Annotated in this window: 45 protein-coding genes and 2 pseudogenes (1 of these 47 cut by a window edge); 14 read left to right on the top strand and 33 right to left on the bottom strand. The window is 41.0% G+C overall.

What is annotated here, in order from left to right:
* The 3 genes from BSAG_RS20825 to BSAG_RS20835 form a co-directional block, all read right to left on the bottom strand.
* Positions 1–390 carry the 5' portion of an HU family DNA-binding protein gene (locus BSAG_RS20825; protein WP_004313890.1) on the bottom strand. 81 nt of this gene lie to the left of the window's left edge, so the window shows 390 of its 471 coding nt (coding positions 1–390); its start codon is at positions 388–390; the stop codon falls past the left edge of the window.
* A 427-nt stretch (positions 391–817) separates the two neighbouring features.
* Entirely contained in the window at positions 818–1,291 is a 474-nt protein-coding gene (locus BSAG_RS20830) for an N-acetylmuramoyl-L-alanine amidase (protein WP_004313887.1), read from the bottom strand.
* A gap of 176 nt (positions 1,292–1,467) precedes the next feature.
* Positions 1,468–1,719, bottom strand: a complete 252-nt coding sequence (locus BSAG_RS20835; protein WP_004313884.1) for a DUF4248 domain-containing protein — start codon at positions 1,717–1,719, stop codon at positions 1,468–1,470.
* Positions 1,720–1,825: 106 nt separating this feature from the next.
* Between BSAG_RS20835 and BSAG_RS23780 the strand changes: the two genes are divergently transcribed.
* Entirely contained in the window at positions 1,826–2,059 is a 234-nt protein-coding gene (locus tag BSAG_RS23780; RefSeq protein ID WP_004313883.1) for a hypothetical protein, read from the top strand.
* Positions 2,060–2,572: 513 nt separating this feature from the next.
* Here BSAG_RS23780 and BSAG_RS25130 read toward each other — a convergent pair.
* Positions 2,573–2,794, bottom strand: a complete 222-nt coding sequence (locus BSAG_RS25130) for a hypothetical protein (RefSeq protein WP_165450649.1) — start codon at positions 2,792–2,794, stop codon at positions 2,573–2,575.
* Between the two features lie 136 nt (positions 2,795–2,930).
* Between BSAG_RS25130 and BSAG_RS25125 the strand changes: the two genes are divergently transcribed.
* Positions 2,931–3,128 (top strand): hypothetical protein, encoded by a 198-nt coding sequence (locus tag BSAG_RS25125; protein ID WP_198138841.1) that lies wholly within the window; start codon positions 2,931–2,933, stop codon positions 3,126–3,128.
* 173 nt (positions 3,129–3,301) lie between these two features.
* Here the strand turns inward: BSAG_RS25125 and BSAG_RS20840 are convergent, their stop codons facing one another.
* From BSAG_RS20840 to BSAG_RS20850, 3 genes are all read right to left on the bottom strand, one after another.
* Entirely contained in the window at positions 3,302–3,622 is a 321-nt protein-coding gene (locus tag BSAG_RS20840) for a helix-turn-helix domain-containing protein (protein ID WP_008770400.1), read from the bottom strand.
* A gap of 15 nt (positions 3,623–3,637) precedes the next feature.
* Positions 3,638–4,186: a hypothetical protein gene (locus BSAG_RS20845; protein WP_004313882.1), complete on the bottom strand. Its 549-nt coding sequence runs from the start codon at positions 4,184–4,186 to the stop codon at positions 3,638–3,640.
* An 86-nt stretch (positions 4,187–4,272) separates the two neighbouring features.
* Complete coding sequence (locus BSAG_RS20850; RefSeq protein WP_008770401.1) at positions 4,273–4,521, bottom strand: hypothetical protein; 249 nt, start codon at positions 4,519–4,521, stop codon at positions 4,273–4,275.
* Positions 4,522–4,831: 310 nt separating this feature from the next.
* Between BSAG_RS20850 and BSAG_RS20855 the strand changes: the two genes are divergently transcribed.
* From BSAG_RS20855 to BSAG_RS20875, 5 genes are all read left to right on the top strand, one after another.
* Positions 4,832–5,722: a carbohydrate kinase family protein gene (locus BSAG_RS20855; protein ID WP_004313881.1), complete on the top strand. Its 891-nt coding sequence runs from the start codon at positions 4,832–4,834 to the stop codon at positions 5,720–5,722.
* Positions 5,723–5,969: 247 nt separating this feature from the next.
* Positions 5,970–9,035 (top strand): SusC/RagA family TonB-linked outer membrane protein, encoded by a 3,066-nt coding sequence (locus BSAG_RS20860; RefSeq protein WP_008770402.1) that lies wholly within the window; start codon positions 5,970–5,972, stop codon positions 9,033–9,035.
* 64 nt (positions 9,036–9,099) lie between these two features.
* A complete protein-coding gene (locus BSAG_RS20865; RefSeq protein WP_004313879.1) occupies positions 9,100–10,632 on the top strand; it encodes a RagB/SusD family nutrient uptake outer membrane protein in 1,533 nt (510 codons plus the stop codon).
* A 142-nt stretch (positions 10,633–10,774) separates the two neighbouring features.
* A complete protein-coding gene (gene bglX, locus BSAG_RS20870; RefSeq protein WP_008019975.1) occupies positions 10,775–13,084 on the top strand; it encodes a beta-glucosidase BglX in 2,310 nt (769 codons plus the stop codon).
* Positions 13,085–13,132: 48 nt separating this feature from the next.
* Positions 13,133–14,506 (top strand): glucoamylase family protein, encoded by a 1,374-nt coding sequence (locus BSAG_RS20875; protein ID WP_008024291.1) that lies wholly within the window; start codon positions 13,133–13,135, stop codon positions 14,504–14,506.
* Between the two features lie 27 nt (positions 14,507–14,533).
* Here the strand turns inward: BSAG_RS20875 and BSAG_RS20880 are convergent, their stop codons facing one another.
* The 3 genes from BSAG_RS20880 to BSAG_RS20890 all read right to left on the bottom strand — a co-directional run bounded on the left by BSAG_RS20880 (position 14,534) and on the right by BSAG_RS20890 (position 20,896).
* Positions 14,534–17,095 (bottom strand): outer membrane beta-barrel family protein, encoded by a 2,562-nt coding sequence (locus tag BSAG_RS20880; RefSeq protein ID WP_008019973.1) that lies wholly within the window; start codon positions 17,093–17,095, stop codon positions 14,534–14,536.
* Between the two features lie 301 nt (positions 17,096–17,396).
* Positions 17,397–17,846: a hypothetical protein gene (locus tag BSAG_RS20885; RefSeq protein ID WP_004305184.1), complete on the bottom strand. Its 450-nt coding sequence runs from the start codon at positions 17,844–17,846 to the stop codon at positions 17,397–17,399.
* A 1,475-nt stretch (positions 17,847–19,321) separates the two neighbouring features.
* On the bottom strand, positions 19,322–20,896 hold the full coding sequence (locus BSAG_RS20890; protein WP_004313876.1) for an ATP-binding protein: 1,575 nt from the start codon (positions 20,894–20,896) through the stop codon (positions 19,322–19,324).
* A 190-nt stretch (positions 20,897–21,086) separates the two neighbouring features.
* On the opposite strand from BSAG_RS20890, the gene BSAG_RS20895 reads away from it, so the two are divergent.
* Entirely contained in the window at positions 21,087–22,640 is a 1,554-nt protein-coding gene (locus BSAG_RS20895; protein WP_004313875.1) for an ATP-binding protein, read from the top strand.
* A gap of 48 nt (positions 22,641–22,688) precedes the next feature.
* On the opposite strand, the gene BSAG_RS20900 is transcribed toward BSAG_RS20895, so the two are convergent.
* From BSAG_RS20900 to BSAG_RS20915, 4 genes are all read right to left on the bottom strand, one after another.
* The gene (locus tag BSAG_RS20900) at positions 22,689–23,537 is read right to left on the bottom strand and encodes a DNA/RNA non-specific endonuclease (protein ID WP_004313874.1); all 849 of its coding nucleotides are present in this window, start codon (positions 23,535–23,537) and stop codon (positions 22,689–22,691) included.
* 97 nt (positions 23,538–23,634) lie between these two features.
* Positions 23,635–25,587, bottom strand: a complete 1,953-nt coding sequence (locus BSAG_RS20905) for a DUF6359 domain-containing protein (RefSeq protein ID WP_008770405.1) — start codon at positions 25,585–25,587, stop codon at positions 23,635–23,637.
* A gap of 20 nt (positions 25,588–25,607) precedes the next feature.
* The gene (locus tag BSAG_RS20910; protein WP_004313872.1) at positions 25,608–26,450 is read right to left on the bottom strand and encodes a DUF5689 domain-containing protein; all 843 of its coding nucleotides are present in this window, start codon (positions 26,448–26,450) and stop codon (positions 25,608–25,610) included.
* A 47-nt stretch (positions 26,451–26,497) separates the two neighbouring features.
* A complete protein-coding gene (locus tag BSAG_RS20915; RefSeq protein WP_008770406.1) occupies positions 26,498–29,026 on the bottom strand; it encodes a TonB-dependent receptor in 2,529 nt (842 codons plus the stop codon).
* A gap of 200 nt (positions 29,027–29,226) precedes the next feature.
* On the opposite strand from BSAG_RS20915, the gene BSAG_RS20920 reads away from it, so the two are divergent.
* Both BSAG_RS20920 and BSAG_RS20925 read left to right on the top strand, forming a co-directional pair.
* Positions 29,227–30,252, top strand: a complete 1,026-nt coding sequence (locus BSAG_RS20920) for an endonuclease (RefSeq protein WP_008770407.1) — start codon at positions 29,227–29,229, stop codon at positions 30,250–30,252.
* Positions 30,249–31,406, top strand: a complete 1,158-nt coding sequence (locus tag BSAG_RS20925) for a DNA/RNA non-specific endonuclease (protein WP_004313869.1) — start codon at positions 30,249–30,251, stop codon at positions 31,404–31,406. Before BSAG_RS20920 ends, BSAG_RS20925 begins: the two co-directional genes overlap by 4 nt.
* A gap of 219 nt (positions 31,407–31,625) precedes the next feature.
* On the opposite strand, the gene BSAG_RS20930 is transcribed toward BSAG_RS20925, so the two are convergent.
* The 4 genes from BSAG_RS20930 to prfB form a co-directional block, all read right to left on the bottom strand.
* Positions 31,626–32,918: an MgtC/SapB family protein gene (locus BSAG_RS20930; protein ID WP_032811178.1), complete on the bottom strand. Its 1,293-nt coding sequence runs from the start codon at positions 32,916–32,918 to the stop codon at positions 31,626–31,628.
* 58 nt (positions 32,919–32,976) lie between these two features.
* Entirely contained in the window at positions 32,977–33,444 is a 468-nt protein-coding gene (locus BSAG_RS20935) for a CYTH domain-containing protein (RefSeq protein ID WP_004305204.1), read from the bottom strand.
* Positions 33,445–33,555: 111 nt separating this feature from the next.
* On the bottom strand, positions 33,556–34,608 hold the full coding sequence (locus BSAG_RS20940) for a porin (RefSeq protein WP_008770408.1): 1,053 nt from the start codon (positions 34,606–34,608) through the stop codon (positions 33,556–33,558).
* Between the two features lie 454 nt (positions 34,609–35,062).
* Positions 35,063–36,179, bottom strand: a protein-coding gene (gene prfB / locus BSAG_RS20950) for a peptide chain release factor 2 (RefSeq protein WP_117683141.1) whose coding sequence is annotated in 2 segments (ribosomal slippage) — positions 35,063–36,115 and positions 36,117–36,179 — 1,116 coding nt in all. Because the reading frame shifts where the segments join, the coding sequence is not laid out codon by codon here.
* A 271-nt stretch (positions 36,180–36,450) separates the two neighbouring features.
* Here prfB and BSAG_RS20955 point away from each other — a divergent pair.
* Positions 36,451–36,777, top strand: a pseudogene (locus tag BSAG_RS20955) (insulinase family protein); the annotation flags it as partial.
* A 239-nt stretch (positions 36,778–37,016) separates the two neighbouring features.
* On the opposite strand, the gene BSAG_RS20960 reads toward BSAG_RS20955, so the two are convergent.
* From BSAG_RS20960 to BSAG_RS20995, 8 genes are all read right to left on the bottom strand, one after another.
* On the bottom strand, positions 37,017–38,831 hold the full coding sequence (locus BSAG_RS20960; RefSeq protein ID WP_004309571.1) for an AMP-dependent synthetase/ligase: 1,815 nt from the start codon (positions 38,829–38,831) through the stop codon (positions 37,017–37,019).
* Between the two features lie 223 nt (positions 38,832–39,054).
* The gene (locus BSAG_RS20965) at positions 39,055–40,068 is read right to left on the bottom strand and encodes a DUF1735 domain-containing protein (protein WP_004309570.1); all 1,014 of its coding nucleotides are present in this window, start codon (positions 40,066–40,068) and stop codon (positions 39,055–39,057) included.
* Between the two features lie 24 nt (positions 40,069–40,092).
* Complete coding sequence (locus BSAG_RS20970) at positions 40,093–41,265, bottom strand: DUF1735 and LamG domain-containing protein (protein WP_004309569.1); 1,173 nt, start codon at positions 41,263–41,265, stop codon at positions 40,093–40,095.
* Between the two features lie 17 nt (positions 41,266–41,282).
* Positions 41,283–42,401: a glycoside hydrolase family 18 gene (locus BSAG_RS20975; protein ID WP_004309568.1), complete on the bottom strand. Its 1,119-nt coding sequence runs from the start codon at positions 42,399–42,401 to the stop codon at positions 41,283–41,285.
* Between the two features lie 27 nt (positions 42,402–42,428).
* Positions 42,429–43,988, bottom strand: coding sequence for a SusD/RagB family nutrient-binding outer membrane lipoprotein (locus BSAG_RS20980; protein ID WP_004313866.1), 1,560 nt, complete (start codon positions 43,986–43,988; stop codon positions 42,429–42,431).
* Positions 43,989–44,013: 25 nt separating this feature from the next.
* Positions 44,014–47,295, bottom strand: a complete 3,282-nt coding sequence (locus BSAG_RS20985) for a SusC/RagA family TonB-linked outer membrane protein (protein ID WP_004309566.1) — start codon at positions 47,293–47,295, stop codon at positions 44,014–44,016.
* Between the two features lie 183 nt (positions 47,296–47,478).
* Entirely contained in the window at positions 47,479–48,468 is a 990-nt protein-coding gene (locus tag BSAG_RS20990; RefSeq protein WP_004309565.1) for a FecR family protein, read from the bottom strand.
* A gap of 52 nt (positions 48,469–48,520) precedes the next feature.
* Positions 48,521–49,066, bottom strand: a complete 546-nt coding sequence (locus BSAG_RS20995) for an RNA polymerase sigma-70 factor (protein WP_008642840.1) — start codon at positions 49,064–49,066, stop codon at positions 48,521–48,523.
* Positions 49,067–49,310: 244 nt separating this feature from the next.
* Here BSAG_RS20995 and BSAG_RS21000 point away from each other — a divergent pair, with 244 nt between their 5' ends.
* Positions 49,311–50,378, top strand: coding sequence for a M20 family metallo-hydrolase (locus tag BSAG_RS21000; RefSeq protein WP_004313863.1), 1,068 nt, complete (start codon positions 49,311–49,313; stop codon positions 50,376–50,378).
* A gap of 88 nt (positions 50,379–50,466) precedes the next feature.
* Here the strand turns inward: BSAG_RS21000 and BSAG_RS21005 are convergent, their stop codons facing one another.
* On the bottom strand, positions 50,467–51,657 hold the full coding sequence (locus BSAG_RS21005) for a TlpA disulfide reductase family protein (protein ID WP_008997308.1): 1,191 nt from the start codon (positions 51,655–51,657) through the stop codon (positions 50,467–50,469).
* Between the two features lie 384 nt (positions 51,658–52,041).
* Here BSAG_RS21005 and BSAG_RS21010 point away from each other — a divergent pair, with 384 nt between their 5' ends.
* Complete coding sequence (locus BSAG_RS21010) at positions 52,042–52,428, top strand: lipocalin family protein (RefSeq protein WP_008776013.1); 387 nt, start codon at positions 52,042–52,044, stop codon at positions 52,426–52,428.
* A gap of 57 nt (positions 52,429–52,485) precedes the next feature.
* On the opposite strand, the gene BSAG_RS21015 is transcribed toward BSAG_RS21010, so the two are convergent.
* The 3 genes and pseudogenes from BSAG_RS21015 to BSAG_RS21020 form a co-directional block, all read right to left on the bottom strand.
* Complete coding sequence (locus BSAG_RS21015) at positions 52,486–53,460, bottom strand: P63C domain-containing protein (protein WP_004313862.1); 975 nt, start codon at positions 53,458–53,460, stop codon at positions 52,486–52,488.
* A pseudogene (locus tag BSAG_RS23770) lies at positions 53,450–54,398 on the bottom strand (IS1595 family transposase). Before BSAG_RS23770 ends, BSAG_RS21015 begins: the two are co-directional and overlap by 11 nt.
* Before the next feature lie 178 nt (positions 54,399–54,576).
* Positions 54,577–55,596 (bottom strand): DUF2059 domain-containing protein, encoded by a 1,020-nt coding sequence (locus BSAG_RS21020; RefSeq protein ID WP_004309559.1) that lies wholly within the window; start codon positions 55,594–55,596, stop codon positions 54,577–54,579.
* Positions 55,597–55,933: 337 nt separating this feature from the next.
* On the opposite strand from BSAG_RS21020, the gene BSAG_RS21025 reads away from it, so the two are divergent.
* Positions 55,934–56,401 (top strand): hypothetical protein, encoded by a 468-nt coding sequence (locus BSAG_RS21025; RefSeq protein ID WP_008649392.1) that lies wholly within the window; start codon positions 55,934–55,936, stop codon positions 56,399–56,401.
* 82 nt (positions 56,402–56,483) lie between these two features.
* Here the strand turns inward: BSAG_RS21025 and BSAG_RS25885 are convergent, their stop codons facing one another.
* The 3 genes from BSAG_RS25885 to BSAG_RS24835 all read right to left on the bottom strand — a co-directional run.
* Positions 56,484–56,612: a hypothetical protein gene (locus BSAG_RS25885; protein ID WP_255344231.1), complete on the bottom strand. Its 129-nt coding sequence runs from the start codon at positions 56,610–56,612 to the stop codon at positions 56,484–56,486.
* A gap of 11 nt (positions 56,613–56,623) precedes the next feature.
* A complete protein-coding gene (locus BSAG_RS21030) occupies positions 56,624–57,259 on the bottom strand; it encodes an HU family DNA-binding protein (protein ID WP_004313861.1) in 636 nt (211 codons plus the stop codon).
* A gap of 180 nt (positions 57,260–57,439) precedes the next feature.
* On the bottom strand, positions 57,440–57,671 hold a 232-nt coding region (locus tag BSAG_RS24835), incomplete at its 5' end, for a hypothetical protein (RefSeq protein WP_008997307.1).

The raw sequence follows: 57,671 nt of genomic DNA, 5'->3' as shown, positions 1-57,671 counted from the left end.
TGCGCTTGCTCCTGCTTTTGAGAAAGAATACATTGCAACGGCTTCTTTGATTTCCGTAGAAGGAACGTAGATGACACGTGCTTTCTTGACGCTGTTTGCGCCGCACTTGCTGGCATCCTCGGTGCCTTTACCGGAAACGGAAGGACGGAATGAACCGAGATCTCCCAGGCGGACGGGTGAACCGTTTGCGAGGTTGCGCTTGATAACGACCATCAATGCGTCAAGAACTGCCTTGATGTCAGAGCCGGTCAGTGTACAACGGTCTGCGATCTGGTCAACGATTTGTTTTTGTTTCATTTCTGGAGCGAGCACTACCTGCGCATAGTATTTTGCTGCAGCGGCTTTGTCCTGCGGATTCTTGCGCAAAGCGGGTTTGATTGTAATTGCCATGTTAATTAGTGTTTTAATGATTAATAATGTTGCAAATCTACATATACGTGCGTGGGCGTGCGGACGTATGTTCTTATCTGTGATGATACGTGTTTCATCATACGATTATGTACATGAAAAAAGGGCTGCGGTTTGTATTCCGCAGCCCTCCAAACAGGGGTTTTCACTCCGATCGTAAAGTTTACTCCTTAATCGTTTCTCTTTTCATCGTCTTTCACGGGACTGTCTGCCCCGGTGAGCCAAACAAAAATTTTACCGATAACTTTCAATACCTTCAACGTCGTTCTCCAAAATGGTTTCATAATGACCTCCTTTTTAATTGTTTCCCGCAAAGGTAGGGGAAATGAAGAATGAAGAATGATGAATGAAGAATTGGCTGCGCTTTCATACATTTACATCTGCATAGTAATTCTTCATTCATCATTCTTCATTCATCATTCTTCATTAAATACCCGTATTCGACGGAGACACAGAAGCAGGGGCATTGTTTGATGTACTCGCAGGGTTCTATGGTACCGTTGTGGTTGAGGTCGGGCGAGAGGTCGCGGTGACCGCAAATCTTTGCTCCGTGGTAGGTGAGCAGCAGGAAGCGGAGAAGGGTTTCAAGGCTTTGTTTTTGTGCGTCGGTGCGGGTATCGGCGGCATGTCCGGAAGCGTCCAGGCCTCCTTCGTAGGCAACTCCTATCGACGGAGTGTTGTAGCCTTTGGCGTGGGCGCCGACATGGGTGATGTCGCGCATGTGATGTATTGTTCCGTCTTTGGTGATGTAATAGTGATAGCCACATTCGGCAAAGCCTTGGCGTTTGTGCATGGAGTCGAGGGCTTCCGGGGTGAGGTTGCTTGTACAACGGGATGCGGTGCAGTGCACCACAATCAGGGTGATGTTTCTTTGTTTAATCATTGTTTTTTGTGGGTGATTATGTGGATGATTTTTAGTTGTGTATTCTTGTTCTACCCCCCTTCCGTCCCCCTTTGGGGGAGACGCTTGTCGGGGGAAGTGCTCTTCCCCCTTGCCGCAGGGCGTTCCCCTAGCAAAGAGGGTTCGGGCTGTAGCCGTAGGAGCTGCTGCGCTAGGGCTTAAAAGGGTGAGCCGAAAGAGATGGTTATCAGTTCCTTTTGTTTGGGGGTGAGGATGCGGTTACTTAACTGGTAGTTTGTTTCCTGCAATGCTTCGAGTAGTTCGGAATCGTCCTTTATCCACTGTTTGAGGCGGATAGAAGCGGATGCAGGTGCTATATTCGGGAAATAGAGAACGGCCAGTTCTTTGAAACCGTAGCTACGGTTGGTCAAACTTTGGCAGTTGTTTTGTTGGTGCATGTTGGTATACATAATTATAGTGTTGGTTTACAGATGTAAAGATAGGCTTTTTAGTGGCTGGTTGTTACCTGTATACTTGGTAGATATAGTTATATATGTTTGTTGGCAGAGGAAATTTGTGATATTCGGGCAATTGTCACAAATTTCTTTTGTCCGTAACTTTTCGGCGGGGCGTCTGCCCCGCTTCGTGAAGCGGACGGCGAAGCCGACCGCCGGGAATCTCCGATATTCTGCAAAGACTGTCCGCAGGGTGCAAACAGTCAGCCGGGCACGCCGCAAGGCGAAGTCCGCAGGAACAGGAAACCCGCAAGATGTCGGAAACCCTGCAGGGAACCGGGATAGGCAGGGGTAACTAAGGGGTGGTGGTCGGGGTGGCGTTTACATTCCGCAGGGCGCAGTCCGCAAGGGTGAACATTAAACGGAGTAACTTTATGCTCGTTCCTGAAACAACAGAAAAGCCCGCAAACAGCAGGAATATTTGGAAGATGCTGTTATGTTGAATTAAAGCACAAAATCCGGAACGGTTTTGTGACTAATTAAACATAATTGCTCTTCCGGATTTCCTGCGCAAAAGCTGCACTCCATCAGAAAAACCGGAAGAACACGGCGCAAGCAGCATCACGTCAGCATGGCGGCGGAAGCTTGCGCCGCCTCCTATCCAAACAGACAAACCCGCTCAATCATAAAACACGGGAACCTCGCACCGCATGGCTGCACTCCTGACTAACAGCCCGTTCCTATAGTCAGACGAAAAGAGGTAGCGGATTCTCGCTTTAGTCCCGGCGTTAGTGCCGGGCGGAGCGAAACCGCACCGGGCATCGCAGCTATCACCCGTGCCGCAAGGGCTTACATTCCGCTAAGGATATCATCCGAAAGGGTCCCCATCGCATAGGGTGCTGCTTCCTTTGCTGTATTCGGCAAGTGAGGGAGCGGCAACCGGAGCCGTATATAAGACGGGAGTAACTTCTGCTATCGTCCGCAAGGGTGTCCACCGCATAGGCTGTCGCCTGTGGTCCGGCTGTGCCGGGGTGTGGGCGGGAGCCGGAGCTGAATGCATCAGGCGGTAGTAACTTCTGTAATCACCCACTTGGCAAGCCTCGACTATTATACACCGGAGTAACTTTAAAGAAACTTTCCCCAAGAATCTCCCATAGAAACACTGCCGTAGGGCGGCTTTCTTTGCGCCAGTCCGACGGCTACGGGAAAGCAAGGAAAGCGGCACGGTGCACAGAAACACTGAACGTCCGAGAAACGCTGCCGGTGAAGGAATGTTCCGATTAAACACTGACGGAGTGCTGCTGTGGGGAGCGGGGCTGTGTGGGCGGCGGTATTCCCGCTGCACGCATTGCCACGAACCACACGGCGGCACGGTGAGCAGTCAGACGAAAAGTTTCAAGCATGACTTTTTTCCAGTTTGCTAGCACATACCTGGCAGGATCCCGGCTTCATCAACCTGTTATCCCCTGCCAACTGCTAGCAGAATCCGGCAGCCGGCTTCTTCCAGGACGAAACATTTGCTAGCACTATTCCCGAGCTGCAGCAGCTGATCCGGAAAAATCTGATAGCAAATCTTTCCTACTGCAGCCGATGTGAGTTATACAGCCATCGGTTCCTCTTTGATAATCGAGATTTCCAGTGCGTTTTCAATCTTGGTCAAAGTTTCGAGTGAAAGGTTCTCCCGTCCTCTCAACACCTTTGAGATGTATTGCGGGCTGCAATTCATTTTTTCAGCCAATTGCTTTTGGCTCATTCCTAATTCTTCCATCCTGTCCAGCATCAGCATGGCAATATTTTGCGAATGTCGGAGCCAAGACTTGTTTGTTTCAAGGAAGTCAAACAGCTCACGCCATTTCGAAGGCGTTGGAGAAGCATGTTCTTCAAGCCTTTGTGCGATAGATTTCATACGATTTTCCATATCATTCCTCCCAAATTATAATTCACTAATATACTCTATAAACCCTTCGTCATCAATAATTCCTTCTTCCAGCAGGTAGCGCCGGACTTTGTCTATTTTCACAAGTTCCTGCCTGGTGTGCTCTCTTTCCTGCATCGTAGCCGTCAGCTTGATGGCGCCTCCGGTGATGATGTAGTTGCCTTGAATCAATTTGATAGCGTATAGCCGGAGCCACGACGAGTGACCGTATTTACGTTTTAACCGGGCCTTTTCTTTTTGCAGCATCACATCCGAAGCCTGGTTGTTGTCCAGCGGACGGAATATCTTGCTTAAATCGGTTTCCGGGGAGATGTCCATTATGATGTATCGAAGGCGTTCACTATCTTCAATAGTATCGCTGATAGCTTCTTTTATATCCGTTATTTTAAAATAGGCGTTCAAGTCGTCAATGTTCTCCTTGAAGAAAGTGCGTAGCCAAACCACGTCGGCCCAGTTGTTGAACACCTTATAAAATTCGTTATCATCCTCGCCTTCAAAGTGTACAGCCCATAATTTTCTGTCTCCAGTAATGTCGTCAAATGTCATATCTCCTTGTTTTATAGTAAGACAAAGATACGCAAAAGTAACGAGATAATAAACTTATAGGTTGATTATTTAGCAAGAAAAATGTTTTATTTAGTTGGTTTAGTGGTTGTATGGTAGATGGTGGTGTCTGTGTCCCAGTCATTAATTTCATCATTCGTGTTTATTTGCAGACTGTCAATGAGAGTTTTTTGATGAGTTATTTCCGGTTGTTCGCAGCCTCCTATCAGTTGTATAATGAATATTATTCCTGCTATAACGATTCCTGCTATAGTGTTATTGATAACATTTCTTTTTAAGCCTTTAATATAAGAATTCTGATACCTTTTATTTTGCATAATTTATATTTTTTACGCTGTGAAGTTAATAAATTAAATGCGATATTTATCATTATTTGTCACTTTAATTAGGTTTATCCGATTAAAAACGATACCTTTGTATTACAAATAAGAGTTCATTGATTTAGATAAAAAAAGGAGTTCGTGACTTAGTCGGTGGCTAATTCGGTGGCATTGACTAAAATGAAGGCTCTGTAAATAACTGATAATAAGTGCGAAATAGCCAAAATGTTTTACGGCTATCAGCCGCACAAAAAATAAACTAGAAGCCTTCAAGATACTATCTTGGAGGCTTTTTAATTGGTTAGACATGAATAAACATCAACTTTGCTGCATCGGTCACATCACATTAGACAAAGTAGTCACTCCCCAAAACACTGTCTATATGCCAGGAGGAACGGCTTTTTATTGTTCACATGCCATCCGCCATTTTAACGACATCGATTACGCTTTAGTAACAGCAGTTGGTGCCACTGAAATGAACGTTGTGGAGCAACTACGTGAAATGGGTATTCATATAACCGCCTTGCCAAGCAAATATTCCGTATACTTTGAGAATATCTATGGCGCCAATCCGGACGACCGTACTCAACGTGTATTAGCGAAAGCCGATCCGTTCACTGCCGGTCAGCTGAAAGATATAGATGCGCAAATCTACCATCTCGGCTCTCTGCTGGCAGACGACTTCTCGTTGGAAGTAATCAAAGAACTATCTCAAAAAGGGTTGATTGCAGTAGACTCACAAGGCTATTTACGTGAAGTGCGTGACACTCACGTCTATCCGGTGGATTGGACAGATAAGCGGGAGGCTCTGCAATATATCCATTTCCTGAAAGTCAACGAGCACGAGATGGAAGTGCTGACAGGCCTTTCTGATCCGCATGAAGCTGCCCGCCAATTACATGAATGGGGCGTGAAAGAAGTGCTTGTCACCTTGGGAAGCATGGGATCACTTATTTTCGACGGAAAAGACTTCTATCGTATTCCGGTATATAAACCCAAAGAAGTGGTAGATGCAACAGGGTGTGGAGACACTTACACCATCGGGTATCTATACCAACGGGTATCGGGTGCCGGCATCGAAGAAGCAGGACGTTTTGCAGCCGCCATGTCAACTCTAAAAATAGAGAAATCAGGTCCTTTCAATGGCAGCAAAGAAGATGTCATTCAATGTATGACCACTGCGGAACAGATGTTTTAAAACAGGAAATCATAAAACGAACAACGTATACATAGGATATACCTCCCCCAACGGGTAATCCTCATCCCATTATTCAGGCACGAACAACACCGGTTCGTGCCTGACTTTTTTCAACAGTCACCTCTCTTTTAGTGTTAAAATCAACCATTCCCTCTTTTTTCCAAAATCTTTTTTGAATTTCGTTTGTTTCCTTTGTTACTCTTGCCAAAAGACGGCAGAAAAAAGACTTCAACCTAAATAATAACAAATGGAAAAATTTAATGCAATGAGGACTAGACTTTTACAACATCTTCAGAAAAAAGCCATCAGGTCAAAGAGCATCATGACGCTTGTTTGCCTGCTACTGGCCTCTGCATCAGCCTTTGCACAGACAAAGACGGTGACAGGAACAGTGACGGACGCTGCCAATGAACCATTGATCGGCGCATCGGTACTCGTACAAGGAACTTCCACCGGAACCATCACGGATATGGACGGTAAATATTCAATCTCTGTCACACCGGAGGACGTACTGGCATTTTCATACGTGGGGATGACTTCGCAAACCATTAAAGTGGGGACACAGAACGTCATCAATGTCACTTTAAAAGAAGATTCACAAGTACTAGCCGAAACAGTCGTTATCGGATACGGTAGTGCAAAGAAAAGAGACTTGACAGGTTCTATCACCAATATCAAAGGAGAAGAGTTAGCCAACAAACCGGCAATGAATCCGCTGTCTTCCCTGCAGGGAAAGGTAGCAGGTGTGCAGATTGTCAACTCCGGCCGGGCCGGATCTGATCCGGAAATACGTATTCGCGGAACAAACTCCATCAACGGATATAAACCGCTGTACATTGTCGACGGATTATTCAATGACAACATCAATTTCCTGAATCCGGAGGACATCGAATCCATGGAAATCCTGAAAGACCCGTCATCTCTGGCTATCTTCGGTGTTCGCGGTGCGAATGGTGTTATCATCATTACCACAAAGAAAGCCAAAGAGGGACAGACACTAGTCAATATTAATACTTCTTTCGGTTTCAAGAAAGTGGTAGATAAAGTGAAACTGGTGAATGGTTCACAATTCAAGGAACTATATAACGAACAGCTTGCCAATCAGAAAGATGACCCTTTCGATTATACCGGCTGGGATGCCAATACCGACTGGCAAGACGAAATTTTCCAGACTGCTTTCATTACAAACAATAACATCAGTATTACAGGGGCTTCGCCCAAACATAGTTTCTATCTGGGTGTAGGCTACTCTTACGAACAAGGCAACATCGAGCATGAGAAATTCAGTAAGGTAACCATCAACGCAAGTAATGATTATAAGATTACGGACTTTTTGAAAGTCGGTTTCCAATTCAACGGTGCACGTATGCTTCCTGCTGATTCCAAACAGGTATTGAATGCCCTGCGTGCAACTCCTATCGCTCCGGTGTATAACAACGAATACGGATTATATACGGCTCTGCCCGAATTCCAGAAAGCGCAGATCAACAACCCGATGGTAGACGTCGAATTAAAAGCAAATACTACCAAAGCGGAGAACTACCGGGCATCCGGTAACATTTATGGTGAGGTAGACTTCCTGAAACATTTCACGTTCAAAGCAATGTTCTCCATGGATTATGCGTCGAACAACGGACGGACGTATACACCGATCGTAAAAGTATACGATGCCGCTGTCAACGGAGGGATCTCTACTTTGGGAACAGGCAAGACCGAGGTCAGCCAGTTTAAAGAGAATGAAACAAAAGTTCAGAGCGACTACCTGTTGACATACACCAACAGCTTTGATAATGGAAATCATAACCTGACAGCTACTGCCGGTTTTACTACCTATTATAATTCGTTGAGCCGATTGGACGGAGCACGCAAGCAGGGGGTCGGACTGGTTATTCCGGATAATCCGGACAAATGGTTTGTCAGCATCGGCGATGCGGCTACCGCTACCAATGGAAGTACTCAATGGGAACGCAGTACATTATCCGTACTTGCACGTGTGATCTACAACTATAAAGGTAAATACTTGTTCAACGGATCTTTCCGCCGGGATGGTTCTTCCGCTTTCTCCTACACAGGTAATGAATGGCAGAACTTCTTCTCACTGGGTGGAGGTTGGTTGATGTCTGAAGAAGAATTTATGAAAGACATCAAATGGCTGGATATGTTGAAAATCAAAGCATCTTACGGTACGTTAGGAAACCAGAACCTGGATAAAGCCTATCCTGCCGAACCCTTATTGACCAATGCTTATTCGGCCGTATTCGGTAAACCGTCCATCATTTATCCCGGATACCAGCTTGCCTATCTTCCTAATCCTAACCTGCGTTGGGAAAAAGTAGAAGCCTGGGAAGCCGGATTTGAAACGAACCTGCTTCGCAACCGCTTGCATTTTGAGGGTGTTTACTATAAGAAGAATACCAAAGATTTGTTAGCCGAAGTTCCCGGAATTTCCGGAACTATCCCCGGTATCGGTAACTTGGGAGAGATCCAGAATAAAGGAGTGGAAATGGCTGTCACCTGGCGCGATCAGATTGGTGATTGGGGATATTCCGTCAGTGCCAACCTGACTACTATCAAGAATGAGGTAAAAAGTCTTGTTCAGGAAGGATACTCCATCATTGCCGGAGATAAGCAGCAAAGTTACACAATGGCAGGTTATCCTATCGGATATTTCTATGGTTACAAAGTGGCAGGCGTTTATCAGTCACAAGCGGATATTGACGCATCACCCAAAAATACACTGGCTACCGTTACCCCCGGTGACCTGAAGTTCGCCGATGTGAACGGTGACGGAGAAATCACCCCGGAAGACCGTACCATGATAGGCAACCCGACTCCAAAGGTAACTTACGGTTTCTCTCTTGGAGTAGACTACAAGAATTGGTCGTTAGGCATCGACATGATGGGACAAGGCGGAAACAAGATTTTCCGTACATGGGATAACTACAATTTTGCCCAGTTCAACTACCTGGAACAACGTTTGGACCGCTGGCACGGAGAAGGTACGTCCAACACCCAACCGTTGCTGAACACCAAACATTCTATCAATAACTTGAATTCCGACTATTACATTGAGAACGGTAGTTTCTTCCGTATCCGCAACGTACAGTTAGCGTATACGTTCGACAAGAGCTTAATTGCCAAAATACGTCTGCAAGCCCTGAAAGTCTATGTCAACATACAGAACCTGAAGACATGGAAACATAATACCGGATATACTCCCGAACTTGGAGGAACCGCCACCGCATTCGGAGTAGATAACGGCAGTTATCCTGTACCTGCAGTCTATACCTTCGGTATCAACCTAACATTCTAGTGGCAAGGTGCCACTGCCAGTTTTCCATGCGGAACACAACTTTAATCTTTAAAACTATCATTATATGAAACTGAATAAATATATATTTGCAGCCCTTATTACTTCAACTACATTATTTCTAGGCAGCTGTAGTGACTTTCTGGATCGTAGTCCACAAGGACAGTTTACGGAAGATGATAATCCGAACGCTCTGGTCAACGGTAAGATTTATAATGTCTATACGATGATGCGTAACTATAATGTGACAGCCGGTCCTCCTGCTTTTGCCATCCACTGTTTCCGTTCGGAAGATTCGGAAAAAGGAAGTATTGCCAGCGATGGCTCTGATGTAGCCGAAATGTATGATGATTTTGTGTATACACCGACCAACGGCCTACTGGGTGCTTATTGGGGACAGAATTATGCCATCATCTACCAATGTAATGAGATTCTTGATGCCATTGCAGAAAAAGAAACAGCCGGACAAACAGAAACTGAAGACATCATCAATAAGGGAGAAGCCTCTTTCTTCCGCGCTTATTGCTACTTCAATCTGGTAAGAGCTTTCGGCGAAGTTCCTTTGGTGACTTACAAAATCAACGACGCTTCGGAAGCCAATATCCCGAAGACAACCGCTGATAAAATCTATGAGCAGATTGACAAAGACCTGAAAACAGCAGAAGAGTCATTGCCGGAAACATGGAGCAGCGAATACACCGGACGACTGACTTGGGGAGCTGCCCGTTCCTTACACGCGCGTACTTATATGATGCGCAACGACTGGAACAATATGTACACAGCCTCCACCGATGTCATCAAAAAGGGGCTCTACAACTTAAAGACTCCGTATAATGAGATTTTCACGGATGATGGTGAAAATAACGGAGGTTCCATATTCGAGTTGCAATGTACAGCTACTGCCGCTCTTCCTCAAAGTACCGTTATCGGTAGCCAGTTCTGTGAAGTACAAGGTGTACGCGGAGCAGGTCAATGGGACTTGGGCTGGGGATGGCACATGGCAACAGAATACATGGCGGAAGCATACGAACAGGGTGATCCACGCAAAAACTCCACCCTACTCTACTTCCGCCACTCGGACAGCGATCCTATCACTCCGGAAAATACCAACGAGCCATACGGTGAATCTCCGGTTTCTCCGGCAATAGGTGCTTACTTTAACAAGAAAGCCTATACCGACCCGGCTTTGCGTAAAGAATATACCAACAAAGGATTCTGGGTAAACATTCGTCTGATCCGCTACGCAGATGTACTGCTGATGGGAGCCGAATCAGCTAATGAAAAAGGTATTCCGGGTGAAGCAATCGACTATTTGGAACAAGTACGCGCACGCGCCAGAGGCACCAATACCAATATATTACCTAAAGTGACGACTACCGATCAGGGAGAATTGCGTGAAGCCATCCGCCACGAACGCCGTGTGGAATTAGGGTTGGAATTCGACCGTTTCTATGACCTCGTTCGTTGGGGCATTGCAAAAGAAGTGTTGCACGCAGCCGGTAAAACCAATTATCAGGACAAAAACGCACTGCTTCCACTGCCGCAGACAGAGATCGACAAGTCTAAAGGAGTGTTAGTACAGAACCCCGACTACCAATAAGAAAGTTCCTCGGTGCCGAACGGTTGTTTCCTCGGTGCCGAAACTACTGTTCCTCGGTGTCGAACAATGTCCTCCTCGGTGCCGAACATTCAACGCATCAGGAGGACTTTATATGAATAGAGATAAAAGTAACCATAATAATATGATATACAAAAAGTTAAGCCTATCCATCCTGTTGTTTGCCGCAGGTTTTCTAACCGCGTCGGCACAAAAGTCGCCACAGGATATGGATCGTTTCATCGACGTATTGATGAATAAAATGACGCTAGAAGAAAAAATCGGACAGTTAAACCTTCCTGTCACCGGAGAGATCACTACGGGACAGGCTAAAAGCAGCGACATCGCCGCAAAAATCAAGAAAGGCGAAGTGGGAGGATTGTTCAATCTGAAAGGAGTAGAGAAAATACGTGAAGTACAGAAACAGGCTGTGGAAGATTCCCGGCTGGGTATTCCGTTATTGTTCGGGATGGACGTTATTCACGGATACGAAACGATGTTCCCTATCCCGCTCGGTTTGTCTTGCACCTGGGACATGACAGCCATTGAAGAGTCTGCCCGCATTGCAGCCGTAGAGGCAAGTGCCGATGGAATCTCATGGACTTTCAGCCCGATGGTGGATATTTCACGTGACCCTCGTTGGGGACGCGTATCCGAAGGTAGTGGCGAAGACCCGTTTCTCGGTGCCATGATTGCCGAAGCAATGGTGCGCGGCTATCAGGGGAAAAACATGGAACGGAATGATGAAATCATGGCCTGCGTAAAACACTTTGCGTTATATGGGGCAGGCGAAGCCGGCCGCGACTATAACACCGTGGATATGAGCCGCCAACGAATGTTCAATGATTATATGCTGCCGTATGAAGCAGCCGTTGAAGCGGGTGTAGGCAGCGTGATGGCTTCTTTTAATGAAGTAGACGGTATTCCGGCCACTGCCAATAAATGGCTGATGACGGATATTCTCCGCGGACAGTGGGGATTCAACGGTTTTGTAGTGACTGATTATACGGGCATTTCAGAAATGATCGACCACGGTATCGGCGATCTTCAGACAGTATCCGCCCGTGCCATCAACGCCGGAGTGGATATGGATATGGTAAGCGAGGGTTTTGTAGGGACACTGAAGAAATCCGTTCAGGAAGGAAAAGTCTCTATGGAAACATTGAATACGGCTTGCCGTCGTATTCTGGAAGCCAAATATAAACTGGGATTGTTTGATAATCCTTATAAATATTGCGATCCGAAACGTCCGGCACGCGACATCTTTACCAAAGCCCATCGTGATGCAGCCCGCAGAATTGCAGCAGAAAGTTTCGTTCTTCTGAAGAATGACAGTCCCGACGGTAATCCGAACGGAAATCCGTTGTTGCCTTTCAACCCTAAAGGAAATATTGCAGTAATCGGTCCGTTGGCAAACAGCCGTAGCAATATGCCGGGTACATGGAGCGTAGCAGCTGTGCTCGACCGTTGCCCTTCTTTGGTAGAAGGATTGAAAGAGATGACAGCCGGAAAAGCGAATATCATGTACGCTAAAGGAAGCAACCTGATTAGTGATGCAAGTTACGAAGAACGGGCAACGATGTTCGGCCGTTCCCTGAACCGTGACAACCGCACCGACCAGCAGTTGTTGGACGAAGCATTGAACGTAGCCCGTCGGTCGGATATCATCATCGCAGCGCTAGGCGAATCTTCTGAAATGAGTGGTGAAAGCAGCAGCCGTACGGACTTGAATATTCCCGACGTACAACAGAATCTGTTGAAAGAGCTTTTAAAGACAGGCAAACCGGTGGTACTGGTGTTATTCACCGGACGTCCGCTTACGCTGAACTGGGAACAGGAGCATGTGCCTGCCATTCTGAATGTATGGTTCGGAGGTAGTGAAGCCGCTTACGCCATTGGTGACGCCCTCTTCGGTTACGTCAATCCGGGTGGAAAACTGACCATGACTTTCCCGAAGAATGTCGGCCAGATACCTCTTTATTATGCGCACAAAAATACCGGACGCCCATTGAAAGATGGCAAATGGTTCGAGAAATTCCGCAGCAACTATCTCGATGTGGATAATGATCCGCTTTATCCGTTCGGTTACGGCCTTTCTTATACGACATTCTCTTACAGTGACATCGACTTGAGTCATTCTTCCATGGACATGAACGGTTCGTTGACCGCGGCAGTGGAGGTTACCAATACCGGAACATGGCCCGGCTCGGAAGTGGTACAGCTTTATATCCGCGACGTTGTGGGTAGCAGTACCCGTCCCGTCAAAGAGCTGAAAGGTTTCCAAAAGATATTCCTCGAACCGGGAGAAATGAAGATTGTCCGTTTCAAGATTGCTCCGGAAATGCTTCGATACTATAATTATGACTTGCAACTGGTTGCCGAACCGGGCGACTTTGAAGTGATGATCGGTACGAACAGCCGTGATGTGAAAACCGCGAAGTTCACGTTAAACTAAACTTTTATCACCTTGATTATGAACGATAAATATAAAAGAATAATAGAAATGAGTGCACTTCCGCTCATGTTACTATTTCTATCCGCCGTTGCCCTGACTTTCCAGAGCTGTAAAGGGAAAAGCAAAAGCAACAACCTTTCCGCAGCCACCGACTCGTTATCGGACGACGCCCTGATGGATACCGTCCAGCGACGGACTTTCCTCTATTTCTGGGAAGGTGCCGAGCCGAATAGCGGCTTAGCTCCCGAACGTTATCATGTGGACGGCGTTTATCCAGAAAACGATGCCAACGTAGTCACTTCCGGCGGCAGCGGTTTCGGCATCATGGCTATCCTTGCGGGAATCGACCGCGGTTACGTCACCCGCGAAGAGGGACTGGCACGAATGGAACGCATCGTTTCTTTCCTCGAAAAGGCAGACCGTTTCCACGGAGCCTACCCTCATTGGTGGTATGGTGATACGGGCAAAGTGAAACCATTCGGTCAGAAAGATAATGGGGGCGATCTGGTAGAGACAGCTTTCCTCATCCAAGGGCTGCTGGCCGTACACCAATATTACGTCAACGGAAACGAGAAAGAGAAAGCCCTCGCCCAACGGATCGACCAGATTTGGCGGGATGTCGACTGGAACTGGTATCGGCAAGGCGGGCAAAACGTTCTTTACTGGCATTGGAGTCCAACGTATGGCTGGGAAATGAATTTCCCTGTACACGGCTACAACGAATGTATGATTATGTATATTCTTGCTGCTGCTTCTCCTACCCACGGAGTACCTGCGGCTGTCTATCATGACGGTTGGGCACAGAACGGGGCCATCGTTTCTCCGCATAAAGTGGAAGGAATCGAGTTGCACCTCCGCTATCAGGGCACCGAAGCCGGACCGCTTTTCTGGGCTCAATACTCTTTCCTCGGACTTGACCCGGTGGGACTAAAAGATGAATACTGCCCCAGCTACTTCCACGAAATGCGCAACCTGACACTGGTGAACCGTGCTTACTGCATCCGCAACCCTAAACATTACAAAGGTTTCGGACCGGATTGTTGGGGACTGACCGCCAGCTACTCCGTCGATGGATATGCGGCTCATTCGCCCAATGAGCAGGAGGACAAAGGAGTGATCTCCCCTACCGCCGCACTTTCATCCATTGTCTATACACCGGAATATTCCATGCAAGTGATGCGCCATCTATATGGTATGGGAGATAAAGTGTTCGGCCCTTTCGGATTCTACGATGCTTTCAGCGAAACGGACAATTGGTATCCGCAACGTTATCTGGCTATCGACCAGGGTCCTATTGCTGTCATGATCGAAAACTACCGGAGCGGATTATTGTGGAAACTCTTCATGAGCCATCCCGACGTACAGGCCGGATTAACCAAACTTGGTTTTAACACCAACAAGCAAGACGTGAGACAGAAATAAGAGGGAATCTCGGTGTGCGGAAGTGGTCTACTGACCACCTCCACCACCGGTGTTTCCACCTCCTCCGCCGCCACCTTTCACATCGTCATTGTCGATGCTTCGTGCGGCTTTCTTCACACTGGCTTTCAACTCTCCAAGCCGATAGCTAATACTGAAACCGTAATACCGGCTCGGATATTTGCTCGAACTCTTCGAAATAAAGTTAGCTCCTTCTGTGTGATTATTGTAAGTTCTGTATTTCTCCAGAACATTGCTACAATAAATATTCAAAGAAAGACGTTCTTCTTTCAAGAAAGAACGGCTCAATCCCAAACTATAATAACTATATCCTGAACCTTTTCCCTGCAAACTGATTCGGGGTGTGCTACCTCCGCCGTTCAGGCTCAAACGTACTTTTCCCGGTAAGGTCTGCTGAATTCCTCCATAAGCAGAAGCATTCCATCCATAATTGTGCAACTCTTGGGCAGGACTCCGCAAATCGCTATAATTGCCACGTCCATTGACGTAAATTCTCGTTTTAGGAGAAGCGTTCCAGTTCAAATAAAAGTTCAATCCTGTTTCCCGGCTCTTTCCGATATTACCGTATGTGCTATACAGTGCACCGTAGGGAGCTTTATGCCCGCCTTCTAAGATTTCTCCGTCTTTATCAGTAATCAAGCGGCTGATTCTTTCAATTCCATTGTTATTGAAAGAATGACGCAAAGAAATATTGATGTTGAACTTGGACGTAAAACTGCTGTAAGACAAGTCGAACGAATGACTCTTCTCACTCTTCAAGTTCGGATTTCCCTGATTGATAAACATCGGATTCTGATTATCGAAATAAGGATTCAAATTCCAGATACCCGGACGCCAGATACGCATATTATATCCACCACGCAAATTCTGCGTCTTTCCTAGTTTTATTCCCAAGGAAACGGAAGGAACCAGATCACTAAAATTCGAATCAAAGTTCTCGCCCGGACCCACCAGATACTTCACCTCTTGTATGGTTTGCTCATAACGTAATCCCGGTTTGAAAGTAAATCCCTTGTATTTCAGCGTATATCCGGCATAAGCAGAGAGAATATGATTCAAATGACGGTACTCGCTACTACGATTCTCATTATATGCATAGTTTTCACTTGCTCCCTCGGCTTCATAAAACCGATTATCACTGGAGTTACGTCGGAAAATATATTTGGCACCGGTTTCAATTGTATGCAGCTTTCCAATCGGAGTAGTATAGTCCACCTGGAAAGTCTGCTCCATCGTATTTGTCTTTCCGTCCGAATGGAAATTCTTTAATGACAATTCTTTGATGATATCCAGTTTATTCTCATCAGGCTCGATATCCAGATAAGTATTATATGAATCATTCGTTTGGGGTTGGGAATTGATTTTATAAGAAAGCGTAATCATTCGTTCTTTATTCTTTCGGGAAGTACGCTGATAGTCTATATTTCCGTTGATAGAATACCATGACCCTTTTCCATGATTGTCGGTTCTATAACGGTACGCAAAATCCTGTCGGTCAGCTCCGTGCATAATCGTATTTCCGTCACTGTTACTTTTGTCACTGCTGCCGTACATTCCGAAAGCCACGGTCAGCAGCCTCAACGTATCAATCTCGTAACTGGCTTCCAAATTGCCATACTGGAAATTCCCTTTCGACTTGGAGCTACTTTCCGATTCCAGATATTTTTCATTCTCTTTATCCGGTTCGTAGTTTTCGCGGTAACTATCGGAATAGCTGCGCGGGCTATTATTATAATTGTAGTTATAGTTGGCAGAAACAGTCAGTTTACCTTGTTTCACCATTGCGTAAGTGCCGGCACCTACTCCGTTATTATTAGCATTTCCTCTGAAAGTAGCCGTGTATCCTTCAAATCCGGAACCTACTGTGACGATATTCAGAATACCTCCGATACCTTCCGCATCATATTTAGCTCCCGGTGAAGTTATCACCTCAATATATTTGATCGTGTTTGCCGGCATACTTTTCAGTACTTCCTTCGGATTATTACTCATCATATTATTGGGCTTTCCATTTACATGTATCTTGAAACTGCTACTGCCGTTTACTTGTACATTGTCTTCTCCATCCACCGTTACCAAAGGCACTTTCCGAAGCATCTCCAATATACTGTTTGATTTTGAGTCCGGATCATCTTCAATATTATATTCAATCTTATCCACATCTACCTTTACCAAAGGTTTTTGTGCAACTACCTCCACTCCTTTCAATACGTTATTGGCCTCTGAAGAAATCATTGTGCCCAAGTCAACCTCCTTCACGGACGGTTTTAGAATAAATTCCTTTACTATCGGCGCTTTACCAATCGAAGAAATAGTGATGATGTAATTGCCCGCAGCGACATTCAGTTTCTCCTGAAATTTACCATTCGCCCCAGTCACCGCCATCTTGACTGCTTTATCCGGAGCATTTTTCTTTGCTATTTTGATGGTAGCATACGGTTCTCCCTCTTGTGTTAAAGAATCAATAAGTACTCCTTTGACTGTATAAGAAGGAGCTGTGGATTTTTGTGCCCACCCCGCCACGGAGGTAGTGAATACGAATAGAATTAGTAGTAACAGTCTGTGTTTCATGACTAGAAATATATTAGTTTATGTTTATTAGACGCAAGACATTCAAAAATGCTGCAAATTCGAGAGCCAAAAGTAGTTGGTTTATCTACACTTACGAATTTTTCGGAGTTAAGAATATAAAACGAATGGATAAAAAATCTTACTACAGTATATTTCTAGTATTTTTAAACATTTCTATTTAGGGATATCTTTAAATATAACTATTCATGGGCATCTTTAAATTTTCTATTCAAGAGTACTTTTAGACATTTCCGCTCAACGGTATCGGTTATTCCTTATTTAAAAGGAGATAGAATGGTATTTACCGTCGTATCAACCATATCAGCCGCCTTAAGTGAGCGCAGATTCTTCCAACCCAGCAGGTACTAAAGTTCTCTTCATATTTCGTGAACACTTTCTCACAATCCCGGAGCCGGCTGTTTTGCCTTTTCATAGCTGTTTGTATCTCTTTCATTCGAGCTATTTGCTCTCTTTGATACAAGAGTTCTTTGTCTTGACAGCCAATAATTTCAGCATATAAGTTACAGATATTTGCTTTTTCAATACATAGGTCTTCCAATGTGTCGATATACTCGGCTGTAACTCGATCCTTATTCTGATGCAGGAATCCGATAAGGCTTTCTTCATCAACAGTGGTGATACCTTTCTCATACGACATCGGGAATCTTTTCATATCCGCCCAAAGCCAAATTACTTCTTTGTTGATTCCATACTTGGCCGCCGCTTCTTCTACGCTAATCCATTTTGGCATAATGCTTTTGTTTTAATGTGTTCCACAATAAAAATGGAGTATTATTTTGTTTATGTGGCACAACGTGCATCCACGTTTTCTGTATTTCGGGCGGACGGGGAATTGTTTAGGTTAGACTTTTAGGGGTAATCATAACCGACCGGACACAAAAAAGACGTGAATGCTGTTGCACCATTATCTCCACTCGAGGTCTTAGCATACCCTATAGAAAGACAATGATAACAACAGACATCCACGCCAATCGTTTATATATAACACATCTCCAACGGATATGTTGATATAAAGCCGTTCGCGTGGAATATCTGTTGAATCATCTCTCCTCTATATGAAATTGCTAAGTTTCGAGTGGGAGAGACAATACATTACATATTCCATTTAGTAATATATACCGCTTTCTACTAATTTCATCACGCTGATGAGCAGAAACCGTATGACAAAGATATACATATTTTTTTAAATGTGGTGGAAATATGGAAATAAATGCTGGAAGTTATGTATATTCAACAAGCCGACTCAATTGTAATTCTTGGAGGATTTGGTTTAGCACAGCCATATCCCTAAAATTAGATTCATTCCTGCACTGATTTGAGCCGAAATATGATCTCACAATATTTCACTAGAGATTTAAAAAGTGAAAATTTGCTGTCATCTGTCACCTATTTGCATTTAAACATCTGATTATAAACGCACTATAATGTGACGGCAACCTGTGACAACACGGTGACAGCATCTTTGTTATCACCGAAGAAAGTTCTAAGTTAGTTTCTCTAACTTGAAACTTTAGTTTCAGCAATGAGAAACTAGAGTTTCAAACGTGCGACACTAGGGTTTCTAGTAAATGAAACTAGGGTTTCAAGGCTTGAAACTGAAGTTTCTAAGGCGGGAAAGCAAATACTTCCTTACGGCTAAGAAATATGAACGATGTAAGTTGTGATTCTTAAGAAAGAGAGAAGGAAAAGAAACGGTGACAGCAAAAGTGCTATCACCGTGTTGTCACACACTGCTGTCACATCATAATATATTTGTAATTAGACATTTAAACACAAACAGGTGACAGATGACAGCAAATTTTCACTTTTTAAATCTCTAGTAAAGTGTTGTGAGATTATATTTCAGCTCATTCCTACACGATTTTACTCATTTCCGTACCGTTTTGATTCTTTTCACCACAGAGGACACGGAGGACACAGAGGTTATAATTATCTATGAATTAGAACTTTGAAACCTCTGCGTCCTCCGTGTCCTCTGTGGTGAAACAGTTCATTTATGCACCGAAATAAATCTATTTTTAAGGATGTGATTGTCCTGAATCAAATCCCCCAATTTCCAGACTGCGCCAGCAAGCTCTCTCATACATAAAAATGAAAATCCTCTTTCAATCTATCACCACTCTGTAAATACAATGAATAAAGAGTTTCAGAACGATGGTGATAGGTTGAAAGAGGTATTGACAAAATCAATAGGGAAAGAAAGAATTATACTTCCTCTACAATTTTCCAATCACCAATACTTCTTGTCGCACTATCGAAGTTAACTCCTACTTTTACAACTTTCCGATGATCAGGCTGATAAGGAATAATATACCCCTTACTATTTATTTGCTCCAGTGCTTCCTCCGGAGTTCCATCTACCTTAAATTCAAAGACATAAATGGCATCTTGCATCTTTACTACCACGTCTGCCCGTCCGATTGCACTTTTCACCTCTGTATCTACATACTGCCCCATCAAACGGAACAACAAATAGAAAATTGTCTGATAATGTTTTTCCTGCTTATTTTCCAAATCATTGGGAATTGAAGCAAAGAAAGACCTTATTCTCTCCAGACATTCGGTCAGTTTTCCGGCACGCAAATCCTTGATAAAAGAGACTACATAAAAGGTATTCTCACGGGCAGGTAAATGCACATACGCGGGCATAAGAGATTCTATGAATCCTTTCCGCACTTCTTTGTTAGGATAAGCCAATGTGTAGAGTTGGAACTCCGGATCATATCCCTTGATGGTAAGATAGCCGCTTTGATAAAGTACAGGAAGAGGATCGGTAATAACACTCGTTGGCGCATCAAACTGTTCTGCAGTAGCCGTTGCACCATCCAATTCGCGAATATCAAAATTACTCTGCTGCAATATATTAATTAAAAAAGTAGGTGTCCCGGTAGAAAACCAGAAATTGGCATATTTCTTCTGTGCAAAAGCATTGAACAAACTGAATGGATTGTAAATGTCTTCGCAGTTCTCACTAAAATGATACCCGTCATACTGCTGCTTCAAATGCGTACAAGCCTCCTCGTAGGTTTCATTATTAGCCTGTGCCATCATTTCAATATCAGTTTTCAATTGTGTACGCAATTCCCGTTCGGTTATGCCACAGATAGCACTATAATCATCTCTCATGCTGATATTCTGCAAATTATTCAGTTCACTGAAAATACTCATTTGACTGAATTTGCTAATACCTGTCAGGAAAAGGAAACGAAGATATTCTCCTTGCGCTTTCAAGGGACTAAAGAATTTCCGCATTTCTTCTCGAAGTTCATTTTGCAGTTCCGGCAAATGGTTACTGTCTAATAAAGGAGCATCGTATTCGTCGATAAGTACTACTACCGGTTTGCCCGTCTGTTCATAAGCACGACGAATCACTCCCCGGAAACGTTCCGCAGGCGTACCTTCTACTTCTTCCTTTCCATAGAGTTTTTCCCAATCGTATAGGTTCAGATTCAACTGTCCCAAAAGGTCGGAAAGTGCTGTGTACTTTGTCATACTGAAATCAAGGTGCAACACCGGATAGACATTCCACTCTTTCTCCAAACGCTCCATTGCCAAACCTTGAAACAAGTCCTTCTTCCCCCGAAAATAAGCATCAAGAGTGGACACCAGCAAACTTTTTCCAAAACGACGGGGACGACTCAAAAAATAAACCTTATTGGTATTAGCCAAACGATAAATCAACTCCGTCTTATCTACATAAACGTTGTTATTATTGCGTAAGTCTTCAAAATTCTGTATCCCTATCGGGTATATTCTGAAAGTAGTATCAGTAGTATCCATAATGCCTATTCTTATAAAATTGAAATGTAGACAAATATAGGCATTAAAATATAGACTTCAAACAGTACGTACTGTTTTCTACACTCCATTCAGTTAAAAGCAACTATACTTATACTTTCCTCTTTTTAAAAGCAATGAAGTACCCGGAAATTTATTACCTTTGTGTAATTGATTTATAAAACCGGAGTATATGAGCACTAAAATTTATCCCATCGGCATACAGAATTTCGAAAAGATTCGTAATGACGGCTATTTATATATTGATAAAACGGCATTGATGTATCAAATGGTAAAAACCGGTAGTTACTATTTCTTAAGCCGCCCGCGCCGCTTCGGAAAGAGTCTGCTCATCTCTACTCTTGAAGCCTATTTTCAAGGAAAAAAAGAACTGTTTACAGGACTGGCTGTAGAAAGGTTGGAAAAGGATTGGATTAAATATCCGATACTACATCTGGACCTTAATATCGAAAAATATGATACGCCGGAAAGTCTGGATAATATACTCGAAAAATCGTTGACTGCATGGGAAAAGCTCTATGGTGCCGAGCCATCCGAACGCTCATTTTCTTTGCGTTTTGCCGGTATCATAGAACGCGCCTGCAAGCAGGCAGGACAACGCGTAGTTATTTTGGTAGATGAATACGACAAACCCATGTTACAAGCTATCGGCAATGAAGAGTTGCAAAAACAATTCCGGAATACCTTAAAACCATTCTATGGGGCACTCAAAACAATGGATGGCTATATAAAGTTCGCGTTCTTGACCGGCGTTACAAAGTTCGGCAAAGTCAGTGTGTTTAGCGACTTGAATAATTTGGATGACATCTCAATGCGAAAAGATTATATTGAAATCTGCGGTGTCAGCGATCAGGAGCTTCATGAAAACTTAGATATCGAACTTCATGAGTTTGCAGAGACGCAAAGTTTGTCGTATGACAAACTCTGTACAAAACTAAAAGAATATTATGATGGCTATCATTTTACACATAATTCTATCGGTATATATAATCCGTTTAGTCTGCTCAACGCTTTCAAATATAAAGAATTCGGCAGTTATTGGTTTGAGACGGGGACACCTACCTATCTGGTTAAGTTACTAAAAAAGCATCATTATGATCTGGAACGGATGGCACACGAAGAAACTGATGCACAAGTACTGAATAGCATCGACTCCGAATCAACCAACCCGATTCCAGTGATTTACCAAAGCGGATACCTCACCATTAAAGGATATGACGAACGTTTTGGCATATACCGTTTAGGTTTCCCCAACCGTGAAGTAGAAGAAGGATTCATTCGCTTTCTGTTTCCTTTTTACGCGAATGTGAATAAGGTGGAATCCCCATTTGAAGTTCAAAAATTCGTCCGTGAAGTAGAAACGGGAGATTATGATTCTTTCTTCCACCGCCTGCAGAGTTTCTTTGCCGATACGACTTACGAAGTAATCCGGGAGCAAGAACTACATTATGAGAACGTACTTTTCATTGTTTTCAAATTGGTTGGTTTCTATACCAAAGTGGAATACCACACCAATAACGGACGTGTAGATCTCATTCTGCAAACAGACAAATTCATTTATATTATGGAATTCAAGCTAAACGGAACAGCAGAAGAGGCTTTGCAGCAGATTAACAACAAACGCTATGCGCTGCCTTTCGAAGCGGATGGACGCAAACTATTCAAGATAGGAATTAACTTCAGTGAGAAAACCCGTAATATCGAGAAATGGGTGGTAGCATCCTGAAGTATACCCTGCCTTGACAAAGAGACTGTTATTATTAACGTGGTGATCTTATTCCAATCCCGGCCACGCTTTTGTTGAATACGTAGCCTCAAGCGCATTTTCTAAATTATCATTCAGATTCGGAAAGAAGTCAATTCCTGTCTTTTTTTCCAGTTCGTCTATTGATAATGCATAATCAACTAACTTTGTTGATTTCGGAGAGTCGGTATGCTCCATCCAAAAAGCGATCGCTTTGAATGAATCTCCTTTTTTAAACAACAAAGCCATATAATAATATCTAGGAATGGGCTTGCTACGGTCGTTACTAATATATCCTCTGATCTGATCTTCCTTATCAATCGTTCCTCCTTTTACTACATACAAAGTATCTGAAGCTGTACAGCTACGCCCCCATGATTGCACTTGTCCCTCCAAAGTCAACCAAATGCCTGTATTAAATTTATTTCGTTGAGGACTCATATTAGTGTAATAAAAAGTCTGTTCATTTACCTCACGTGAATAAAGTCTGTCGGCGGAAGCACAAAGATGTCCTCTGTCATAACCTTGTTTTCCAAAATCTGCTTGTACACGTTGATACTGTGAACCAATAGCAGGATCAGCATCAAAAGGCTCATCACTACGTGATACATTTTGCTGTTTTGTTTGATTGTCAAACCGGAATGCAATCCAACGGGAATGTTTCTTACTCTTATCGTATTCCATACTGAAAGAGGTTACTTTCTGCCCATTGAATGTGGTATAATGAGTTACAAACACATCGTTTGCACCATTACGAAGGGCAGGGAGTTCTACGATGCCGGTGGCAAAATTATTGGAGTTGTTGTTTTCATCTTTATCACAAGCAGCTAAAAGCAAACACAAACAAGCTACCCACACATTAATTCCTCTATACTTCATTTCCTTCTTCCTAAACATTAAATTATAATTAATCATCAAAAGATGAAAAGCTGCCACTCTTGTGGAGGGCAGCTTTCTTGTATCTTACAACTATTTTTTATTTCCCCACCTCTGTAATACTAGTTGGAGATTTCAATCCAGGAGTACTAAAATAGTTTTCCAAATTAGCCTGAATAATAACCTGTTTTCCAAGCTTGTCTGGATTCGTTTTCAATGCCCACGCTGTACGGATAGCCCCAGAAGGCAGCTGTACAGGAACCAGTTTATTAACTTCTGTCTCACCTTGTTTGTCAGCAACTACAATATTAGTATCTACACTAAAATTAGATGTTTGAATTTTACTCATCGCACCATCTGCAGCACCAACAATATAAGCCTTTACATAAAAAGGACCTTTCCGAGTACTATTAAGTGTTATTACATCTGCAGCAGAATATGGATGTGCTTCTGTTCCATCAGCATCACCCGGTTCAGGATCAGGTTCTTCCACACCTCCTACAATACCTCCATCTTCAGTTTTTAAACTAACATCGTCTACTAACAAATCTTTTCCTGGATTTCCCGAATTCATGATAACCAAGCATATCTTTTGTTCTCCACTTAAAGTAAATGTAAAGCTTTTCGTAACCCAATCTTCATTAGATATACCATTTACATAATCAGCATCATATACATAACTTCCAGCTTTACCAGTCTCATCAACAAGAACATAGCCTAAACGAGCACTTGCTATATCTGCTGTAGCAGCCTTAAAATAAGCAGAGAACATATAAGTACCAGCTTTTAATGTCATTTCTGCGCTACCAAGCCGCTTATTACTTGATGAAACTCCCTTTACTAAAACAGAATACGTACCACTCCGTTTATCAGTAGACTGTTCAAGAGTCGCATTACCAGCTGTAGATGTAGACTTCCAACCTATCGGATATCCATCTGCCCAGTTTTCAAATCCTCCATTAGTTAATAACTCTGTACCTTCTCCCGGGGTTTCTCCACCACCTTGGCCTTTTCCTGCTTGAATATCATCTAAACGATAGCTTAAAGCTTCTGTGCTACTTGTACTAGTATATTTGAATCCAACAAAACCCGTTTGTCCTGCATAACTATCCAACTTAGCTTCCAATGGCACCCATGTGTTATCAGTTGTAGGCATCCCATCAATTGTCAGCTTACTAGATTCCATCTTACCATTCACTAATTTCAAGAAGTAAACTTCCAAATTAGAATTAGCAGCTGCTGTTGCATAATTATAAACCGCACACTTGAAAGAGACAGTCTTATCTGCGATTTCATCAACCTTAAAAGCCGGAGTTACGAACCAACATTCAAAATTACTACCTGAAGCATTGTAAGAAGTAGCCTGAATATATTTATCTGTATTATTAAAGATTTTTCCTTGCCAACGTCTGCCACCAGTAACAGCTACATTATACCAGTTTGTCAAAAGATAATCGTTATTATTTACTGCATCATCAAAAGTAGCAGAGAATGAGTTCACAGGATTAGAATCATCCAGTCCGAGAGGATTATCCGGATCTGTTTCACCACTTCCACCAACATCTTTACCATCTAATGTCGCTGCAGTTGTACTCTTCACTCCTGGAAATCCATAGAATTTTTCCAATGAACCCTGGATAGCAAGAATATGTCCCAAATTAGTGGCATTTTCTGCAAGGTTTAATTTCGAATACAGCTCTGTTCCAGAACTTAATTGCACGCAAACACAATTCTTTACATTTGTCTCTGTTGCACTAGCAGCTATCAACAGATTATTTTTAGCTGTAAATGGTGCTGCAAATTTTGCACTTCCAGAAGGATCTTCGTAATTTTCTACAGTACCCACAATATATCCTTGCACCCAAGCAATTGTACCGTCTTGTTTCTGTTGTGCTGCTTCTATGCTATATGGATTTTCTTTCGTACCATCACCCGTCAATCCCGGAACATCACCTTCTCCCAATATATCATAAGGAGCCGGTACATCACTACATGAACTAAATGTGAACACCGCAAGCAGTGTCAAGAATAAAGCATTTAGAATCTTTTTCATAATTATATGTGTTAATTGAATTAATTATTTCGTTTGATATCGCTTAAAGTACGAACAACAACCTCCCACTGGTTATTGTAACGCAACAAAATACCTGTAATATTTACACTACCTTGCGGCATTACTTCCATTGAAAAGTTTGCATAAGCACTGGTATAAAGGAATAGATTACTTCCACTCTGCGTTCCGTCAGCATAAGTGAAATAACGTTTTACCGAACCTTCATCTCCTGGAGCATAAGTCGCTGTTCCATCTGCTTCGGAAAGTTTTATATCTTTGAAAGTAACCAGTACCGGAGCTTCTTTCAAGTCTATAGCAGCAAGATCAGCTGGAGTAGTAATTTCAATCGGTGTTAGTTCTGGATAGTATAATTTAGGTTCATTAATCAGACGTACATGTTGTTTCCACACATATTCCGGCATACGGCCTACAGAATTATTATATACTGTTCCGATCTGTGCCTGTTTACGATAGCTACCTATCTGCAAACCCTTACAGTCGATTACCACTTTCTGTCCTACCGGGCAGAATGCATACAATCCGGTTGCATTAACACCAATAACGATAGCACCTGTCTCATCTGCTACCACCAGCTTCTTATATAAGTTCCCACTTTCATCATCGCAGGTAATCACTCCTTCAATGCGCGTTTCACCTTCGATAGTGGTATAGGTATCTTTACTTGTATCAATGAAATCATTGTATTTCTCTTTCAGCGCAGCTATTGAAATGGTGCGTCCTTCCGGGATTGAATTATTGCCATAAGCATTTCCCGTCACCGGATCATCATAGTTCTCACAGGAAGTGAGACCTGCGCCACATAGCAGCAATCCGGTACATAATATAGATAGTAATTTCTTCATAATTGTTTCTTCCTTTCTTATTGTTTTGGATTGATAACTACACATTCTTAAAATCTATAACCAATGTTCAAGAAAGCGTTGAACGGGAATGCGTAGAAATACTTAGAGTTCTTAGAAAACTTGTAAACACGTGCGTCACCGTCTTTGTAATTATCATCACGGTTCTGTTCGAAACCACCTGTACGCAAATCTGTATTGTTCAAGATATTAGTCAAACTCAAATTAAGGCTAATGCTCTTTCCATTGCGTAAACGAATGTATTTTCCGATGGAAGCATCCAACATAAATCCACCATCCAGTTTCTCCTGACCCGGTACATGGAGAACCGGATTTCCATTAGCATCTACGCCGGCACCATTTTTATCCAATACGCTGCCAAGACGACGATAGCTTGAGAAATCGATATATACACGATCATAATAGTTTCCGGTCAAATTGAAGAACCAACCTTTTACGTTATAATCCAAAGCAAGGCTATAAGCAGAAAGCGGAGTACCATTAGCACGCATACCTTTAGCATAAACACGATCGAGGTTTGACTCATTCTCACTTTCATATGTCAATACAGCATCCGGATTATTGGTGTATTTAGCCTCACTCCAAGTACCGATAGCCGTCAATGAAAGTTCGCTTGTCAACTTAAAGGTAGCCGCTGCTTCTATTCCCCAATGTTCCTTTTCAATGCCATTCATAGAAAGATAAGTGAAACGTGCTTCGCTATCATTATAAAAAGCATCCATTTCTACCTCATTCTGGAAGCGAGTGTAATAACCAGTCAAACGTCCCATCACCCATGGAGTGTTGAAGTTATAAGTCAAATCACCACCAATGATGCGTTCTGTTTTCAAGTCTCTCACAAAGTCATTCTTAATACGTGGAGCAATAAAAGAGTTATAGGCCAACGGTGCACGTTCTTCATATCCGGCATTCAACGTGAAGGAATGGTTACCATTGATAGCCCAATTCAAACCAGCTTTTATACCTCCTTCAAGGAATTTAGCCGTACCGCTGCTACCAAGTGATTTCAACGGAGCACGTCCGTTTCTCATCAATCCATCGCGGAACATCTGTGTAGATCCTATCTTACCGGAAGCAAAATAATTTAATGACCCGCCATTGTTACCCTGATAACGCACCCATGCACTCTGCTTATTCACATAGATGTTATAATCATAACCAAATTTATCACCTTCACCAATACGGCGGTTAGGATTATCAAGATCATTTTGCACCATACTGGAACTAGCTCCATGATCGCGCACTGCAAATTTGTCGACGTCAGTATAAAGCTGTCCGCCCAGCAAATCCTTCATTTTTTTATAATGCATCCCTTTGGTTGTATTCACGGCAACTCCCGCAATGTAGCTGTTGTGTTCATTCCATTGATGATTGAATACCGAACTAAGGTTGAAAGCCAACTGATCGTCATGACGTTCTTCTACATAATAAAGTGTCTCTTTACCTAATGCATTCGCCTGTTTATTAGCAAAATAAAGAGCATCCCAATCTAACTGACGATAAGCTTTATTATTTTTCCAATTATCTGTGACTTCATTAAACTGCTGCAATTCATCGGCAGTAGGAACAGATTCCCATACATCAAAGATTGAGCTAGGCAACTTTTTATAATAATCCGGGCGTGGATCGGCCGCATTACCATTCCAACCTAGAGCACTTTTCCCATAGTTGGAATATTTGAATCCGGCACTTGTCACTAATTTCTTATTATCATCAATAGTGAAATTCCATGAAGCAATAGCCGATGGTTCGAACTGACGTACAATACGTGCATTTCGTTTTTCTCCATTCTGATATCCCCAGTTCGGATTATAATAATGACTGTTCGCTAAATAATAAGCTTCTTCGGTTGCCGCCATTTGCTGTCCTCTCTCTGTCGGTGTTCCCCAAGTTGCCAAAGAGAGACTATGGCGTTCGTTGAATACTTTCTCCGCACCGAGGAAATAAGAAAAAGAATTATATTTGATTCCTTCAATATTTCCCTCATTACCCCAGCGATAACCCAATGATCCGGTAAATGCCCAACCATTGTTCATCAGACCTGTAGAATAAGTATACATTCCACGCAAAATGTAGTTGCGGTTACTACCTGACAGTGTTAGTTTTGAGCCGGCCGCATATTGGCTGGCACGTAAATTGATATTGGTGGCACCTCCTATCGCGCCAAAAGTAAAGTTGTTAAATTCAAAAGGACCGATCCCTTCCTTATTACGGGTAGCATCGTTCAATCCTCCTATTAATCCGTAGCTGAAACGTCCTGTTTCTGCATCATTAAACTGTACCCCATTGATATACATGTCACTGTACTGGGAATCATATCCCCTTACACGAAATCTCATTGGGCTAAACAGATAACCTACATTTGACAGATAAACATCATTGTTAGAAGTGACCAATGCAGATGTGCTCTGTGCTGCATCATCATCCTCATTCAATTGTGATTCTGTAAACATGAAAGAAGCATTGTCCTCACGGGCGTTTTGCTTTGCCTTTTGCTGCGCAAAAAGTGCTGGCATTAAGCAAAATAGCACGATCGCTAACCCTAGTCGTTGTTTCATAATTTAATTTATATTAATGTTAATTGGTCTTTCATTTTGCAACATAAAAGAAATATGTTGTTACGCAAAATAACAAAGAATTTTATATATAACAATGTTTTTTGCAAAAAAAGTAACTAGCAAGGGTGGTTTTTCCGTTTTCTTTTTAGATATTTGTCATACAAATGACAAATTACCCACTTTTAAAATCAATTTTAAAGATGAAAAAAAGCTTAATGACTTTAGGTGTACTCGCTCTTTTTGTCCTCATGGCCTACGGACAAGAAAAGAAATTTGCCCTCTACAGTGTAGCGTTCTACAATATGGAGAATTTGTTTGACACCATTCATGATGAAGGTAAGAATGACTACGAGTATCTTCCTAACGGTACTAATCAGTGGAATACGATGAAGTATAAGGCTAAGCTGAAAAACATGTCGGAAATATTAAGTATGTTAAGTACCGACAAGTTACCAATGGGTCCCGCCATTATCGGCGTTTCTGAAATCGAAAATTACAGAGTATTGGAGGACATACTGAAACAACCTGCTTTAGCGGACAGAGGGTACCAATATGTTCACTACGAAGGAGCAGACCAACGTGGTGTGGACTGTGCTTTCTTCTATAATCCCAAATTGTTTGAACTGACAAATAGTAAACTCGTACCTTATGTATATATCAATGATACGGTGCATAAAACACGTGGTTTCTTGATTGCCAGCGGTAATATCGCAGGTGAGAAAATGCACTTTATCGTCAATCACTGGCCTTCGAGAGCTGCCGCTTCTCCGGTGCGTGAACGCGCAGGGGAGCAAGTTAGAGCGATCAAAGACTCACTGTTAAGGGAAGACTCCGCAGCCAAAATTGTTATCATGGGGGATATGAACGATGACCCGATGGATAAAAGTATGGCTGTAGCACTTGGAGCTAAGCGGAAACCTGCTGATGTAGGTCCTACAGACTTGTACAATCCGTGGTGGGATACTTTGAAGAAAGGATACGGAACTCTGATGTACAAAGGTAAATGGAATTTGTTCGATCAAATTGTATTCACCGGGAATTTGTTGGGCACTGACCGCAGTACACTGAAATTCTATAAACATGAAATCTTCCGCCGTGATTTCATGTTCCAAAAAGAAGGGAAATATAAAGGATATCCTAAACGGACGCAAGCAGGTGGTGTATGGTTAAACGGATATAGCGATCACTTGCCTACTATTATTTATCTAATTAAAGAAGTGAAATGACAAAAGCATTATTTAAACTATTCATCCTGTTCATAGCCTGTAGCACTGCAATCTCATGTAGTGAGCAGGATTCGCCTGAACTTCCGGACAATCCGGGCAATACCAATCAAGGAATTGCCTCTATTGACCAAACGCAAATCAATGCAAATGGAGGCGGATTTATCATCCGTGTAAAAGCTGATGGCACATGGCAGGCTTCAAGCAGTGAGACTTGGTGTACATTGAGTAGAGCATCTGGCAATGGAAATGGCTCTATCAGTGGATATATGAAAGCAAATACCGGAGCTGAACGAAGTGTCATTATTACAATCATAGCAGGGAAAGAAAAAGCAGAGTTTACACTCAAACAATTAGCAGGCAATGGCTCAAATCCAGATCCTGATCCAGACCCGGAAAAGCCTTCAGGATATGCAGGGAGGATTGAAATTCCAGCTTTGCGTTCTGGAGATATGTATAAGTTCATCACACACACTACTAAAGAGAATAACAAAGAGATTATTACTTATAGCTATGAGTATGATTGTAACAAAATGCATTCTCGTTGGGTCGCATGCACTTTTAGCACCGCCACTTCTGACCAAGATGCAGGAAGAAATGAGAACTTTACAGAAGATCTTTCATTACCTCCAGCATACAGACTTGGAGAAAAAGCTTTTTCTGGTTCTAACTACAGTAGAGGACATTTAATAGCTTCCGAAGACAGACAATATTCAGTAGCAGCCAACAAAAAAACATTCTACATGTCAAATATGAGTCCACAAATTCAAGATGGATTCAACGGAGGTATTTGGCTAAATTTAGAAAGACAAGTTCAAAGTAAAGGCTATAGCATTACTAATTCAAAAGATACATTATATGTAGTAAAAGGGGGAACAATTAGGGATGACCAGATACTAAAATATATATCTGATGGCTCTCATAATATAGCCGTTCCCAAATACTATTTTATGGCACTGTTATCCCTTAAAGATGGAAAATATTCTGCCATAGGGTATTGGTTTGAGCATAAATCTTATAATAGTAAAGAACCCTTTTCTAAATATGAGGTTACTATAGACGAGTTAGAAGCTAATACGGATATTGATTTTTTCCCTAATCTTCCTTCCGATATAGAAAAAGACGTAGAAAAGAGTAAAGACAACTGGAAATGGTAACAAGTCATACCACTACTTAAAGGTATTCAACAAATATCTCAACCTTGAATTTAAATGAAGAGTAAGTTCCTTTTTAATGAAATTTACTCTTCATTTTTTATCCATTTCACTTTATCGAGTATAGTCGATAAAAACACCTCTATTTTATCGATTATATTCGACAAAATAGAAAATTACTAGAACTAAGACCAATGAAAAACGATCAATTGCTCCCTTTTCTTAAATATAAAAGAACAGCAACAAAACGAGATTACAAGTAATTACCACACCGAATCCTCCCAAAATCCAAGGACGAAGTTTACTCCCCTTCCCTGCAAAGAATAGAGCATAGAACATATTTACCATTATATTACTAATGATAGCCTGCATACTACAAGCAGTAATTATCAATGCAGCCACACTACCTGTATTTTGCAACAAGTTTAATATAAAAGGAGTTATATCACTAAAACCGGAAACAAAAGACAAGAGATTTAATCCGCCTGTGCCCGCATACACTAACGTATAGTGAGTTAAGAAAGTGAATATCACAAAGAGTACGGCAAAAATCAAAGCAACTTTAAATTCCAACGGGTTGCTACTATCATCTTCTTCTGTTTCAGCAGGCTGGTCTTCCGGTCGTTTTTGTCGGGAATGGATAAACCAGGCAACAATAGCCGCCACCACCGCCATAGTCAACAGATACGGATAAATAGACAGAAAGATTTCTCTACTGAAAATAAGTATCAGTATCATAAATCGCAGAAACATCATGCTGACAGCCAGCAGCATGGCAGCAACATAATCAGTAGCTTCCTGTTCAGAGGCTTTCCGGCTTTTACGGGCAAGTACCGAGATCGTAGCCGTACTGCTGTATAATCCACCAATAATACCGGATACTAACGTTCCGGATTCATGGAATACATACCTTTTTAATAGATAAGAGAGATAGGAAATACCGGATACTACTACCGTTGCCAACCAGATAGAATAAGGAGTAAGATTAATATCCGGAATCAGATTCTTATGCGGAAGCATCGGTAATATGATACCACTGATAGCCAAGAACTTGGCTAACGTAATCATTTCATCATTCTTCATCCGTTGCGCAAACTCCGTAAAAGTATGTTTGAGTTCAGTCAGCAGGAGCACAGTCACAACTACCATAACATAAAACCAGGAAGGTTGGGTAGCTACGATAGGAGCCATACAATAAGTAATCAGAGCAATAATGATGGTAGTTACACCAAAAACATGAAATTGTGATTGCTTTACATAATAGTTTAATCCCAACAGCAATCCCAATACCGCTCCACCTCCCATAAACAGGCGCATATCCGTAGGGTCTAAGATATAAAGCAAGTAACCCAGTATACCAATAAAGGTAAAAGTGCGGTCGGTTCCGAAAAGAGTAGTTTCCCCCTCACGCTTCAGACTGATTCGACGTTGCGAAAGTCCGATTAATAAAGAAAACAAGGTTACTAAAACAAAAGTAACCAATTCACGCGGCACATAACTGTACAACTGTTCCATATCCATATACTGCTCTCTTTTTTATATAAGAACAAATATACGGTTTATTTGTTAACGCTCACCACGTTTTATACGGTTTTTTCATTAGCTGTGAGTTATAGTAGCGTATGTCGCCCGTTACCTCCTCACCGATAAAGTCGGGTTTTACAAAAGCCTCATCTTCCGATTCCAACTCTACTTCTGCCACAATAAGTCCTTCATTCTCACCATAAAACTCGTCGACTTCAAATACATGTTTGCCACTACGTACCAAATAACGGGTCTTGTCAATAATCCCCGGTTCGCAAAGCCTCATCAATTCTTCTGCTTCTGATAAGGCCAGCTCCTTTTCCCATTCATAACGACTGGTACCGGAAGCATTAGAAGCTCCCTTTATTGTCAGATAACCTTTTTCATCCCGAATACGAACCCGGACAGTACGCCCGCGAGCACTACTGATATACCCCTGCACAATATGACTCTGCGCAAAAGCCGAAGACTTGAATTCACCGATAACTAAAAATTTACGTTCTATTTCCTGTGCCATGGCACAAAGATAAATTAAAAATTGAGAATTAAAAAATGATAGTTTGATACCTCACATCATGTATCAGAAAACTACAATTCTTAATTCTCAATTTTCAAGTCTCTATTTATTTCAGAATCTCGTCATGAACTCAATCACGATTTTGTCCCGTTCCGATTCTTTTGGAACGCCGGAGTTCTTATAGAAATATTTCTCGAAGTTCAGTCGGAGGTCGGCAATGAAAGCTTTGGAAAGACTTAATGTGATTCCGCCTGTCACACGATGTCGGGCATAATCATTTATAATCAAAGCTTTTGTCGTTTCATCCATCTTACCATCACTATGATCGGTCATCATATCATAGCGAGCCAGGAAGGAGATTTTATTGAATACTTTCTTTAATGGTAAATCGTAATTAATAAAACTATTCACCGCATGAACATCTTTAAATGCTTCGTGACCGTACATTTTATATAAATATTCCGCCTCAATATGAAAACGGTCATTCTGATAATAGACACCGGCATCGTACATATTAATCCGCACATTTTCCGGTTTTATCATTTGGGTGCTAAGTGTCAGATTCCAGTTCTTATTAGGCAGTAACTGCGCTTTTATGGAGTAATTCAGCGTTTTATGCCATTCTTTCTGATTTGTCAGACCGGAGCCGTTAAACAATCCCCCTTCAAGAATAAATGGGAAACCGTCTTTATTCGTATAACCAGCCGTCAAACCGACATCACGCACATTTCCTACTTGCTTGGCAATGAATGAACGGTTGGCAAAATACTGCTGATGTGGTGAGCGGTGAGCATCTATCGTGAAAGGAACGCGCATCTGACCGATCGTAAAATTCAGGTCTTTCACCGGAAAAACACGTGCATACGCATCAAGCATCTTGATAGAGCCTTCATCGGAAAGGTCGATTTCCGCTTTATAAGCAACTATCGGATGCACATTTCCCGAAACACTGAAGCGTGCATTACGTACTTCAAAACGGCTTTCACTTGTTTCTGTCTGGTATTCGTACTTTCCCCGGATTGTTCCGTGAATCTCCGGCAGATAATCCTTAAACTCCATGGTCTGTTTATCCAGCATCTTACCATCCCCTGCATCTTCTTTTGCCTGTCCAAAGGCCATTGTCGCCAGCAAAAGCATAACGACGGTTGTTCTGATTCTACTCATTTCAGTTGTCTGCTACTAAATTCACGGCAAAAGTACAACTGTGAGGATACACGGAGATGACAAATTAACTACGGGAAAATGACAGAAAAGTTACATTTATATTACAGAGAACACAAATGCATTACAAAACAAAGAGTTTGCCACAAATTACGCAGATTAACACAGATCGGATTTGATATTCATCCTATCAATAACCAAACAATCTGGGTTAACCGTATAATTTGTGGCGAACTTATCAGCCGAAAAAGGAAAATGCGATCAGCATAATCAATGCCAAAATAATTAATGAGACGAACACTATTTTGACAACCTTCTGGGCTTGTTCTTCTTCTTTCTTACTAATTGCTACTTTTTTCTTCACCTTACCCATAATAGTTAGCTTTAAAGTTCAACGCTAACAAAGTAAGTACAAATCTATTAACTTTCCAAAAATAATTCTTGCTAATTTTATTTTTTATGATTCTTGTGAAGAAAACTCCATCAGATAAGCTTTGATAAAGCCATCTATTTTGCCATCCATCACACCGTTCACATCCGAAGTCTGATAGTTGGTACGATGATCTTTCACGCGACGGTCATCAAATACGTAGCTACGGATCTGGGAACCCCACTCGATCTTCTTCTTACCGGCTTCCACTTTCGCCTGTTCTGCCATACGATGCTGCAATTCCTTATCATACAAGATGGAACGTAGTTGACGCATTGCATTCTCACGGTTCTTCGGCTGGTCACGGGTTTCGGTATTTTCAATCAGAATTTCTTCTTCCTCACCGGTATAAGGATCTTTGTATTGATAACGCAAACGGACACCGGATTCTACCTTATTTACATTCTGTCCACCGGCACCACCGCTTCGGAATGTATCCCAAGAGATGTTGGCAGGCAAAATATTTACCTCGATACTGTCATCCACCAGCGGAGTAACGAATACAGAAGCAAAGGAAGTCATACGTTTACCTTGCGCATTGTACGGAGAAACACGAACCAGGCGGTGCACACCGTTCTCTCCCTTCAAATAACCGTATGCAAAATCACCTTCAATATTGATAGTACAGGTTTTGATTCCGGCTTCGTCACCTTCCTGAAGGTTGGCAATGGTAGCTTTATAACCGTTGGTCTCGGCATAACGCAGATACATACGCATCAGCATAGAAGCCCAGTCCTGACTTTCCGTACCACCGGCACCTGAATTGATTTTCAACACACAATCCATCTGGTCGGCTTCGTCACGAAGCATATTTTTGAGTTCGAGTGCCTCTACCGCTTCACTAGCTTTGGCGTAAGCAGCGTCCACATCTTCCTCGGTCACCAGTTCTTCTTTATAGAAATCAAATGCCAGTTCAAGTTCATCTGCCAATGTCTTGAGTTCGTTGTATCCTTCAATCCACTTTTGCAGGTCTTTCACCAATTTCATTTGAGCTTCGGCCTTCTTCTGGTCATCCCAAAATCCCGGAGCTTGTGTTCTTAATTGCTCTTCTTCGACTTGAATTTTCTTCCCGTCGATGTCAAAGATACCTCCTCAGCGCATCAGTGCGCTCTTTCACGTCTTTAAGTTGTTCAATAGTAATCATTTGATTTACAATTTTATTATTTACAAAATTCAGATATCGGGGGACAAAGATAAGCAAAAATCTGCTACCTTTGTTTTTGTTATTAAAATGTTGTCATATTATGAACAAACTATTGAAACTTTCTTGCTTGTCACTCTTCCTGATATAATATCTGGGTACTTCGGACATGACACCGAAGGAACTGAAAAGTGAATTCTATCGCTTGGCTTGTACTTTCTACGTATCTCCGGGCAACGAACGTACGTATGTCGTACTCTCCGGACTGAATGAGAATATGCCGGAATCGGAGGCTGCATTCAAACTGGCTAAAGACGGATTAACGAACCGCCTGCGTACCGAACGTATCATCAAAGGTGACATCATCTGGAGTTATATCAATGCACAGGACCTAGGCCAAAACGTAGACCCGCGTATCAAGCTCTACAATGATATACAGAACATGACGCTGAAAGACATTGCCGATTTCCAAAAGCAATGGGTAAAAGGACGCACGTATGTTTATTACATTCTGGGAGATAAGAAGGATTTGGAACTGGATAAGCTGAAAGCTGTAGGTCTTATTGAAGAATTGACACAGGAGCAGATTTTCGGATACTAAAAAGGAACGAATAAACTAAGTATGTCTTCTAAATAAGTTTATACTATCAAAATCAAGAAGTTTTTCTTTATAAGGAATTTGTAAAAATGAAAACAATACAAACTAATTAGGGAGATGTACTTATAAATAATAAACGGTGAACAACTCTGCCAATTGCACAGATTTTGTTCACCGTTTTATTGTTTGCGACTTATCGTTTACGGTTTACCGTTTCATATTTAACGTTCAGCGTCCATCGCTTATTTCTCATTTTCTTCGTACATCTTTTCAATCTGCTCACTATAATTCTTGGCAACTACCGACCGTTTCAATTTCAACGTATTAGTCAGTTCTCCACGTTCCATACTGAACGGTTCGGGAAGCAGAGTGAAACGTTTGATTTGCTCATAGTGTGCAAACTGCTGTTGGAGTGTATCAATCCGTGCACGAAACAATCCTACAATCTTCGGATGTTTCAACAGTTCCTCCATATCTTTGTATTTAATGCCTTTTTCTTCCGCATACTCTTTCACAAACCCATATACAGGAACAATCAGAGCGGAAACAAACTTACGCTGATCGGCAATAATGGCAATCTGGTCAATATAACGGTCAATAACCAATTTCGTTTCCAAAGCTTGCGGAGCAACATATTTGCCGTTCGATGTTTTGAATAGGTCTTTAATGCGTTCCGTCAGGAAAAGCTGGCCATTTTTAAAGTAACCGGCATCACCTGTATGGAACCAGCCATCGGGTTCAATGGCAGCAGCCGTAGCTTCTGCTTTCTTATAATAACCTTTGGTAATCGTCTTTCCCCGAAGAAGAATTTCATTGTCTTCACCGATTTTCACTTCAATTCCCGGAAGTACAACACCTACTGAACCGATATCATAGCCAACCGGCAATGTACAAGATACAGTGGCCGTCGATTCCGTCAAGCCATATCCTACCACCATATTGATTCCTACCGAATGGACAAATTCATTGATTTCATCGGGAACGGCAGCACCGGCAGTCGGGAAAAAGTTACCGTTCTCAATACCGATTGTTTTTTTCAGTAGAGAGTAGATTGTCTTTTCGTAGAATTTATATTTCAGTTGATTCATCACCGGAGGAGTCTTACCCAAACGCAGATAATCCAGATTATGGATTCTACCTACCCGGATAGCATCCAGCATCAGTGCTTTCTTCAACCCTGTTGTTTCGTTAATTTTCTCCTGTACACCTGCATATACTTTCTCCCAGAAACGGGGAACACTACACATCAGTGTCGGACGAATTTCCTTAATCGTTGTCTGAATATCCGCCGGACGGAGATTGATACAAATCTGCACTCCTTTATGAATACAGAGATAACACCATGCTTTCTCAAACACGTGTGTCAAGGGGAGGAAGTTCATAGATACATCCTTATCCGACATGGTCGTCAAACGGTCATCGTGTGTATGAAACTGTTCCAGATAACAGGAATGATGAAGCATGACGCCCTTCGGTTCACCCGTTGTGCCGGATGTATAGAGAATGTTTGCCAAGTCATCGTATGAAGCCCGTTCGGTACGTTCTTCTACCGTATCATTGTGAGGCAATCCCTCTCCCATCGCCATAAACTCATCAAAATAGATAGACGATACGTCGCGGGGATCTTTCACTACCGAACGGTCAAAAATAATCAGTTGTTGCAGAGAGGTGCAGAAACCAAAGATGCTGAAAGCAGCATCATACTGGTATTGCTCGCCTACAAAAAGGAAACGAATCTGCGCATCATTAATGATATATTGCGCCTGCGCAGGTGAACTCGTTGCATAAAACGGAATAGTAACAGCCCGATTGGCAAACGCGCCAAAGTCGACATAGAACCATTCGGGTTTATTTTGTGAAAATATACCGATATTCTCTTGTTCTTCCACTCCCAATGCCACGAAAGCATTAGCTGCTTGCCGTACTGTTCTGGAGAACTGCTTCCATGAAATAGGAATCCATTGAGCTGTCTCATAGTCACGGTATTTTAAGGCTACCTTGTCGCCATATTTTTCGGCTTGACGATGGACCAGGACAGATAAATGATGATAAGTCATACTCTTTGTATTAGTAAATATGGTACAAAGGTATTGGTTTTACTTCATTTAGGCAACATTAATCCAAGAGTTTTGCAACGCAACATTATGAATCAGACATTTGGCAATAAAAACCAAACGGTTATAAACCAAACTATGCCAGCAAAGCCTACTTCATCTTTACCGGCATAGTATAAATTACATTCTACTGCAAATTAGGAAAAATAATCATATTCCCTAACTCCTATCGATACAACCGTATTTCAGCACATAATGCATTTATAGACCCACCATTAGAGAAATTATCCAGTACATGCACTGTCAGATATCGCACTTTTATGGGCGAATAAAAAGCTATTTCCCAAGGAGTATGATCAGAAGGCATTCCTGTTGTACATGTCGCTATACCTATGCGCGTCAAATTATCCGGCTCATCCCCACCTAATAATTCCACTTTTGAATAATCCAAATTCCATGCTCCCCAATAACCAGCAGGAGTAATTGAAAGCCCTATAATTTCCTGAGGCTCATGCATATGAAATGGTATTTTAGCATTTGGATAGCCAATATAACTCATTAGGAACGTGTTCATGTTATCATCACTTAAATCTTGTGTAGGAACTCCATATCCTCCAATCACATCATAAGAAGTAACATCAATCATTGTTTTATCTTTCAAACTGCCATTCACATCTATATTCGTGATTTCCTTATTCACTTTCCATAAATATGTACTATAATTTTCACTTATCTCAACTGCATCAGTAGTTACCAAAGACAAAGCTACCATTCCACTCTCAGCAAGTTCCTTAAGTGAGCCAGATTCCTCATCAAGCGTGAAGGATATCATCTCCTCACTTTCAAGTTCTCCCTTTTTGATGGTAACCGTTTGATTCAGAAAGGAGATTGCGTCTTCTCCCAACCATGTTACATCATCCTCTCTAGCATCCGATACCGAATTTTCCACTTTCATCGAAAAAACCAAATCCTGGGGAGCAGCATTGGTCAGTTGCACCCGGAGATCCACCTGTTCGGAACCCGCAATCAAATCTCCTCCGTTTCCTGTCTGCACAACTGTAGATTCCATATAATTCTTGGGATAAAAACAACGGTTGTCAATAAATGCTTTGACAATGTCACCACTGTTTTCTTCCGGAAAAAGAGTGCTTCCCACTTCCCGTTCACTTTCACATGCAACAAACCACAATGGCAAAAGCAATACCATCGAAGTTATAATATTCTTCTTTATTGATTTCATGATATTTCAATTATAATACATTATTTAATTGTTAGCATTGAGGCGAACATTATCTCTCCATTCAACAGGATCAATACACCATGCCTCATTTCCATTTCCTGTAGCATCGGTAAACCTGTCACCTTTCCCTTCATTGAATTTAAAATAAGCAAACAAGGCATTGGAGTGAGGATCGGTCGCATACAAGTTGTTGGCTATTTCCCGCTGAGATAAAGCCCGCTTCCATAAGCGGAATTCACTCATCTGAACATCTGCTTTCAAATATTCGGTATTTCCGATTTTACATTTCGTTTTACTGAGATTCGTCACTTTACCCGGTACATCTATCGAATTATCCAATTTTCCGTCAACATACAGATACAACTTGCTGCTTGTACATACCCAAGCTATCTGATACCATTTATCCTCTTCAAACAACGTTGCACTGTTCATCTGTAAGCCTTGCGTCTTTATCTGCAAACGGTTTCCTTCAATGGGGGCATCACCAAAACGAGTATAAATCTGCCCGTCCGATTCGCCCAAACTGCTTGAACCATCAAAAAGGGCCTGATTATTCAATTCCCCAACCTTCTTCCCAAGTTTGCTCATATTGACACAGAACTCTAAAGTCCATTCGCTTAAAGATAAATCTTCAATCAAACTGAAAGCAACATTATGTCTAGAGTTGAAAACCGGGACTGAAGTCACAATGGCCGGGTCAAGCAAATAAAGTATAGTACTTCCGGGTTTCAAGACCTCTGTTGTACCATCTTTACTCTGAAGTGTCAAAGCAATGGCGTATTTATTTCCGCTATCTTTCATTTCCTGCGTCAAGGGAAGAATTTCCAACCCTGACGATTCCGAAAGAACCTCTCCCTGCTTTATCACAGCCTCTTTCCCCTTAAAATTATACTGTTCGGCAGGAAGAAATTTATAGGATGTATAATTAACTTCATTATACTTTGCCAATAATTCAGCATCTTCCACAAACTCAAAATTATAGTCTTTCTCTGCCGGATCGGAAAGACGCACATTCAAATTGGCTGTCACCAAATCTTGATCAATAAACACTTTTAATGCAGTATTCGGATTCGTACCAGTTTGTGAAATATAGGCCTGATTATGTAACACCGAATATTCGGCATTATCACAACCGACAAACAGACATGTAAAGAATAATAGTCCGATTATATTTTGTTTTAATAAATATCTGTTCATTTTTTATTCGTTTTTATTTACTTAATACTTGGATTCTGAATTTGTATGGCTTTACGCAACGCCGGATAAGTTTCGCTCCCTTGTGCATTCACTTTATACTCATATTCCATATGGTAAGTTCCTACACCGCCTTTGCGATATTGTATGCCACCAACCGACGGATTCCAATAAGCAAAACCACTAAGTGAATTTATCTCCGTGCCGTCAGGAAGTATAAAAGCCGCCCCACCAGTCTTGGCATGATCCTCAAAATTCTCACAGATAATAATCTTTTTCGCAATCTCTCCAGCTGTCGCCACATCTTTGAAGTGGGCATACTGTTTGTCGAAGCGAGCATCCAGCCGACTGTTGTCTTGCTTATAATAAGTTGTATACGTTTGCAGAATCAGATAATCAAAATGGTGAAACAGCTCAGCAGGCAGTGCATCCGGTTCACCATCCACAACCAGCATTTTTCCCGTACCAGACTTCGGACCGACTCTCTTCGACATCGTTTCCACAAACTTCGCGATTACTTGACCGTTATTTTGCCAAAGTTCCTTATCGGTAGGAAACGGATGCTGTACATTCGGTTCAGCATCAAAATCGAACCCATCATAATTATACTTTTCGATCGTATCACACAAGGCGTTCGCATATTTCTCCACTGCAACCAACCGATTCTCCAGTGAATAGTCCCACCCCCAGAACTTATGTCTCCAGTCTTCTATAGATGTACCATTGTTTATTTCCTCCTGTGGCATCGGCGGTGTAATCTGGTCGCCAATATCAAGCACCAAGAAACAGAACAATACCTTCGTTCCCTTTTTTTCTTGCACATAACGTAAATCTTCCATCATAGCAGGTGACGGATTCTTCCAGTTTCCCCACAATGACACAAAATCTACACTATCCGGCAATCCTTTTAAGGAATTCTCATAAGAAGCACCGGTTCCCGTCCAGTTACCATACCATCCGAACGCAACCGGATGGTCACTCTTTTTATATTCACGCAGACGGGCATAATAAGCCTCATCCTTATTAGATATAGTCAGATTCGCAGGATCTTTAATTTCCGTATCCAACCAATCATCACAGGCCGTCAAAGCAAATGATATTCCTAAAATTCCAAAGAAATATTTATATAATCGTTTCATTTTTATAGTTTTTTACATTTAGATTTCTTACTTGTTACCGCCATTTTGCCACCACATCCTTGCAGCATAATCATCTTTCCCGCCTAACATTTCAACAGCTTTCCGATAATTTTCCTGATTATTGCCATTCATCTCTCTCGGATCAAACGGAATACGATTCGGCACATCCAGATCGTATCCATTGGTGGACTGAGCCACAGGAAATACGCAAGGATAACCGGTACGACGTATTTCATTCCATCCTTCCTGACCATCAGGAAACAAAGCAATCCATTTCTGTACAATCAGCCTTTCCATTTTTCTTTCGGGGGAATCATTATCATCCCACTTCACCGTGATTGTACTGACAGGTGCATGATTGCCTCCATATCCATCCGCAGCATCATAATAATACTCTTGTGTGTTTTCCGAATTTTCCAAGTAGTAATATTCCTGGCCGGCCACCCCCCATTGTTCAAACGACAAACGAACCGCCTGATTATAAAGCGCACCGGGAGTTCCTCCCATATCCCAACCTAACATCGCACCTTCAGCCCGGCAAAATGTCATCTCGGCAGCCGTCATCCACATTCCCCTTGAGTCTTCCTCAATATTGGCAGCAGAATATTTTTTCATAGCAAGGTCCTTATTGGTCACGTTGGCACCTGCACGGCAACCCACAACCGAACGTCTACCATATTCTTCCGTATTTTTAAAATACTGATAAATACGCGGGTCGCCAAAACCATTCATATAACTTTCCAAATCGGCACAGGCACGACTGTCTCCCCAGTCGACAGAAGTCTTATACTGTCCATTGGGAATATATGTTATAGCGCAATTGTCCTCGTTCTGTTCAATAACTCCCGCTTTATACGCTTCCACAGCAATTCGCTGAGCTTCATCCTGATTGACAAATCGCATGCGGATGGCCATACGCAACTTCAACGAGTTTGCAAATTTACACCATTGATTCATTTTACCTCCATACACCTTATCCGCATCCGCTTTCAAAACCAATCCCGGATTCGTCTCCACCAAAGGAGTTATGATGGAAATTGCTTTATCCAGAGTCTCTATGAGATGGCTATACACTTTCTCTTGAGAAGAATAAGCATTGGCATCTTCTTCCACCCCAATAGGAAGAGGACCGTATGTATCAGTAAAACGCAACATTAACTGCGCACGTAAAATTAATGCCAATGCATACATGGGGCCCTCTTCTTGTGTGAGGACAGCCACAGCATTAAATGAAGACGTCGCTTTGGCAAACACATCCCGCCACGGTACGATTTTCCAATCGTCCGATGCATTAAAACAAGTATAATTCTTCACCGAAAAATCCGGCTTCACATAAGTCATGTAACGCCCCAAATAATTACCAATAAGATCTTCCGTATTTTGATAAGTATTCTCCTGTTCAGGAAAAGCAAAGTTCTGCAACTCTGTGATAAAAGAGGAAACCGCATAGTCGTCTCGTCCAAGCTCTTCCAACGAAGTCTCATGTCCCGGACGGTTAGCATCCTCAAACCCCGCAGTACAAGAGGTAATCCCGAATAGAACAAATGAACCGATCAACCAACTTCTCACTATATTTATTTTCTTCATCATCTTTCTTTTTTTTAAGTTAATATCAAAGTTTCAATTTGATGTTGAATCCCAGGGTACGCAAACTTGGTTGCATAAAATAATCAAACCCTTGATAATAAGTCCCTGTTGACGCAGTTGATTCCGGATCAAACGGAGCCTTCCTGTATATCATAAACAGATTATTGGCAGTCACTCCCAAGGTCAGTTCTTTACTCTTCAACCATTTTCTAGGTAAAGTATAGCTAATATGAGCTTCCTGTAAACGTACATTGGTCGCACTGTAAATATATTCGGACCATATAGGGTTGTCTCCACCTACTACCGCATAATATCCTTCGGCTGAGATTTTTCCGGTATTTACTGCTATACCACCATTATTTCGTGCTTCAGCACTCACCGCTGAAACGCCATACTCATCCAGAATAGCCTGTGTCTGTGACATACATATACCTCCCAGGCGCGCAGTCAGGACAAATCCCAGATTCACACCTTTCCATGAAAAATCATTTGAAAAACCAAGATTGCCTTTAGGCAATACCGAACCCCGGTATTGTGGATTGGACAAGTTGGTCTGCATCACATTCCCGTTGGAATCAAGAGCGATATTCCCCTCAGCATCACGCTTAAAGTCAGTATATGTATAAATATCGCCCATACCGCCACCTTTTTTCAGGACTACTCCGCAACCACTAAGTCCTGCCTGCCTTACCACCTCGTTAGGATTCTCCAACAGTTCTACTATTTTGTTACGGTTCATACTGTAAGCCAATGAAGAGCTCCATGTAAAATCCGCCCAGGATTTAGTATATCCCACCGATAATTCCAATCCACGATTCCTGATATTACCTGTTTGAATATATTCCTTATTAAAACCTGCAGCTCCAGACGTAACATCCCGCAACAATGTCTGTTTGCGTGTATTGGATTGGTAAACAGTCAAGTCAACAGACAAAGCATTTCCAAACAAGCGTGCAGTGACACCTGCCTCCCATGAATCCGTACGTTCCGGATAAAATTTCTTCGGAAATTTGTAAGTTACTGTTTTATAAGTTCCCAAAGCGGGATTATATTCATACCTCCATGCCGATGACAGATTAGGCTCAATAGCCGAACCGACAGACGCCCACGAAGCACGTACTTTCAAATAATTAATCATTTGTGGCATCTTCGCCATTTCCGAAATAACCGCAGATACCCCTACAGAAGGATAGAAGAATGATGTTTGTGCGGTTCCATGCAAAGCTGAGTCCCAATCATTACGACCGGTCAGAGTCAAGTAAAGCATACTTCTATACCCCAACTCGGCACTGATAAACATTGAATTGATATAATGTTTGTAGCTCTCAAAAATAGGACGATTGTCATTGGTTGCGTTTCCATAATCTATAGCATTCGGTGTAAACACATTAGAAGGAGCTTTCAGACCTCCCTGAAAACCGGTAACATCATATTTCAAACGGGAAAATGAAGCACCCATATTAGAAGAAATGCTAAAATTCTCCCCTAATGTCTTATTGATATTAAGCATCAAGTCTCCATACAATGTCTGATCATTAATCTTATCATAGCCATAAAAACCGTAATCGGAAGGTGCAAACAACTTTAATGTAGAGGCATACCGTTTATCTTCCTGCTTAGTGGCAGCATCATCCCAGCGCAAACGCCCGGTAACATTCAGCCAGTCTAATATTTCATATTTCAGGCTGGCACTCACCATATAACGATTCCGGTCATTAGTGCGATTCATACGGTTTGCCACCCAATAAGGATTCTGCATCTTAAGAGCATCTCCATAGTTCCAATTTTGCACATATATCTTACGAACAGGATCATATACCTCAAATGTACGGATTGCATCAAAACTTTCTCCCCTCGGGAAAAGATAAAGAGAAGTCAAAGGGTTAAACCACTGACCTTGAGCCATCAGATTTTTATCTTTCTCACGAATATAATTAAAGTTAAAATCACAAGTCATCTTATCATTCAAGAATGAGGTGGTATTACGAAACGTAAAATTATACCGATCATATGAGTTATTAGGAATAATCCCTTGTGCATTCGTCGTACCCACAGAAAGATATGTCTGATTCTTGCTAGTACCTGCTGTCAGTGAAATATTGTTTTGAATATTAGTACCCGTATTAAAGAAATCAGCCGGTTCATAAGTACCGAATTCCGAAGTAGCTTTATCTCCCCAAGTTTTTATCTCCCCCGGACGATTCACATATTGGTCCTGAAACTTTGGCATTACAAATGGATTGGCAAACTGTGAACTATTAGAAATCGTGACGGACACTTTTCCTTCTTGCCCCTTCTTAGTAGTAATCATAACCACTCCCTGAGCAGCAGCCGAACCGTAAAGAGCGGCAGCAGCCGGTCCGCTAAGCACCGAAATAGACTCGATATCTTCCGGATTGACATCCGCAATACTTTCTGTCCCCGGCTGATTCGCATACATCATTGCATCCCCCTTCAATTCTCCCTGGCTTCTACCAGTCACAGGAATACCATCAATAACATAAAGAGCCTGATTACTTTGGCTGATAGACTTCGGACCACGCATCACCACACGGGCAGCGCCGCCCATACCAGCTGAGGAAGCATTGATATTCACTCCTGCAACCTTACCGGACAATGAATTCATGAAATTGGCACTCTTCACAGTAGTGACAGCATCATTGCCCACTTTCTGAACATTATAACTTAATGCTTTCTCTGAACGCTTAATTCCTAAAGCCGTAACGACCACTTCCCCCAGTTCCTGAGCTCCATCCTCCAAAACAATATTGACAATATTTTCTGTAGCATGAGTCTCTTTTGTCTGATAACCTACGTATGAAAAAACAAGAACAGGCGTTGCAGTCTTAGTTGTTATTTTATAATTGCCATCCAAATCGGTCACCGCACCGTTAGTTGTTCCTTTTTCAATCACTGTAACTCCGATTAACGGTTCTCCTTTCGCATCTACAACATTGCCGGATATATTTCTGCTTTTAGCCTTTTTGATATTTTGTTCCGGCACAATCATTATATAATTATCTTTTATCAAATATGTAAAACCTGTTCCTTTAAGAATTACTTTCAAAGCTTGCTCCAAAGGTTGTTTTTCAATATCTAAAGATATTCTATTCACAGGAAGTTGAGAATCATTATAAGAAATAGACATGTGGGTTAACTTCCTGACTTCAGCCAATGCTTCCTGTAGTGAAATATTTTTTCTTTTTATTGTTATTTTACTACTATTCTGAGCATAAATCGCTGACCCTACTAATAGCAGACAAATTATTAATATACTTTTTCTAATGTTTTTCAGATATAAATTCATATCTTAGCAGCGTTTTAGTGTTAAAATCATAATATTTTCTCAAGTCAAACAAAGGTAGTAAACTATTTTTTACACCATTTTAATACTAAACTTATTTCATATCCGGAGTAGGTGGGGCCTTCTCCGGATATTTTTCTACATAGGCGGAGTAAATTGAGCGTTAAATAATAAGAAAAATATTCATTACCAAATTATATGGCAGGCATTGTCTTTCAAACGATAATCAAATTGGCCGACAACCACTTGCATCACTTCCAAAACTTCTTCCAGCCCTGCATTTTCTTTAAACACAAAGTTGTAGCGATCCTGATTACGTTTCTTCGTAGAAACATAAAACATAATTCCAAAATGACGCTCCAATGTCTGTATAATTTCAGCAATTGTGGCTTTATTAAATACAATTTCCCCTCGTTGCCATGCCGTTACATCTTTCATGTTGGCAGTCAGCACTTGGCAGTCAGCTGTACATTTATTATACACAACCTGATATCCGGGAGTTAAAACATAACTAATCGTATCATTACAGTCCACTCGTACTTTCCCTTCGATCAAAGAAGTGGTTATTATATCTTCTTCCGGATAAGCTTTCACATTAAACTCTGTTCCCAAGGCAGTTATTGCCATATTTGATGATCGCACAATGAAAGGTTTCTCCGGATTTTTTGCCACTTTAAATTCGGCTTCTCCCATCAGATAAACCGTTCGGGTCTTGCCCTCCAGATTTTCAGGATAAAATACATATGAACCAGAATTCAGACATACGGTAGTTCCGTCCGGAAGACTGATTGTCTCTCTGGCCCCATTATTCACATAATGTTCCACCATTGCGATATTGTCCCTGTCAAAATGATTATAACTTACCCACAAAGTAGTTGTCACAGACAGAATGACGATAACAGCAGCTGCCGCAACAGATTTCCACAACTTCCAACGATTTACATTTGTAACCATTGGAGTATATTCAATGCCGATTTTATCCAATACCTGCTGAAACGAATGCTCCATACCGTGTCCAAACTTTCCTTTCGTCTTAAACCATAAATTATGAAGCGCCATTTCTTTCTCTTCTGCAGAATCAGGACTAATCATCCAACGATGAAATCTGTCGATTGTCCGCTTTGAATAATCAAAGTCAATAAAAGAGCGTAGCTGTTTTTCCAATTTACTTTTCATCTATACCAAATCAAGTGTTACATATAAGAGACAACTTGCCAGACATACATACTTAGTCTAAATAGAAAAAAAATAAAAATAAAATGATTTTTTTTAGATCTTGAAGGGCTTTATAGATATGTTGCTCAACTGTACGAACCGAAACATTCAACTTCTCAGCAATTTCCGGTGAAGTCATCCCTTCCTCTCTGCTCATTAAAAAAACACGCCTGCGCTGTTCCGGCATGCGTTCAAGAGCCATCTGAACAAAAAGCTCAAGTTCATGAGCACAAAATTCATCATCCGGCGTAGGCAATCCCAGTTCCGCCATTCGCATTTTTTCTGCTGCAACATCCAAGTAGTCATATTCAACAGCCTTATGCTTCAAAAAATTATAGATATGGTTTCGTACAACTGTATATAAATAACTATCCAATTTTTCACGTTCTAACCATAAATCCGGTTTCTCCCATAGCTTAACAAATATATCTTGAGCTATATCTTCTGCATCTTCTTCTGATTTTAACAATTGCCATGCGAAAGTTTTTACTTTGGGGAAATTCAGATCAAAAAACTTTTTAAAACGAAGAACTTTATCTTCCATTCGTGTGATAATCATCATGTATATCCATTAAGATTAACAAGTAAAATATAAAACCCTTCAACAAAGTTAATTATTAAATAATTTATCAACAACCTTTTTCATAAGAAAAGAATCAAAAAAAGAAAGATTTCAATAGCTTCTCGAACCTAAGCAATTAATAATCAACAGATAAGAATTAATTCATTATTTTTATTTGAAACAACTGTACAAAACGACTATCTTTGTACAAATATTAAGGTATAGATAAAAGATTTGCACTATGAAATATGATATTCCGTATATGACAACAGAGGCTGTAAGCCTGCTTAAATCACTGATTAGTATTCCTTCAATCAGCCGGGAAGAAACCCAGGCTGCGGATTTCCTGCAAAACTATATTGAAATGGCAGGTATGCAGACGGGACGTAAAGGAAATAATGTGTGGTGCTTTAGTCCGATGTTTGATCTGAAGAAGCCGACTATTTTACTTAACTCCCACATAGACACAGTGAAACCTGTTAACGGTTGGCGGAAAGATCCGTTCACTCCACGTGAAGAAAACGGTAAGATCTATGGATTAGGAAGTAACGATGCCGGTGCCAGCGTTGTTTCGTTATTACAGGTGTTCCTGCAACTATGTCGTACTTCGCAGAAATATAATCTGATTTATCTGGCCTCTTGTGAAGAAGAAATTTCAGGCAAGGATGGCATTGAGAGTGTATTACAGGGGCTCCCTCCTGTTTCGTTCGCCATAGTAGGTGAACCTACAGAGATGCAACCCGCCATTGCCGAGAAGGGATTAATGGTACTAGATGTTACCGCAACAGGTAAAGCAGGACACGCAGCGCGTAATGAAGGAGACAATGCTATTTACAAAGTATTGGATGATATTGCCTGGTTCCGTGACTATCGTTTTGAGAAAGAATCACCCTTGTTGGGTCCCGTGAAGATGAGTGTCACTGTCATCAATGCCGGTACACAACACAATGTGATTCCCGATAAATGTACTTTCATCGTTGATGTCCGGAGTAACGAGCTTTACTCAAATGAAGAATTGTTTGCTGAAATCAAAAAGCATATTTCCTGTGAAGCCCAAGCTCGTTCATTCCGTCTCAATTCTTCACGGATTGACGAGAAACACCCATTTGTACAGAAAGCTATGAAGTTAGGACGCGTTCCTTTTGGTTCTCCAACATTGTCCGACCAGGCACTAATGTCCTTTCCATCAGTGAAAATAGGTCCGGGCCGTTCGTCACGTTCACACACGGCAGAAGAATATATCATGCTAAAAGAGATAGAAGAAGCGATCGGACTTTATTTAGAGCTATTGGACGGACTTCTGATTTAATAAAAGTCATTGGTGAATTGATAGTGGTTATCCTATTATATAGTTTCTCAACTATCAATTCACCCATACAATAAAAACAAAGCAACGATTATTCAAACAACTTCGATAAAGCTTCCTCCAGTTTTTCACCCCTTAAATTTTTGTCTATAACAATTCCCGTAGGATCTACAAGAAAAGTTCTGGGTATAGCATGGATACCATATATATCAGAAGCATCCACATCCAACAATTGTACCCAATTCATTCCAAGTTCTTCAACAGCAGCCCTCCAAGGTTTCAGTTTCCGATCTGTGGATATGCTAATCACCTCAAATCCCTTAGAAGCATATTTTTCATAAGCAGCTTTCACATTGGGCATTTCATGCCGACAAGGTCCACACCATGAAGCCCAAAAGTCAATCAAGACATATTTTCCTTTACCCACATAATCAGACAAGAGCTTCATGTTGCCAGCATTGTCTTTCACTTTAGCATCCGGGAAACGTTCGCCAATCTTTATCTTGGCATCCATTTCCTGCCGTTTCTTTTGTTCTTCACGCTGTTCCGGAGTCATTTTATTTTCAAGTTCCGCCTTCATTCGGAGCTCTGCTTGGTTCTTCTTTTCCACAATATTTCTCACCAAATTATTTTGTGAAAACAGAGGCGAAGCTTCTTTCATCAGAATCTTCATATCATCAAAAGGCATCATCATACCTCCAACGGAGAAAAGATATACACCCACTATACTATTCTTATAATCCTTTATACAATGTGATACTGAATCCATTTGTGCAAGAAATAATTTATTATTCCGATCAAATTCCGCTTTAAATACAGTATCATTCCTCATCTTATCCGAAAATACTTCCGGTTTCATCCCAAGCATTAACTTATAAATATCATTCGATGTTTTCAACATATTATCCATTATTAGCTGCATACGATTTAAAGCTATATTCAATGAATCATTTAAAGGCGTTCCCCCTCTCTTATTCGCAGCAATATTTACTGATATTTCTCCTTTTTCGAAAATCAACGGATAGGTTTCTCCATCCATATCCTTGATGATTGCAATATCCGGCATCTGATGTACACCAGAAAAAGAGAACTTACCTTTTTCCACTGTTGTACTGTCCAAAACGACTTCTTTGGCTTTCTCTCCATCTCCCATCAGGCATAAATACAACAATTGATTATTCAATTCCTCATTAGCAATACCTCGGATAGAGAATTTCTCTTGGGCAGAAGAAAATATAGCAATAGCACAAAAAGTGCATAAAATCATAATTCGATTTCTCATATAGAATAAATTTAGGCAACTATACCTTGTTTACATTAATATTTAAAAAATTCACGTTTATGATTATAACATTTAAACTATTTGTTATATTTGCACCAAATATACAAATAAGATTGGACTTTTCCAATCATTGTAACGACATAAAATAGCTCAATCGCCTTCTGAATCACCACCTCGGAAATTAAACGAGCTATAAATGAACCAATACATATTGGGCGAGTTGAAACCTTTAGGCGTAGACTTCCCCATAATGTATTGTGGCTTGTGGTGAGCCAAGAAGGCGTATGGGTGATAGTCTGCGCTTTCTTGTATACTTGTAATGCGTGGTTATCGCTGAAATTGGCGACCCTTTATTTTTAGTATTAACCATAAAATTTCAAGTTTATGAAAAAGTTTTTAAGTATGACGCTGTTACTTACAGCTATGTTTTTAACGTTCTCTGCGTGTTCAAGTGATGACGACGAAACAAATTACCCAGACATCACAGGCTCTTGGAGTGAAATAAGTGAAACTCCCGGAGAGTACATATCTAGTTATATGGAAGTGATGTGGACTTTCAATTCCGATAATACGGCTACTCAAAGAGTTATTCTGAAATTCAACAATGTTACTTCTAGGGACACAAGTACTAATTTTACTTATGAATATAAAGGTAGTACTATTACTTTGAAGAATGATAAGGTAACATTAGATTATGAAATAAGCATTTCAGGTAACAACATGAAATTAGGGAATGAAAAAGATGGTTACTTCAATCTAACTAAAAAGTAACAATGTTATTTAGCAACTGATTAAACGACCGGAGCGATAAACTCCGGTCATTCTATTTCAATCCTCTTTTGGCTCATATCCTAATATATCATCTATTCCTTTGTCGAATTCATCGTTAGGTGAATCTTCTTTTATTTCTTCTGCTTCTACATCTATTATCTTTTGTGGTTGTTTAGGGAAAGCCCTATCTAAAAGTTCCATAAAAATATTCCAGTTGTAATTAGCTGCTCTTCCCAATGCTTCGACACTTGCTAAATATTCTTTTAGTTTAGGTTTACCAATATCTTGAGTAAAAAATTGATGATGTTTATCTTTTCTATATCCTTTATCATTTTTAGGATTTTTCTCATTTAAAGTTGAAAGAGTTAATGGGGCTATTCTTTCATAAACAATATTGTTTATCCATTGTCCAACAACTCCCGGTCTTTTATTAGTCATAGTCCAATTCCATCCCCGCATTTTATATATCATTTCAAAAAAACTATCCTCAAATGTTTTTATCCATTTAGATGCTTCATCAGACAAAAATTGATTTAAGAACTTTTGCAATTCATCCTTTGCTCTTTTTTTCTCTTTATCATAGCCTGTTACTGCATCTACAAGAGCTATGATTCCGACTTTTGAAACAGCTCTAGTTATTATACGTGCTGCTTTGTAATATTCCTCACTTACTTGATATACTCGGGAATCATAAGCGTCAATTATTGCATAGCACAAGTCTATCAATAATGTTACTTCATATCCGTATGTATCTGATTGAGAACCACTTGCGGTGGGTCTTTTAATTTTAATAGGATGAGATAACTTATCATAAATCCCGGGAGGCAAATTAGTAGATATAGGTTTACTATTAATAAACTTAGATAGCCATGTACCCGAATAATTTGGGTTTGCACCAATTGCATTTTGGATTCCCCGCCCTGAAAATACGCGAGTTCCATCTTCTAACACATAACAAGGGATAGATAATTCACCTAAATATAATGGTGTTTTATCAGAGCCAAACTTTGCTTTTAAAACTTTATTTTCCATATATCAATTCTTTATACGTTAATCTATACTCTAAGTTCTCTAAAAGTCGGTCAAATTTTTCTCGATTAGTAAGTTCTCGATTGTTTGCCCTATATACAAATTCATCTATGTATTTCTGCATGTGTCTCCTAGACCAATAATGATATACACCGATAACACCTCGTTTAACTACCGACCAAAAGTTTTCTATATGATTAGTAGTGAATGCCCCTTTTCCGTAGAATCCTTTCTTATGGTTTACGTTTTGATGATTATATAACGTATCAGCTTTCTTTCCATAATTCCATTCATCAGTATAAAGATCACTTCCTAACTTGACATATCTTAGGATTAATGGCGAAAGATTTTTAACCTGTGTATTAGGAACGACCTTCGCTATCACCCTTCCACCTTGTTGTATTAATCCAAACACTGGCGTTTTATCTTTGAAAGACCTACCTTGACTTCTTGGAACTTTCTTGTTCCAATGCCTGTTCTTGTTCTTTCCTCCAATTAAAAGTCTCATCGATCTCTACAGTTCCGCTTAATTTACCACCTCCACCCTCATCTTCACTTCCAACGTCATTGTCTATTCCTAATGCTTTCCGAATTCGGTGCATCATAAACCATGCTGTCTTTTGTGACACTTTGATGTTTTCTCCTAGCTGAACGGAAGAAATACCTTTTTTGTAGGATAAAATCGTCCATATTGCTTCAAACCAACTAATCAAAGGAATCCTTGTTCCTTGAAAAATAGTTTTTGTTTTAACATCGAAGTATTTTCCTGTGTTTTTACAACGATATTTATTATCTTTGCACTTGTAGACTTTGGAAGTTTTATCGAATGGGGAAATTACGTTTCCATGCCACCGTCTTTCTTCCAAATAATCTATGCAGGATTGCTCTGTTGGAAAAGCCTTCCGCAAATCTGACAGGGAGGTGAATCTACTATTAAACATAAGAACACTTTTTTATATCACAAATATAGTAGTTATTTACATAATATCCAAATAATATTCGGGAAAATTTTCCTATTTTGTGTAATCAAGGTATAGTTGCCTAAATTTATATCAAAAACAGTAAACACTCATGTTCAATACCTGCTATTATCATTTCAAATTCTGATAATCATTTAAACTAATAATAGATCTTCTTATTTTTCTTATCGGAAATGGTCTGATAATCTTTCACCTTTATATTAAAATATGATTTAGACTTTCCATCATCATTAGAAGGCAACTGTTCTTTATCTTTTTTGTGTGGCAACTCAAGAATATCTATTTCTTTCACACTCTTCTTCAGTTTCGGGAATAAAAGACTGATATAAATATATTTATGATTAAATCCTTTGACAGCCAACAGCCTACCTATCGGAGCTCCACCATCATATCCTCGTACATTATACTCATCGCCACTTTTCTTATCGATAATCTTAAATCCCGGACTATAATACAACCATTGCCAGTCCCAATAAATAGGTTGTATAAATGTCACTTTAGTATCATTCTTTCTCCTTTCAATCGAATATAAAGAAGGACTTGTAGACATCCCATTTTCATACGCTTTCTCATACACTTCTTCAGGAACTATAACTATACTATCGCTTGGAAGCATATAGGCTTGTGCATATAATTCTTTATCACGTTTCTTCTTTTGCTCATATTCTTTCAACCGCTGTTCACCTCTTTTTACTCGTTCACTTTTCTCTGATCTAACCACTTTGAATGTCTCTGTCTGGAGTTGCTTCACTAACAACGGCATTGTCTCACGCATAACAATCAATGAAGCCTCTTTATATTTCTTACCTACGGGAGATTCATAAAATGCAGCAACAGCTTTTAATTCTTCCAAAGTTAAATGCTTCTCATAAACAGGCATATACATTTCAAACACCTTACTTTCTATTTTCTCTTTCCAGTTTTTAGAAAACTCATTCCAATAAGCCTCATCCTTTTCCGGCGCATTTAATTTCATCACAGATGTGATTTTTTGGAAGAAGTCATCCGTAGTAGCCGAAGCACCGGAAAGTACCATAATCTTTTTCAACGTTTCTTTGTACTCATCTGTCGCATTTGTATTTTGTGCAGAAGCTGGTAAAATTAAAGTAAACAGTGCAATTATGCACATCATTACTTTGGGAAGGAAAATGTTTTTCATAATTATCTGATTTTATTTATTTTGATTCCATATTTTATTTTGCATTTCCTACAAAGATACACATTAAATCTATATCATTTAATAGAATAGTACAATCAATGAGGCTACTATCCGGCTGCCCTGCAATGTATAGATAAACGAAATACCCCCTATTCATCCCTAATTATAACATTCATCCCCCTCTCTTATCAAAATGGCTTTGAACAATTCATTTCATCTTTTGATATGATATTATTATCTTTTTCTCACATACTTCGTTCATTTTTCGCAATTAACGCTATCTTTGCAATAGGTCGCTAAATCTAAATAAGGCTTTCAAAATACATAATATACGAATATGAAAAAGATTTTATTTTTATATATCATTCATCTAGGATTTGCCCTACAACCCATACAAATTCAAGCTTGTTGTCTCGACAATGAGGTTGTTCTCGCCAATGGAACTGCCATTATTCTACAATCACCTAAAGTGGACAATACCAAAACCATTCAGTTCATCAAAGATTTCTACGCAAACTACGTTTTTGGAGCAAAAAATTATGTTCCGGCAGTAAAAAAGCATTGTACAGCCAAATTGCAAAAGCAGCTGAAAGATAACTACGAGTATGACGGCGAAGGATATGCGATATGGAACTTCCGAACAGGTATGCAAGACGGACCAAGCGACATATCTAAAGTAACATCAGTAACTACATTGGGAAATGGTTTATACAAGGTCAATTTCATTGATATGGGAATAAAGGGTAACCGTACTTTGAAAATTATCGACGTAAACGGGACACTGAAGTTCGATGCTATTAAATAATCCCCTCTAAGCAGATATATTATCAATTTAACAGATAACTAAAAAAGCCTTACTATTCAATCAAACAATGAAAGTAAATCATCTATAAGACTACATCCTTCACCGCTTTCACCTTCTTCCTGAAACCTCCATCCAGAGCAGGAAAGCGGGTGAAAGCGACCATGCAAAGCCCTTCTATCCTACTTTCAAAGGTTTCACCTACACAATTCAAATCGTTTCCATTTACCGCCGAAGCACATCACGAGACACCCCGTAATAACCCGCTGCAGCCACATAAATCGGCTGCATACGTTTGCCGATATTTTTCAATTTGCCTTCTTCCAGTAATCGCCGGAGGTGACGGTTCGCCGTAGTCCGTGTCATGCAGCATACCTCCTGAAAATCATAACGAAGCATTACGTCATGATCGGCGAAATATTCCTTCAGCCGCATATCTATCTCCACTGCCGACAAAGATTCCGAATGGCGCGCATACTTACTCCGGCTGGCTTTGACACCTACTAATTCACCCCGCAGGCGGGCATCCGGACGGAAACCGATTGTTTTCAGTTCCATCTTCGACCATTTGTTTTTAGTACTGCGGGTCACCTTTTGCGTGCTCCTCAAAATAGGGGCAAAATAGCCTAGCCCCTCGATATGTACCTCGCGTCCTTCACGTAGTTCTTCACCACAAATTTGGGCAAGCATCTCGAACGCATTTTTTACATCACCTACAGAAAGCGAACTGCGTCCGTGAATCATCCGGCACAGTTTATCCGTTCCCACCTTACCATTCAAAAAAATGCGGGGATGCAAACCTTTCTCTTCCGAATCGTCGGACTCACCGGGATTCTCATACCAATCGTAAAGTATAGCCATTAGTAGTTAACGTTTTGATAGTGAATATATTTCATGTAAAAACTTTAAGTTTATCATCAAACCACTACCGTGGTTCATTTAAATCACAGCTGTTATCCAAGTAAATCACTCTTGTCATTTGATTGAACCACGAAAGTGAATCAACAATAACTCTTCGTCAAAGCAGGGAAAATGCACGAGTTAAAACGCTTTAATAAAGTTGTTTATCAAATTAGCTAGATACTCATCACTCCATCCAGCCTTCTTCCTTTTCCTATTGACAGAAGTCTTCTTGTCTTCATCCTGATAATTCTTCAAAATGGTCAATGCCATTTTAGTTAAAGTGGAAAAGTTTTGTGCCGAATTCATCATTTTTCTTCCATCATCTTCATTAAATGTAACATCCAACTGCCAATGCAATCCATTTTCTACC

The sequence above is a fragment of the Bacteroides sp. D1 genome (genome assembly GCF_000157095.2).
Lineage (GTDB): Bacteria > Bacteroidota > Bacteroidia > Bacteroidales > Bacteroidaceae > Bacteroides > Bacteroides xylanisolvens.
This window is presented reverse-complemented; position numbering and strand designations above follow the sequence as displayed.

What these genes read in the sequence shown, in the direction of transcription:
- BSAG_RS20830 (WP_004313887.1), bottom strand. Translation starts at nt 1,291, where the DNA reads ATGATTAAACAAAGAAACATCACCCTGATTGTGGTGCACTGCACCGCA.
- BSAG_RS20835 (WP_004313884.1), bottom strand. Translation starts at nt 1,719, where the DNA reads ATGTATACCAACATGCACCAACAAAACAACTGCCAAAGTTTGACCAAC.
- BSAG_RS20840 (WP_008770400.1), bottom strand. Translation starts at nt 3,622, where the DNA reads ATGGAAAATCGTATGAAATCTATCGCACAAAGGCTTGAAGAACATGCT.
- BSAG_RS20845 (WP_004313882.1), bottom strand. Translation starts at nt 4,186, where the DNA reads ATGACATTTGACGACATTACTGGAGACAGAAAATTATGGGCTGTACAC.
- BSAG_RS20850 (WP_008770401.1), bottom strand. Translation starts at nt 4,521, where the DNA reads ATGCAAAATAAAAGGTATCAGAATTCTTATATTAAAGGCTTAAAAAGA.
- BSAG_RS20855 (WP_004313881.1), top strand. Translation starts at nt 4,832, where the DNA reads ATGAATAAACATCAACTTTGCTGCATCGGTCACATCACATTAGACAAA.
- BSAG_RS20860 (WP_008770402.1), top strand. Translation starts at nt 5,970, where the DNA reads ATGGAAAAATTTAATGCAATGAGGACTAGACTTTTACAACATCTTCAG.
- BSAG_RS20865 (WP_004313879.1), top strand. Translation starts at nt 9,100, where the DNA reads ATGAAACTGAATAAATATATATTTGCAGCCCTTATTACTTCAACTACA.
- bglX (WP_008019975.1), top strand. Translation starts at nt 10,775, where the DNA reads ATGATATACAAAAAGTTAAGCCTATCCATCCTGTTGTTTGCCGCAGGT.
- BSAG_RS20875 (WP_008024291.1), top strand. Translation starts at nt 13,133, where the DNA reads ATGAGTGCACTTCCGCTCATGTTACTATTTCTATCCGCCGTTGCCCTG.
- BSAG_RS20880 (WP_008019973.1), bottom strand. Translation starts at nt 17,095, where the DNA reads ATGAAACACAGACTGTTACTACTAATTCTATTCGTATTCACTACCTCC.
- BSAG_RS20885 (WP_004305184.1), bottom strand. Translation starts at nt 17,846, where the DNA reads ATGCCAAAATGGATTAGCGTAGAAGAAGCGGCGGCCAAGTATGGAATC.
- BSAG_RS20890 (WP_004313876.1), bottom strand. Translation starts at nt 20,896, where the DNA reads ATGGATACTACTGATACTACTTTCAGAATATACCCGATAGGGATACAG.
- BSAG_RS20895 (WP_004313875.1), top strand. Translation starts at nt 21,087, where the DNA reads ATGAGCACTAAAATTTATCCCATCGGCATACAGAATTTCGAAAAGATT.
- BSAG_RS20900 (WP_004313874.1), bottom strand. Translation starts at nt 23,537, where the DNA reads ATGAAGTATAGAGGAATTAATGTGTGGGTAGCTTGTTTGTGTTTGCTT.
- BSAG_RS20905 (WP_008770405.1), bottom strand. Translation starts at nt 25,587, where the DNA reads ATGAAAAAGATTCTAAATGCTTTATTCTTGACACTGCTTGCGGTGTTC.
- BSAG_RS20910 (WP_004313872.1), bottom strand. Translation starts at nt 26,450, where the DNA reads ATGAAGAAATTACTATCTATATTATGTACCGGATTGCTGCTATGTGGC.
- BSAG_RS20915 (WP_008770406.1), bottom strand. Translation starts at nt 29,026, where the DNA reads ATGAAACAACGACTAGGGTTAGCGATCGTGCTATTTTGCTTAATGCCA.
- BSAG_RS20920 (WP_008770407.1), top strand. Translation starts at nt 29,227, where the DNA reads ATGAAAAAAAGCTTAATGACTTTAGGTGTACTCGCTCTTTTTGTCCTC.
- BSAG_RS20925 (WP_004313869.1), top strand. Translation starts at nt 30,249, where the DNA reads ATGACAAAAGCATTATTTAAACTATTCATCCTGTTCATAGCCTGTAGC.
- BSAG_RS20930 (WP_032811178.1), bottom strand. Translation starts at nt 32,918, where the DNA reads ATGGAACAGTTGTACAGTTATGTGCCGCGTGAATTGGTTACTTTTGTT.
- BSAG_RS20935 (WP_004305204.1), bottom strand. Translation starts at nt 33,444, where the DNA reads ATGGCACAGGAAATAGAACGTAAATTTTTAGTTATCGGTGAATTCAAG.
- BSAG_RS20940 (WP_008770408.1), bottom strand. Translation starts at nt 34,608, where the DNA reads ATGAGTAGAATCAGAACAACCGTCGTTATGCTTTTGCTGGCGACAATG.
- BSAG_RS20960 (WP_004309571.1), bottom strand. Translation starts at nt 38,831, where the DNA reads ATGACTTATCATCATTTATCTGTCCTGGTCCATCGTCAAGCCGAAAAA.
- BSAG_RS20965 (WP_004309570.1), bottom strand. Translation starts at nt 40,068, where the DNA reads ATGAAATCAATAAAGAAGAATATTATAACTTCGATGGTATTGCTTTTG.
- BSAG_RS20970 (WP_004309569.1), bottom strand. Translation starts at nt 41,265, where the DNA reads ATGAACAGATATTTATTAAAACAAAATATAATCGGACTATTATTCTTT.
- BSAG_RS20975 (WP_004309568.1), bottom strand. Translation starts at nt 42,401, where the DNA reads ATGAAACGATTATATAAATATTTCTTTGGAATTTTAGGAATATCATTT.
- BSAG_RS20980 (WP_004313866.1), bottom strand. Translation starts at nt 43,988, where the DNA reads ATGAAGAAAATAAATATAGTGAGAAGTTGGTTGATCGGTTCATTTGTT.
- BSAG_RS20985 (WP_004309566.1), bottom strand. Translation starts at nt 47,295, where the DNA reads ATGAATTTATATCTGAAAAACATTAGAAAAAGTATATTAATAATTTGT.
- BSAG_RS20990 (WP_004309565.1), bottom strand. Translation starts at nt 48,468, where the DNA reads ATGAAAAGTAAATTGGAAAAACAGCTACGCTCTTTTATTGACTTTGAT.
- BSAG_RS20995 (WP_008642840.1), bottom strand. Translation starts at nt 49,066, where the DNA reads ATGATTATCACACGAATGGAAGATAAAGTTCTTCGTTTTAAAAAGTTT.
- BSAG_RS21000 (WP_004313863.1), top strand. Translation starts at nt 49,311, where the DNA reads ATGAAATATGATATTCCGTATATGACAACAGAGGCTGTAAGCCTGCTT.
- BSAG_RS21005 (WP_008997308.1), bottom strand. Translation starts at nt 51,657, where the DNA reads ATGAGAAATCGAATTATGATTTTATGCACTTTTTGTGCTATTGCTATA.
- BSAG_RS21010 (WP_008776013.1), top strand. Translation starts at nt 52,042, where the DNA reads ATGAAAAAGTTTTTAAGTATGACGCTGTTACTTACAGCTATGTTTTTA.
- BSAG_RS21015 (WP_004313862.1), bottom strand. Translation starts at nt 53,460, where the DNA reads ATGGAAAATAAAGTTTTAAAAGCAAAGTTTGGCTCTGATAAAACACCA.
- BSAG_RS21020 (WP_004309559.1), bottom strand. Translation starts at nt 55,596, where the DNA reads ATGAAAAACATTTTCCTTCCCAAAGTAATGATGTGCATAATTGCACTG.
- BSAG_RS21025 (WP_008649392.1), top strand. Translation starts at nt 55,934, where the DNA reads ATGAAAAAGATTTTATTTTTATATATCATTCATCTAGGATTTGCCCTA.
- BSAG_RS21030 (WP_004313861.1), bottom strand. Translation starts at nt 57,259, where the DNA reads ATGGCTATACTTTACGATTGGTATGAGAATCCCGGTGAGTCCGACGAT.